This is a genomic window from Streptomyces sp. BRA346, assembly GCF_052851135.1.
The window spans coordinates 226,480-281,223 of sequence record NZ_JAIWIH010000003.1 but is presented as its reverse complement, the minus strand read 5'-3'; the positions used below and the strand labels follow the sequence as shown (position 1 = coordinate 281,223).

The window sequence follows — 54,744 nt, the reverse complement described above, 5'->3', positions numbered from 1 at the left end:
GCGCGACAGGTAGTCGGCGACGGCGCGCAGGGTGGCGGCGGTGGGCACGGGCGGTTCGGCGGTGTCGTCGCCGGGCGGTACGGGGGGTACGACGAGGACGCCGACGACACCGGGGATCGGCGCCCCGGCGTAGTCGGGGTGGAGGCCGGGCACGCCGCGGGCGCGGGCCACGGAGGCGCCGGGCGCGCGGACGGCGAGCTGCCCGTAGTCGGCCGGGGCCACGGCCCGGCCGCGGGCCCGGAGTTCGCCGACGCCGCGGCGCATGGCGTCGGCGTCGGGTTCGGCGTCCGCTCCTCCGGAGGCCGGGAAGGGGTTGGCCACGCCGGTGACGAACGGCAGCGCGGTCACCACTCCGCTCACGGCTCCGGCCCGTACGGCTCCTGCGCTGCCGCCGCCCACGCGGTAGCGCACGGCGCGGACGTTGCGGAAGCCGGGCGGGACGGCCGCGCCGTTGACGCCGTCCCCGAAGGTCACTTCGCCGGTGTCGTGGTTCACGGTGAACACCCGGTCGTCGGCGCCGTATCCGGCCAGGCTCTCCACCTCGCGCCAGCGGGAGGCGGTACCGGCGGTGGTGCCGAACACGTCGCCGCCCGCGTCGTCGTCGACCTCGATGACCACCGATCCGGCGAGGATGGGCACCTGGCTGAGCTTCATGCGCCGCCGCCCGGTCGCCGTACCGTCCCTGAAGGGCTGGAGCGGCTCGTCGCGGATGGTGCGGGCGGCGGTGGCGGTGACCACGTTGAGCCGCAGCCCGGACAGGACCGGCGCCGGGCCGGGGAACGCGCCGTGCGCGATGCGCAGCCGCAGCCAGCGCAGCAGGGGCCGGGGGCGGGTGCCGGGCGGGCTGCCCGGCTGCCATGAGCGCGGCACCCGCAACTCGACGGTGCCGCCCGCGCTGAGCCCGGCGGTGGAGTCCCGCATCACCTCGGCGGGGACGAGCCGGGTGCCGTCCAGCACGTCCCAGCGCAGCAGCGGCGCGGGCGGCAGCGGCAGGGGCGTCATGCCGCCGGAGTCCGCGGGCGCGGGCGGCGCGGCGACGACCACGAAGCCCAGCGACAGCCGCGGGTAGGGGCCGGCCGGTCCGGCGAGCCCGATCCACAGCCCGTTGCCGGGTTCCGGGTCGCGGCCGAAGGGCGCGAAGGGACGGCTGGGTCCTGACGGCCCGAGCGGCAGGGTCTCCAGCCGTCCGGCCTCCTGGACGGCGAGGGCGCCGAGGGTGGCCGGTGTGGCGTACAGGTCCTGGTCCGTCTCGTAGACGACCTGCCCGGTCGGGGTGGAGGCCGCGCTCTGGAACCCGGCGGGCACGAGCACGGAGGAGCCGTCGGGCGGGTTGACGGTGAATTCGAGGAGCGCGGCCGCCGCTCCGGCCGGGCGGCGCCGTACGCCCGCCGTCGCCAGGTGTTCGGCGAGCACCTTCTCCGGGAGCCGGTTGACGCGGCCGAGTACGGGTTCGGCGAGGGTGCCGAAGAGGCGGACGAGGGCGACTCCGGCGTCCTGGCGGTCGGGGTCGGTCCAGTCCGGGGTGTAGCCCGCGATGCGGCCGCGTACGGCGGCGCGGACCGCCTCGCGGGTGGCGTCGACGAGTTCGGGCGATACGCCGCTGGGGCCGGGGCCCGGCACGGTCCGCCCGTCGGTCCGCTCCTGCTCCCGGGCGTCCCGCTCCCACCACACGTCGCCGGTCATGCCAGCCCCTCCCCCGGTTCGACGGCGGGCACGATCCGGGTGCGGACCGTGCGCAGGACGGGAAGCTCCCCGGCGGCGAGCGGCACCTCGTCGCACGCTTCGTCGGCGTCGGTCCCGTCGAGGCCGATCGCGACGGCGGCGATGTCCGTCAGGTCCCCCAGCGCCCGCTGCGCTGCGCGCAGCAGGGCCGAGGGCCGCAGTGGTTGTCCGAAGGGCCAGCCGTCCTGGTCGTCGCCACCGACCAGAGGGTCGAGGAAGCGGCGCAGCGCCGCGGTGGCCGCGGTGGCCACGCGGGTGCGGTCGGCGGGGTCTCCGGACAGGTCGACGCGCAGGGCGACATCGCGGTAGCGGGGCCCGCGGACGAAGACCTCGGAGGTGAGCAGCCGCGCCTGTTCCAGGCGGGCGGCGACCGCGCACAGCATGCCCGGGTCGGGGAGCGGAGCGGCGACGAAGTCCTCGCGGTCGAGGTCGTCCCGGGGTGCGGCCGGGACGATGTGGACGGTCACCGCGCCGGGCACGGTGGTGCACGGGAAGCCGGGGTGCTCGCCGAGGGCCGGGTAGGCGCGGGCGACGGCGACGCCGGGGGTGGTGCGGGCCAGGGTGACGAAGTCGTCGGCGGTGACCGCGCGGGTCACCTCGCCCAGGGAGGCGGCGGCGCGGCGGCGCGCTTCGGTGACCGTCTCCGGGTCGGCGCCGCCTTCGGCCCGTACGAGGTTGGCGGCGGAGACCGCTTCCGCCGCCGGGATGTCGGCGGCCGGGAGCCAGTTGCCGGTCATGCCGCCGTTGCCGTCCCGGCCGCCGCCGATGACGTAGGCGACCTGCACGTCCGGGTCGGGGCGGGGAACGCGCCCGGTGAGTCCGTCGCCGAACACCAGCGCGCCCTCGGCCCGGTCGAGCACGAAGATGCGGTCGGGCGGTGCGCCGAAGGTGAAGTCCGGCACCGGCTGCCACTCCTTGTCCCCCAGGCGCAGCGTGGCCTCCAGGAGGCGGTCGGCGGCGTCCGGCAGGACGAGATGCTGTCCGGGCAGCCTGAGCCAGGCGCGGATCTGCTCCTGGAGGTCGCTGCCGTCCGCGGTGCGGTACGTGCGGTGGTGTGCGGCGGACACGTTGACGGCGAGCTGGAGGAGGCGGGGCGGGGCCGCGTAGGTGGCGGCCGGGGTCGATACGAGGATCCCGGTGTCCTGGGTGGTCCAGTCGGCCGGGGGATGCACTCTGACGACACCGGAGCGCCGGAGCCCGGCCGTGCCGTCCTCGACCTTCTCAAACGTGCCGGAGATGTCGGTGCCCGGCCGGAACCAGGACCAGGTCAGCTCGGCGGGCGGCGGTACGCCGTCGACCGCCCCGGGCAGCCACGACGGTACGCACGCGGCGGGCGCGTCCAGCTCGATCAGCAGGCTGATCGGGCCGGGCGCGGGGTGTTCTCCGGTGAGCGGGAGGGTGAACCGTGCCTCGGCCGGGGCGCCGTCGCTCGCGAGCAGGGCGATGCCGCGGCGGACGCGCAGGTCGGCCGTGCGGTCGCGGTCGGTCCACACGGTGACCTCGCCGCCCTCGGCGAGCGGGAAGGCGGCCACGTCGTGGTCGAGGGTGAACACGATGCGGCCCGTGGGGTCCCGGGTCAGCGCCGTCCCGGTGGGGACGACGGGGACCGCGGTGTCCTCCTGCCGGGCGGCGAGGTGCAGCACGGTGGCGGCGGGCCGGGCGGGGCGCGGCGGTTCGATGTCGAGGAGGCGCAGGATGGCGACCACGAGCGCGTCGGGTACCTGGTCGAGCCAGTACAGCCGCTGTTCGAGGAGGTAGGCGAAGAGTTCGAGGAGGGTGACGCCGGGGTCGACGGGCGCGTGCAGCGTCCAGGTGCCGTCCGACTCGGCGGGGATGCGGCGGCGGACGGCCGCCATCATGTCGGCCCAGGTGAGGTCGTCCAGCTTCGGCGCGGGCAGCGTCATGGCGTCCCCCCGGTGAGGCCCGTGAGTCCGGTGTAGAACGGGAACACCAGGTTGGCCTTGGTGTTGCTGCGCCGGATGCGGTAGACCACCGAGACGGTGATCCGCGACTCGTCGGCCGGATCGGCCTCGGCGCGGACCTCCTCCAGTTCCACCCGCGGCTCGTGGTCGCGGACGGCGGCGGCGATCGACTGCTCCAGGTCGCGCAGGTTCTGCACACTGCCCGGCGCGAACAGCAACTCGTGGGCGCGGGTGCCCAGTTCGGGCCGCATGACGCGTTCACCGGTGCCGGTGAGCAGCAGGGCCCGCAGACAGTGCTCGATGCTCTCCTCGCCGATGGCGTAGCCGAGCCGCCCGGACGCGTCGGGCAGGATCGGGAACCGCCAGCCGGTCCCCAGGAACTCCTCGCTCATGCCGTCCTCGCCTTCTTCGCCAGCACGGCGGGGGTGAGCGGCGGGGTCGGCGGGCCGGTCGGCCCGGCGGCGGAGGGGTGGGTGTGGGTGTTGAACGCCTGGAGCAGCGCGTTGCCGAGGACGAGGGGTTCGGTGGCGCCCCCGCCGAGGTCGATGGACGGCGAATCGAGCGTCACCTTCGGCGCCTTGAGGGTGATGTCGCCCTGGGCGGTCACGGTGACACTGCCGCCCTCGGCCGCGGTGATCTTGATCGTCTTGCCCTGGTCGTCCAGCTCCACCACGTGTCCGGCGGCGGAGGTGATCCGTACGGCGGCCTTGGACTCGGTGTCGTCGAGGAGCACTTCGTGGCCGTGCCGGGTACGGATGATCTTCTGGTCGCGGCCGGCGGTGCGGGCGGTCGGCGGCTTGTCCTCGCCGTTGTAGAGGCCGCCCAGGACGATCGGGTAGCGCATGTCGCCGTGGACGAAGGCGACGAGCACCTCGTCGCCCTTCTCGGGCACGAACACCGATCCGTAGCCGTTGCCCGCGTACAGCTGGCTGACCCGCACCCAGTCGGTGACGGTGGTGTCGTCGAACCAGGGGAACTTCAGCTTGACCTGGCCCTCGTCGTCGCCCTCGTTCTCCACGACGAGCGCTTCGACGACGCCGTAGTAGCGCTTGTCGGTGGAGCGTGCGCGTGGCGTGCCCCTCATGGTCACTGATCCCCCTGATGGATCCGCCGTGCGGTGAACTGGGTGAAGAAACCGCTGGTGTTGAGGGTGTGCTCGACCCGTTTGACGAAGTACGTGCCGGAGAAGCGGCGGCCGAGGCCGTAGATCTCCAGGTTGTCGCCGGGCCGCAGCTCGGGCAGGCCCGCCACCTTGCCGGTGGCGGTGATGAACTCGTACGCCCGCTCGCGCAGCAGGCTGATCGCCAGTTCGCGGGCCTCCTGGTCGCTGCCGACGGGCGCGTCGACCATGACCTCCTGGCGGCCCTGGAGGGTGGACTCGGCGACCTGCGGCCCGCTCTGCCCGTCGGCCGTGTTCTGCCCGGCGGGGAGGTTCTCGGCGGTCGCGGTGAACGCGATGGCCTGCTTGGTACGGGGGTCCCAGCCGCGCACGGTGACCTTGCTGACCTGCTGGGACACCGTCAGCGTCGGGGTGAACTCCATCAGGTTGGGAATCAGCCCGGTGGGCTGTCCGGTGGGGCCGGTGCTCAGCCCTGGTGCGTACGCCAGCCGGTACACCCGGATCGGGCGGCCGTCGCGGCCGTCGGTGGGCTTGATGAAGTACAGCGTGTCCTCGCCGGTCTTCGCGTCCGGCAGGATGTAGCAGTCGAAGTCCAGCCGCTTGGCCCGCTCCATCAGGAACGTGGCGTCGTCCTGGTTCTTCTGCACCACCAGGTCGTGGGTGGGCCCTTCCCTGGTGACCTCGATGCGCAGGTGGTTGCGCTGGGCGATCTGCTCGGCGATGCGCCAGTCGGGCAGATTGCGGTAGATCTTGGTCTCGTTCTCGGTGGGCTTGCGGTCCTTGAGCCGCAGCAGCCCGTCCACGCCGCTGACCTGGACGGTGGGCGAGGCTCCGTCGGTGAACTTCGGGCTGAGCGTGGAGATGGTCCCGGTGGCGACGGTGAGCAGCTTGTCGGCGTAGCCGAGCCGGACCGAGACCCGGCCGCCGAGCCGGAGGCTCGCCGAATCGCTGTGCTTGAACCGCAGGTTCGCGTCGTCCCAGTTGTTCAGGGTGAGATCGAAGCCGGACATCTCGTCGATGTCCCGGTTCACCTTGATGTCGATGATGTCGTTCTTGGTGGACGGGTCCATCTCCAGGCCCTCGATGCGCACGTCGAACTCGGGCGCGTACCGGTCGGGCGAGGCGACCTCGGGTGCCGGGGTGCTCATCGCGCCCTCCTCACGGCAGCCGGGGCACGGTCAGCACCCGGCCCGGCCGCAGGTCGCGCGGATCGCTGATGCCGTTGGCGCGCGCCAGCTCCCGCCAGGCGTCGGGCCGCCGGTACAGCGCGGCGGAGATGGAGCTGAGCGTGTCGCCGCGGCGCACCACATAGCTCTTCTCCACGGTGGGCGAGGAGCGCGGTGTCTCGGCGACCTGTACGGCGGCCGTACGGAACTCCTTGAGCGAGAGGTCCAGCATGGCCCGCAGCGGCACCCCGTCCGGCCGGAACATCTGGTAGTTGACGTCGAGCTTCTCCACGACGCCGGTGAAGACCTCCTCGTCCCAGACGAAGCGGACGACCGGTGGCGCGTGTTCGCGGCTGTCGGGACGCAGCAGGTTGCGCAGCGCGTTGACGTAGGCGGTCCGTACGTTCTCCAGGGTGTCGGAGGTGTCCACCAGCGCCTGGACGGTCAGGGTTTCGGTGCCGCCGCGGACGTACTGGAGGGGCGGGGTCTCCAGGCCGGGGATGGTGATCTCGGCGAACGTGTTGCTCTTGCTCAGCTTGTAGTCGGTGGGGTTGAACCGCAGCGGGATCCGCCGCTGCCGCTCGTCGGCGATCACCGGGCGGACGATCTCCAGACGGGCCCGGGCGGCGCCCTGGCGGGCGAAGGACACGGGAGTGACGCTCATTGCCGGGCCTCCCCGTCGCCGAAGCGGCGTTCGGCCCTGGTGTGCTCGGCGCGGGCGCACTGCTCCTCGTACAGCTTCGCCCAGGCCTGGATGTGCTTGTTGAACAGGCGGGTGAACACGGCACCGTCGTCGCCGTCCACCTGGAACCTGACCTCCAGCTGGTGAATGGTCACCTTCGGCATGCCGGTCACCTCCCTTGGCCCAGGCGCGACAGGGCGTTCGCCGCGGTGTCCTGGAGGACCTTCGTCAGCCCCTCGTGGGCGATCTCCAGCGACTCGACGGCGATCGCGTTCTGCTCAGCGTGCAGGTCCGGGCCGCTCCACTTGGCGGCGAGCCCGCCGTGGAAGGCCCAGGCCGCGCCGGGCACTCCGTCCGGGCCGAGCACGATGACGGCGCCGTCGCGGCGGGCGCCGAGGGAGTCGGCGAGCCCGGCCTGGTACCAGGACCACAGCCCCGGGTCGCGCACCACGCCGCGCTTGAGGGTGATGCGGTTCCAGGAGTGGCGCAGCGGCAGCTGGTGGACCGAGTCGTTGCGGCCGCCCTCCGGGTAGCTCGTCACCTCCAGCTGCGCGCCGAGCCCGGTGACCTCCTGGAACGCGCCGGACGCGGCCAGCGGCAGCAGCAGCGCCTGCGCGGGCGGCAGATAGGCGTCGCCGGGGTCGAGGGTGACCAGGAAGCGGTATTTGGGCAGGGGATCCAGGGTCATGCCTCGATTACCTCCAGGTCTCGGTCCTGGCCGAGTACGAGACGGAGCCGGATGAACTCCATGGGGACGGCCGGGGCGACCTCGATCTCGCAGACCAGCTGCCCCGGGTCCTGTTCGGGCGGGTTGTTGGTGTCGTCGCACACCACCCGGAACGCCTGCTCGGGCCGCGCCCCGGCGAGCGCCCCGGCGCGGAACGCCGACAGGAGGACGGAGGTCAGCGCCCGCACCAGGGTCAGCCGCAGTTCGGGCGAGTTGACGTCGAACACCAGCGGTCCGGCCGCCCGCCGGATGGCCCGTACCAGCAGGTGCACCAGCCTGCGGTGGGCGATGTAGCGGGTGCGCGGGTCGGTGGACAGGGTGCGCCCGCCCCACACCATCAGCCCCCGCCCGCGGGTGCACCGGATCAGGTCGAGACCCGCGTCGAACAGCCGGAGCTGCTGCGGTTCGGGGTACTCGGCGGCGAGGTCGACCGCCTCCAGGATCACGGCGTTGGCGGGCGTGTGGTGGGCGCCGCGCTCGCCGTCGAGGCGGGCGATGACGCCCAGGACGTGCCCGGACGCCGGGACGGTCCGCAGGTCGTGCCCGTCGGGGACGCTCAGCGGCGGGTGGTAGACGGCGGCGCAGCCGAGCAGCCCGCTGTCGCCGGTGGCCGCCAGGGACTGCGCCCAGGCGGCCGCCTCGTCCACGGAGGACAGCCGGGGCGGTACGTCCAGGACGGCGAGCCGGTCGTGCAACGGCTCGATGCCGCGGAGCAGTTCGAGCACCACGTCGGTGTGGGTGGTGTCGGACAGGTCGGTGCCGAGGTCCGGCAGCGCCACCAGCGCCGGTTCCGGCAGTTCGGACTGTACGGTCACGGCGTCCGCGTACGCGTCGCGGGTGGGCGCCGCGTCGGCGCCGCCGGCGAGGGTGAGGTCCCAGGACATCGTGATCGGGCCGTTCTGTTGTGGCGGTGGTGGTGGCCCGTCCGGGACCAGCCGGATGTAGCGGGACGCGGTCAGCCGGTCGGCCACGTCGGTGAGCGGCATCCCGGGGAAGGTCTCGGGCGGCTCGTCGGGCGGCATGACCCGGACGCCCACGGTGGGCGGTCCGGCGACCGTGCTGGCCTGGTAGCGGACGGCGACGCGCACGCCGTTGGCCCAGGCGCCGGGGCTGGTGGCGACCACCTGGTAGCCCGTGGCGGCCAATCCGCTCAGGGGACCGGCCGCCCACCGGGTCCGGGCCGTGGTGGCCGGCCCGGACACGCGGAGCACCCAGGCGGTGCGGCCGCCGTTCTCGAAGAAGCCGCGCAGGGCGTACGGGGTGGCGAAGGCGCCGTCCGGCGGTCCGAAGGCGGCCACGACGTCGTTCCAGCTCTCCACGCGCAGCGGAGTGCCGACCGGGCCCCGGCGGAGCCGGCCCAGGAAGGCCGCCACGTCCGTGCGCAGCGGCTCCGTGCCGGGGTCACGGGTCGCGGACGTCAGGGATACGCCGGGAAGCGCTTCGCCGGCCATGTCAGGCGTCGATCTCCAGCTTCTCGACCGCCAGGACGAGGGTCTCCATGGCGATCTCGTTCTTGGTGGCGCTGAGCGTCGGGCCGGTGTACTTGGTCGGCCAGCCGCGGTCGAAGTTCCAGCGCATCGCCTCCTGGCGGTTCTCGTCCAGCAGCACGATCGACCCGGAGGTGCGCCGCACCTTGCCGTTGAGCGCCTCGACCACCCAGTTCCAGAAGCCGACGTGGCCGGTGATGCCGCGCTTGAAGGTGAGGTTGGTGAACTTCTTCAGTCCGGGGATCTTGCGGACGGTGATGTCCTCGCTCCCGGTGCGGTACTCGATCGGCGGGACTTCCAGCTCCAGCCCGCTCACCTCGGTGAAGGACCCGCTCACCGCGACCCCGTCGTCGCTGACGTTGGTCACGATGATCTGGAAGTTATATGACGCGTAGGGATCGTCCCTGGTGACGGGCGGCATGATGGCCTCTCCTCGGTCCTCGGTCGGGCGCTCAGGCGAGCTGGTTCTCGCGGGTCTTCTGCTGGATCCGGAAGATCACGAACTCCGCCGGGAAGACCGGCGCGACGCCGATGACGCAGATGAGCCTGCCGTTGGCGAGGTCGTCCTCGGTCATCGTGGTGCGGTCGCAGGCGACGAAGAACGCCTCGTCGGCGGTGGTTCCGGCGAGCGCGCCGCTGCGCCACACGGTGGTGAGGAAGTTGGTGACGGTCTGCCGGACCAGGGCCCACAGCGCCTCGTCGTTCGGTTCGAACACCACCCACTGGGTGCCCTCGTCGATGGACTCCTCCAGGTAGAGGAAGAGCCGCCGGACGCTGACGTACTTCCACGAGCTGTCCGAGGAGAGCGTGCGCGCACCCCACACCCGGTGGCCCATTCCGGGGAAGAACCGCAGGGCGTTGATGCCCTTGGGGTTGAGCAGGTCCTGATGGCGCTTGGTGACGTCCTGGGCGATGCCGTCGGTGAGCCGGATGCCCCGGATGACGGCGTTCGCCGGTGCCTTGTGCACCCCGCGCTCGACGTCCGTGCGGGCGTAGATCCCGGCCATGTGGCCCGACGGCGGCACCTCGGTGTCGCGGCCCGTCGACGGGTCGCGGGTGACCAGCCACGGGTGGTAGAGCGCCGCGTACTTGGTGTCGAACGGCTCGCGGAACGCCTGGATGCCCTCGGTGTCCAGGCCGTCCTGCGGATCGAGGATCGCGAACCGGTCCCGGAGCAGCTCGCAGTGGGTGACCAGGGCCGATTCGACCGTCCCCGACCACACCCCGGGCACCGCGCAGACGGCCACCTCGTCGATGTCCTCCAGCGCGGCGATCCCGGTGCGCTTGCCGCTGCCGCCGTCCTCGCCGACGAAGTCGGCCACGCTCAGGCTTCCGTAGGCGTCGTCGCCGTCCGCCAGGGTCAGCCAGGAGCCGACCGCGGGCACGGGGAACTTCGCCGGGTCGGTGGACAGCCCGGACAGCGCGGTCGCGCGCACCAGCTGCGAGCGGGCCGCCAGGGTGGTGGCCAGGTTCGACGGCGCGTCGCCGGTGAGCCGCAGATTGCGGTACGTCTCCGACACCACGGTCCCGGACGGGTCGGTGAACCGCGCGTCGACCTGCGCCTCGACCAGGTGCAGCCGGTCGGTTTCGAACAGCGTGCCGGGCACGTTGCCGTCGAGGGTGACGACGTCCGCGGCGACCGACTGGACGGTGCGGATGGTCAGGTTGGTGCCGTCGTCGAGCTGGACGACGGCGCCCTGGTACAGCCTGCTCGCCCCGCCGACCCGCAGCGTCGGCCCGGCCGAGGTGTTGCCCCGGCGCACGCGGCGCACCAGCAGCCCCTTGCGCCACGCCTCATGCGAGGTGCCGGACGGCAGGGTCAGCGTCACCTTTCCGTCGGCGGGCTGACCGAGCTGGACCTTGAACCGGCCGGTGCCGATCTGCACCCAGACGTCGGCGGGCAGGTCGTCGGGGTCGAGTCCGGTCCTCGCCGCCACCTCGATCGTCTCGCTGTCCGCGGCGGCGTCCGCGGCCAGCTGCGTGATGAACAGCGTGCCCTCCTGCGGATCCGGCAGCACCGGCAGCGTGGCCCCGGACATGGGCTGGATCCGCACCTGGACGCCGCTGCCCCACCCGCCGGGGCTGACGGCGGTGAACTCCAGGGTCTCCTCCGTGCTGCGCGTCCCGATCTGCACATAGTCGCCGCGGGCCGTCCTGACCTCCGCGGGCAGCTCGGCGTCGAGTTCGATCCGGTGGGCGGTGGCGTCGTAGGCCGCGACCCCGGCGATGTGGATCGACTGCTGGTCGTCGCCGCGGAAGATCTCGATCTGCTGCCCCACGCCGGTGAACCCGATCAGGTGGCCGAGCTCCAGGCGGGTCGCTCCCTTGGCGGCGTCACCGGCGACCGGGCTCACCAGGCCGTGGCCCAGGACGCCCGAGGCCGGGGTGGCCTGCTTGCTGGCGACGCGCTTGACGTACAGGCGCTGGCCGCCGTTGTCGAAGAACCCCTTGACCGCCAGCGGGAACAGCCACCAGCGGCCGCCTTCGGCGGGGTCGCCCGCCCAGGTGTCCCGGATCAGGGCGTCCGGCTCGGGGACGAACCCGCCGAACGTGTTCTGGAACTCCAGGAAGTTGGTGACCAGCTTGGGCTTGCCGGTGTACGGACCGCGTACGGTGACCCCGGCCATTCCGGCCGTGCTGGTGCTCACCCCCGCGATCGGCCGTGGTCCCGCATCGACCTCCTCGATGTAGACCCCGGGGCTCAGATACTCCGCCATGGACGGCTCCTTAACTCTCGCGGATCTCTATGACGTGCCGGCGCTCGATGTCCTGCGGCAGCCGCACGACCAGCGATCCGGTCCTGCCCGGCCGCTCGGTGGCGCGCAGGCGGAAGGTCTCCTCGACGGCGTGCTCACCGGCCTTCTCGCCCTCCCACCGCAGGGCGAGCCGGAAGGCGCCCGTGGCGTCGGACAGGGTGCGCTCGTGCCATGGCGTCAGGTCCCGGCTGGTGTGCCCCTGGGCCTCCACCAGGGCGCCCGCGATCGGCTGGGCGGTGGCCGCGTCGACCACGGCGCCGTGCACCGTGCGCGCCCCCGGCGGATACGGGAAGGAGACGGCAGGCAGCAGCCGCACCAGCCGCGGTTCGGCCGCGACCGCGGGCGGGTGGGCGTCGTCGTACGGGTGCACCAGGAATTCGACGCCCACCAGACCGGACGAGAACGGCTGGTCGTCGGCCGGGTACAGCGGCTGGTAGCCGGCGGCCGCGAAGCGGGCCCGGTGGCGCCGCGGCGGGGCCGCCCACGGCTCCCCGCACCGGCCAAGACCCGGATAGGCGAAGGCGCCGCCGGGGGTGCGCACCGCCACGTCGTCCAGCGGCAGCCAGACGCCGTCGTCGTCATCGAATCGGTCCAGCTGGACCGTCACCCCTGCGGCGCGCACCCGCCGGGCGTAGTCGTCGAACGGGATGAACCAGGCGGGGCTGTGGAGCGTCGAGCGCTCCAGCGGTCGGAAACGGCTCATGGCGTCGCCGCCCCGCTGATGGTCCGGCTCTGCACGGGCCGGACCGCCAGGTCGACGGCGGAGTCCAGGTTGACGACGCGTACCTCGTAGTTCAGCGACAGCCGGTACGGCTTCTGGATCGCGTACCAGACCCAGGACTTCTGGTCCAGGGTGAGCGGGGTCAGGCTGAGGTGCAGCGAGTCGGTGCTCGCCGCCAGGCTGCCGGACAGCTGGGTGCCGTCGAGGATCGCGTCGTCGTAGAACGTCTGCATCGCCCGGCCGAGCATCCGGTGCTGGGTCTCCTGGTCGCCGCCCCAGGGGGTGACCAGATAGCGCAGCAGCAGGGCCATCGGCGGCTTGCGGGTGACCGGCGGGTCGGGCGGCTGGGAGCGCACCGGTGGCCGGTTGCGCGACGTCGGGTCCTCGGCGATCTCGTAAAGGAACACGGTGAGTTTCGGCGGCGGTGTCTGCACCGTCTCGGAGAGGTCATTGAGTTCCGCGATCGGCGGTTCCACCTGGCTGAGCCCGCGCAAGGACTGGGTCAAGGTCTCCACGATGACCGTCGAGACGTCGGCGATGACGCCGAAGTCACCCATGCGAATCCTCCCCGTGCTCCGCGCCCGAAAGCGTGCCTCGATGAGCATGCAGGGCCCGGCGTGGCGCAATCGCGATTCACCCATCACACGAGCGTCACCAGCCCGTTTCCGCCCCACGGCGATGACGTCGGCGGTCACGCGCCGACAACGCCGGGGTGACACGGATAAGGCATATTTTCCTTCCATGGAAATCCACTCAGAGCAGGCCGGCGTCCTGATCCTCCGAGTGTGGGTGGAAGAGGGGAGGCCGGACGGTTTCCGGGCGCGCATTGTGCTGACGGGCGGGCGGCACCAGGCGCCTCCGACCGCGGTGAGCGCGGTCGACGACGTACTCGAGGCCGTGCGTGCCTGGCTCGATCAGCTGCTCGAACCGACGCCGGACAGGTGACGTTTCCGCGACGTCCCGGTGATGCCGGGGCGTTTACCGTTCTGTACCCGAAGGGCAGGGCGCACGATCATGAATTGCTCGTAACATGGCTGGGGAACATCCCGATTACCGCTATGGGATCATTCACTGAAGCCAATATCGCCCGGGGGGCCGATGAGCGCAGAAGGCCACGTCATTACGTTGAGGCTGCTCAAAAGCTTCGCGTTATCGGTCGATCATAAGCGCGTTCCCCTTTCTTCCAGCGCCCAGCGCCTCCTCGCGTTCCTCGCCCTCCAGGACATGCCGCGAACGCGCACGTACGTGGCCGGAATGCTGTGGCCCGACGTTACGGCGTCCCGCGCCAACGCCAACCTCAGATCGTCCTTGTGGCGCGCGACCCGAACGGGACATCAGGTCATCGACGCGTCCACGCAGGAACTGGCGATCGCCAAACACATCGACGTGGACATCCACGCGGCGGCCACGCGGGCGCACCAGCTGCTGGACATGGCGCACCCCTGCGACGACATCCTCACCGCCCAGACGCGCGCGGACCTCTCCTCCGACCTGTTACCCGAGTGGTCGGAGAACGAGTGGGTGCTGGTCGAGCAGGAGCAGTACCACGAACTCCGGCTGTACGCCCTGGAGGCGATGACCGAGCGGCTGACGGCGGCGGGCCGCCACGGCGAGGCCGTCGCCTCCGGGCTGGCCGCCGTGCGCGCGGAACCCCTCCGGGAGAGCGCCCATCGCGTACTGATCACCGCACATCTCGCCGCCGGCAACAGGGGCGCGGCCCTACGGCAGTTCGAGCAGTGCCGCCGGGTGCTGCTCGACGAGCTGGGGCTCGAACCCTCCCAGGCGCTGCGGAGCCTGGTGCCGTCCCATCCCCCGCACCCGCCCGCGCCCGAGGGGGCGGCACCCCAGAAGGCGCCCCAGAAGCCGCGGCGCGTCATGGTCCGCCGCCCGGCGAGCGATGTACTGGTCGAGGGCGCGGGCGGGCGGTGAGCTCTGCCCGCCCCGCCGCTCAGCAGCCCAGCCCGTCCCGGTGGGACCAACGCGGCTCACCGGGGCTGTCGTACGGCTGCGGGAGCTCCCTCCTGGACTCCCCGTGGGCGGCACCGCGCGCGGCCCGCATGTGGTCGCAGGCCCGGGAATCCGGGCTGAAGTCGATGCCGGTGGCGGCCGCGAGCGCCGCGAAGAAGCTCTCGCCGAACTCCGACTGCTTGGTGGTCGTCCAGGTGTACGTCTCGCAGTCGCGCAAGGCCCGCATCATCATGCGGCTGCCGTAGCCCCGGCGCTGCCATCGTTCGGCGACCCGGATCTTGCGGACCAGGCCCCTCCGGCACACGCCGCACACCTGCCAGGTGAGCCGGGCGAAGTCCTCCCCGTCCGGCACCTGGCACACCCGCAGTTGCCGGCATCCGGCCGGGGCGCCGGGCGGGAAGTACGCCCAGACCTCCCCCTCTTCCGTGGGGCGTCCGGGCTCGTGCCCGGATAACGCGCCCAGCAGCCGGGCCCATAACCCGGACCGCTCGCCCGCCATCAGCGGCCGCATCCGTCGGCGGTGCCGATTCTGAGCACGTCCTCGGCGGCTTGCCGTCTCACGTTCCCACGCTCCTTCTTGCGTACCCGGCCAGTCCTCGAAAGGCCCGGCGGGGCCAGCCTGCCCCACCTCGCCCCCCACCCGACAGGTCGCAATTAACCGGCACATGGTTCCGGATGGTGGGTGGTGCGCGAGGTATTGACGCGCTTCGTGAGCCCTCTGCCGTCCGAGCCCGGCGGCCGTAGCACCGGCTCACCCGGCCATGCGCGGGACAGTACCCGGCACGCGGGAGGGCCATGGAGGCGTGCGCGCTCGCGCCGGTTATCGTGTCGAGGCACATCGAGCACGGCAGGTCAGAACGAAGAGGGATGCTGGTGGCGGACAAGGGGGCGCTGGTCGCACATCGGTACCGGCTGACCGAGCGGATCGGCAGCGGCGGCATGGGCACGGTGTGGCGGGCCGAGGACGATGTGCTGGGCCGCCAGGTGGCGCTCAAGCGGATACACGCTCCGCACCATCTCTCCGACGACGAACTCTCCACGCTGTACGAGCGCACCCGTCGCGAGGCGCGGAGCGCCGCCCGCATCACGCATCCGAACGTGGTCGTCGTCCATGACGTCGTGGACGACGACGAGGGGCTGCCGTGCATCGTCATGGAGTACGTGCCGTCCACCACCCTCGGCGCGCAGCTCAAGGAGCGCGGTACCGTCCCGCCGCAGGAGGCGGCGCGGATCGGGCTGGGCATGGTCGCCGCGCTCCGGGCCGCGCACGCGGCCGGAGTGCTGCACCGTGACGTCAAGCCCGGCAACGTGCTGCTCGGCGCCGACGGCCGGATCGTCCTCACCGACTTCGGCATCGCCGTGACCAGCGGAACGTCGACGCTGACCCGGACCGGCGAGATGATCGGCTCCATCGAGTACATGGCCCCCGAGCGGGTCAGGGGCCGCAAGCCCGGCCCCTTCTCGGACCTCTGGGCGCTGGGCGCGGCCCTCTACCAAGCAGTGGAAGGACAGCCCCCGTTCCGGCGGGACACGGCGATCGAGACGGCCTACGCCAACGCCGTCGACCCGCTGCCGCCGCTGCGCCACGCCGGGCCGCTGGCACCGCTGATCGAGGCGCTGCTGGCCAAGGAACCCGACGAGCGTCCGTCGGCGGAGGAGGCGGAGCGGGAGCTGAAGTCCGTGGTGGCGGAGGAGCCGACCCGGGCCCGGGCCCCGCGGCAGGACGCCCCGGACACGACCGCCGCCCCACCACCGTCCGGGACCGTGGCCACGCCCGGGCGAACCGGCGGCGGCCCCCGTAAGCGGCACCGCGTGGTGTGGAGCGCCGCCGCGCTGGCGCTCACGACGCTGGCCGTGGCCGGTGCCACCTCCATGTGGCCGGACGGCGGCGGGCAGCGGAGCGGCAACGAGGCGAAGCCCTCTGCCTCCGCTCCCCCGCCCGTGCCCCGCGGCTACCACTTGGTCGAGGAGAAGAGGCTCGGCGTCTCCTTCCCCGTACCGAACGGGTGGAAGCTGAGCGACCGCACGAGCGACGGAGTCAAGTACATCGATCCTTCCCGCCTGGTCGAGATCACGATCGGCACGGTGAACCCCGCCGGGCCGTCGCCCGTGGCGCACTTCCGGGACATCGAGGCGAACACGAAGAAGAACTACGACGTGTACCGGCGACTGCGCCTGGACCGCACCACCTTCCGGGGGCAGCCCGCGGCGATCTGGGAGTGCACGTTCGACGGCAAGGTACGCACGTTCCGCGCCATCGACCTCGGCTTCGGGCGGGAGGGTGGCAAGGAGTACGACGTGTACCTCTCCGCGCCCGACGAGAGATGGGACACCTACCGTCCCGTCTTCGACAAGGTGAAGGAAGGCCTGCGCATCCACTGACGAGCCGACGCGGGCTCATCACCACACGCGGGTGTACTGGTTCACGCCGTCGGCGAACGCCACCGTCACCTGCCCGCGGAGCACGAGGACGTCCAAGTGGGCGGCGGTCTCGTTGACCGCGAGCATCTGGTTGAAGGCGCTCAGGTTCCCGAACGGCACGGACCGGCGCGTCCAGGCGAGTCCCCGCGCCACCGCGTGGGCGTCGAGCGTGTCCTCGCCCAGCGCGGCCAGGCTTGCCGCCAGCCGGTCGTCGTGGTGGGTGAGCAGTTCGCCGACCCGGGTGTGGGCGCTGTCGGTGACCGGCCCGTGCGCGGGCAGCAGGCGGGCGTCGGCGTACCGGGTCATCAGCCGCAGCGAATCCAGGTAGTCGGCGAGCGGACGGCCGCCCGGCTCGGCCAGTTCGAAGCCGATGGACGGGGTGATGTGCGGCAGGACGTGGTCCCCGGAGAACAGCAGTCCGCGCTGTTCGTCCAGGAACACCACATGGCCCTTGGTGTGTCCGGGGGTGGGGACGACCCGCAGCGCGCGGTCGCCGAAGCTGAGGGTTTCCGCGCCGAGCCACCGGTCGGGGGCCTCCCAGACGCTCGGGTCGTAGCCGCCGTGGTCCATCGCCTCGATGTGGTCGGCGAGTTCCCCGGCTCCCGCGGCGCGCAGGGTGCGCAGTGAGCCGACGGGCTGGTCGCTGCGCAGCCGGTCGAGCATCTCCAGTCCGGGCCGCTCGCCCGCACCGAGGTAGACGCGCGAGCCCAGCAGGCGGCGCAGCTCCACGGCGTGGGTGTAGTGGTCGCGGTGGATATGGGTGACCAGGATGTGGCTGATGTCGCCGGGGTCGCGGTCGATGGCGGCGAGGGCCTCCTCGAGCGTCTTGCGCGCCTCGGGGATCGCCCAGCCGCCGTCGATCATGACGATGCCACCGTCGTCGTCCAGGTCCTCCAGGAGGTAGACGTTCACCGCGTGCAGGCCGTCGTTGGGCAGGGGCAGGGGCACGCGGTGCACCCCGGGCTGTACGGTCTGGACTCCGGCCGCCGCCCAGGGGCCCTGGTCGAACCGCGTTGTCATGTGTCTCCTCGTTGGTGCAGGCTGACGGCCAGGTCCCGGGCCCCGCCCCGGTCGAGCTTGCCAACCTTCGTCTGGGGCAACTCGTCGGTACCGTACACGTATTCGGGCCACTTGGTCTTGGACAGTCCGATGCTCTCCAAGTAGCCGGTCACCTCGGCCAGGTCGATGCGGCCGCCGTCCGTGGTGACGACGAGCAGCGCCACGCGTTCGCCGAGGACATCGTCGGGGACCGGCGCCACACACGCCCGGGCCACGCGCGGGTGGGCCGCGACCGCGCGCTCGATCTCCGTGATGTCGATGTTGCGGCCGCCCCGGATGATGATGTCCTTCTCGCGCCCCATGATGGTGAGGGTGCCGTCCTCATGGGTGACCAGCAGATCGCCGGTGGGCAGATAGCCGTCCTCCGTCAGCGCCGGGGGAACGGCCCTTCCGTCACCGGCGTATCCGAGGAAGAGGGACGGGCCGCGCACCTGCGCCCGGCCGGTCACTCCGGGGCCCGCCACGTGGCCGTCGGGCGTGAGCGCGCGCACGTCCGTGCCCGGGAAGGGGCGGCCGTCCCTGCCGAGCCGGATCTCCTCGGGGTCGTCGGGGCTCGGCGACGTGTGGCCGAGGCACTCGGACATGCCGAAGACCCGCAGGATCTTGGTCCCCAGGGACTGTTCGGCCCGGGCCAGGGCTGCGCGGTCCATGGGCCCGCCGCCGACGGTGATCGACCGGACGCCCCGGAGGATGCCGGACCCGGCCGCCGCGTCGCCCATCTGCAACACCATGGTCGGTACGCACATGGTCCAGCGGACCCCGGCCTCGGCCATGCGCCGCGGCGCGAGGGCCCGGTCCCACTTGCCCGTCATGACGAGCGGCCCGCGCAGCAGCAGGGAGAGATAGACGCCGAAGCAGTACGCGGCCGTCGACGACAGCGGGACGATCGCGGCGACGGCGTCGCCCGGCGACAGCCCGTTGACGGTGATGGTGGTCTCGGCCGCGTAGCGCAGGGCCTGTTCGGACTGGACGACGCCCTTGGGCCGCCCGGTCGATCCGGAGGTCAGGCCGATCAGGACGCCGCCCGACCAGCGGGACACCTCGCGTGGGCTCGGTGTGGACCGGCACGTCCAGCCGTCGAGCGCGGTCCGCTCCGGGCCCGGCAGCCGTGTCGACACCGCCCACTCGTCCATCGCCGAGGGTTCGGCGACGACGGCGTCCGGGCGGATGTCCTCCCAGGCGGCGGCGAATTCGGCCCGTGTGGTGTGCCGGTTGACCAGCGCGATGACCCCGCCGTCCCCGCCGCTGAGGCCCGCGGCGAGGGTGGCGGCGACCGTGCGCCATGAGTTGTCCGCCTGGATCATGACGGTGCCGACGGCTCCGTCGGCCGTGCCCGCGGACAGCGCCGCGGCCAGCCGCTCGGCCTCGTCGAGGAGCTGCCGGGCCGTATGGCTGCCCGTGTCGTCGATGACGGCGACGAAGTCGGACTCGGCGGCCCGCTGTTGGAACTCCCGCACTACCTGTCGCATCTCGTCCTTCCTCAGGCGGCGAACAGCTCCGCCTCGGTTCCCATGACCGCGATGCGGCGGCCCTTCATGTCGCCCACCTGGGCGACGGCGTCGGCCCATTCGGGGCTCGCGAGGGCCTTCTTCAGGTCCTCGGGGGAGTCGAAGCCGAGGACGGAGAGGCCGTCCCAGCCTTCGGAGCGCGGCTCCAGGGCGGCGTCGATCTCGGTGTGCCGCCAGCTGCGCAGTCCGGGGAGGCGGCAGGTCAGTTTCGCGTGGTCGCCGCGCCACCACGTGATGAACTGCTCGTGTGTCCATTCCGGGGGCCGGGCAGCCAGCAGGACGAGGTTGTACATGACGGTCCTTCGCAGGTCAGGTGGGCGGTCAGGGGTCGGGCTCAGGTGAAGCGGATCTCGGACGAGCGCCCGATCAGCAGGCGCTGGAGCCGCCCGTCGTCGTTCACCCGCCCGGCGGCGACGAAGCTCGCCTCGGGGACGCCCGCACGCCGTACCTCGCCGAGGAAGAATTCGTCCCGGCCGACCGTGGTCGCCGCCAGCCGGTGGTGGGTGCGGGTGCCCTTCTCGCGCTGTTCGAGGTAGCCGACGAGGGCGGCGCGGCCCCCGGCGAAGTCGGTGGCGTCGCCGCCGCCGGTGGAGAACAGGATGGAGAGGGCGAAGTCGTCGCTGATCAGGTCGAGGATACGGGACGGTTCGTCCCCGTCGAGGATCTCGAACCACGCGGTGAGGAAGGGGGCCGCCGCCGGGGTGCCCGTCATACCCGGCTCCTGTTCCCGGCCCAGTCGATCAGCTGGAAGGAAACGGTGAAGAAGGCCTGGTAACGGGCGATGAGTCCGCCGGGCGAGACCACCGCGGCCGAGTGGAAGGAGCCGGTGTACTCCCCACCCTCGGTCACCACTCCGTATACGGTCTCCAGGTCGCCGTCCCGGCTGTGGCGCAGGATCTCGTGTGTCCGGTCCACGGGGTTGCGGCCCGCGATGTACGCGGCGAAGTCATCCCTGGAGGTGCCGGTGACCTCTTTGCCCGGCAGGGCGATGAGGAACCGGAAGTCGGGTTCCAGCAGTTCGAGTGTCTGTTCCGGCCGGCGGCTGTCCATACCGGAGAAATACGCGCGCAACACCATGAGGGGGCCCTTTCGGTCCGCGGCCGCTCATTCAGGTCTGGTGGATGGTCGCCGGGCGGGAGAGCCGGGGCGGCCGGGAAGGGGCTGCGTCGCCGCCGCCCCAGATCAACTTGAGTCAAGTTCAATTCAGTTTGCATGGTAATCCCGACGAAATACGGCTGACAAGAGTCCGTACGAGACCATCCTGCGCCTTCGGCTCGGCTTCGGCGCGGGCACGGCAAAGCCCCCGGCGGAGATCCACCGGGGGCAGGGGGGAACAGGGGCGCTCAGCGCGTCACGTGGCGACCATCCGTACGCAGGCGCCCTCGATCAGCTCGCTGATCTCCGACAGCGGCGTGGGCCCCGACGGCCGGTACCAGCGCCACACGCTGACGATCAGGCCGAGCACGCCCGCGCCCAGCAGCTGGGCGTCCCGCAGCGGGAACGCGCCCTGGGACATGCCCCGGACCAGCAGGTTCGTCCAGTCCCGCTCGACGAGCTGGACCAGCTGACGGGCCTCGACGCGCTCGGCCTCCTCCCGCTTGGACTTGCGCGGGCCGGAGAGCAGATCCATGTGGTTGTGCAGGATCCGCATCTGGAGAACCTCGTGGTCGGAGACGTCGTACGCCGCGCGCACGGCCGCCCGGAGGGCCTCGACCGGGTCGGTGATGTCCGCGGTCGTCTCCGTGAACTTGTCGTGGGAGCGCTGGAGCTCCAGCCGCATGATGGTGAGCAGACAGTGGGTCTTGGACTCGAAGTAGTGGTAGAGCGCCGTCTGCCCGATGCCGACCCGCTCCGCCACGGTGGACCACTTGGTGGCCTCGAAGCCCGTCTCTCCGAAGCAGTCGACGGCGGCCGCCAGAATGGCGGCGCGCTTGGACCTCGGTCCCGCTTCCGGTTCAACCCTTGTCGCCATGACCCCGTCTCCTGGCCGCCGTCCATCTCGTCGGTACCCGAGAGTAGCCCCAAGCTGAACTCAGTTGCCAATCGACTCGGCCCGACCCGGACCGACCGGGGCCGGCTCGGGGGTCGGCCCGGGTCGGCTCGGGTCACAGGCGCTCCAGCACGGTCGCGTTCGCCATGCCCCCGCCCTCGCACATGGTTTGCAGGCCATAGCGTCCTCCGGTCCTGCGCAGTTGGTGGACGAGCGTCGTCATGAGCCGGGCACCGGTGGCACCGAGCGGATGTCCGAGCGCGATCGCTCCGCCGAAGGCGTTGACCCGCTCCGGGGCGGCGCCGGTCTCCTTCTGCCAGGCGAGGACCACGGAAGCGAAGGCCTCATTGATCTCGACCAGATCGATCGCGCCGATCGGCAACCCGGCCTTGTCCAGGACCTTCTCGGTGGCGGGGATCGGACCGGTCAGCATGTGGATCGGGTCGGAGCCGACGACGGCCATGCTGTGCACACGGGCGAGCGGGGTCAGACCGTGGCGGCGCACCGCCTCCCCCGAGGCGATCAGCAGGGCGGCGGCGCCGTCGGAGATCTGGCTGGAAACGGCGGCGGTCAGCCTGCCGTCCTCGGTGAGGGTCTTCAGCCCGGCCATCTTCTCCAGGGTGGTGTCGGCGCGCGGGCCTTCGTCGGCGGTGAGGCCGAAGGCCGGGGTGATCTCGTCGTCGAAGGCCCCGTCGGCCTGGGCGGCGATGGCCCGCTGATGGCTGGCGAGCGCGAACTCCTCCATGTCCGCACGCGAGATGCCCCATTTCCCGGCGATCAGTTCGGCCCCGCGGAACTGGGAGACCTCCTGGTCGCCGAAGTGCTCGCGCCAGCCGTCCCCCGCGTACGGGCTGCCGAGGCCCGCCTGCTCTCCGACGTACATGGGGCTGGCGATGGGCACCAGGCTCATCACCTCCACCCCACCGGCGACCACCAGGTCGGCGGCGCCGGAGCCGACCGCCTGGGCCGCGAAGTGCACGGCCTGCTGGGAGGAGCCGCACTGGCGGTCGATGGTGGTGCCGGGCACGTGCTGCGGCAGCCCGGCGGACAGCCAGGCGGTGCGGGCGACGTTGCCGGTCTGGGCGCCGATCTGGCCGACGCACCCGAAGTACACGTCGTCGACGGCGTCCGGGTCGGCGCCGGTGCGTTCCAGCAGGGCGCGCAGCACATGGGCGCCGAGGTCGGCGGGGTGCACAGCGCTGAGCGCGCCCTTGCGGCGGCCGACGGGGGTGCGGACGGCTCCGACGATGAACGCTTCGGACATGGCGGGCTCCATGGTTCGGGTTGGGGTTTCAGGCAGTGGGGGCGCCGCGCGTGAAGTCGGGCGGACGCTTGCCCAGGAAGGCGGCGACGCCCTCCCGCCCGGCGTCGGAGGCGGCCGCGGCGGCGATCGCGCGGGCCTCCCGGTCCAGGTGCGGGCCGAGGTCGGCGGTCAGCCCGGCGGCGACGAGACGGCGGGTGGCGCCGAAGGCGGCCGTGGGGCCGCGGCGCAGCGCCTCGGCCGTGCGCGCGGCCTCGGCGGTCAGGCGGTCGGGTGCGACGACCCGGCTCACCAGCCCGATGTCCGCAGCTTCGGCCGCCGTGACGCGGCGGTTGGTCAGCAGCAGGTCCAGGGCCCGCTTGGGGCCGACGATGCGAGGCAGGAACCAGCTGACCCCGGCGTCCGGCGAGTAGCCGATGCCCGTGTACGCGGCGGTGAAGGAGGCGGTGTCGGCGGCGAGGGTCACATCGGCGGACGCGGCCAGGCCGAGCCCCGCGCCCGCGACGGCTCCCTGTACGGCGGCCACCATGGGCGCGTCGCTCGCCGCGAACGTGCGCAGCGCGTCGTGGAGCGCGTCGGTCACCGCGGTGAGGTGCTTCTCAAGCGCCGCGCCGGAGAGCCGGGAGAACTCCCCGAGGTCGCCGCCGACGCAGAAGGATTTCCCCTCGCCGGTCAGCAGGACGGCCCGTACGCGCTCCGTCGCGCAGGTCCGTGCCGCGTCCAGGAGTCCGTGTGCCATGTCCAGGTCGATGGCGTTGCCCGCCTCGCCACGGCGCAGGGTGAGGTGGGCCAGACCGTCGTCGATGTCGATGCCGACCCTCATCGCGCGGTCCATCCGCCGTCGACGGTGAGGATCTGCCCGGTGCAGTACGAGGAGGCGTCCGACGCGAGGAACAGCAGCGCGCCGTCGAGTTCATGGCCGTCGCCGCCGCGCCGCAGCAGGGTGTTGCGCTCGACCCAGCGGGCGGAGCGCTCGTCGTCGAAGAGGTCGGCGGTCATCTCGGTGCGGAACCAGCCGGGGGCGAGCGCGTTGACACGGGTGCCGTGCGGGCCCCACTGTCCGGCCAGCTCCCGGGTCAGCCCGATCAGCCCGGCCTTGGACGCGGAGTAGCTCGCGCCGCCGAGCGGGGCGGCGGTGACCAGGCCGAGGATGGAGGAGACGTTGATGACGCTCCGGGGCGGAGCGCCGTCCCCGGCGGGGGCCTCCGCCACCAGGCGTGCCAGGTGGAAGGGGGCGGTGAGGTTGACGCCGAGGACGTCGGCGAAGGCGTCCGGGGATTCGTCCTCGGCGCGGGTCTCGCCGGACGCGGCCGCGTTGTTGACGAGGATGTCGACGTGTCCGGTGGCGGCGCGCGCGGTCTCCACGAGCCGCGAACGGTCCTCGTCCCGTGAGACGTCGCAGGCGACGGGGTGGATGCGGGCGTCGGAATCGGCGAGTTCCTTCAGCCGGTCGAGGCGCCGGGCAGCGGCGTACACGGTGGCTCCGGCCTGCGCGAGGACGCTGGCGAAGCGTGCGCCGAGACCGGCGGAGGCGCCGGTGACCAGGGCCGTCCTGCCCTGGAGGGAGAACAGCTCGGCGGCGGGTCGCGGTGTGCTCATGCCTCCACCCCGATCGGCAGGGCGGTGGCGCCGCCGTCGAGCACCAGGGTCTGGCCGGTCATCCAGGACGAGGCGTCGGAGGCCAGGAACAGCGCCGCGTGGGCCACGTCCTCCACCGTGCCGAGGCGCCGCAGCGGCAGCTTGGCGGTGAGGATCGGCTCGCGTACCTCCCACACCGCCCGGGCCAGCTCGGTTTTGATCAGCCCGGGGGCGATGGCGTTGACGCGGGCGCGCGGCCCGAGTTCGTAGGCGAGCTGCCGGGTCATGTGCAGCATGGCGGCCTTGGTGGCGTTGTAGTAGCCGATGTGCGGATCGACGATGAGCCCGCCGACGGAGGCGATGTTGACCACCGCTCCCCCGTGCTCGGCCATCCAGGCCCGCCAGGCGTAACGGGTCCAGGCGATCATGCCGTACTGGTTGACGCGGACGGTCTTCTCCGCGCGCGGCAGGTCCAGGTCGAGCAGCTCGCCGTGGTACGGGTTGGTGGCCGCGTTGTTGACGAGGACGTCGAGGCGGCCGAAGCGGGACATCGTCTCCTCGACGCAGCCTTCCGCCTGGTCGGGTTCACCGGCGTTGGCCACCACGGTGTGGATGTCGCCGTCGCCCTTGGTGCGCAGCAGTTCCTCGCGTGCCTGGGCGAGCCCGGTCGCTTTGCGGGCCGCGATCACCACGTGTGCTCCGGCCGCCCGGTAGGCGGCGGCGATGCCGAGGCCGATGCCGCGGGATCCGCCGGTGATGACGGCCACCTTGCCGTCGAGGCTGTGGGCGCTCACGCTGCTCCCGTCGGTCGTGTCGTTGCGTACTTGTCCAGTTCCTGGCGGGCCACGGTCCGCAGGTGTACTTCGTCGGGGCCGTCGGCGATGCGCAGTGCCCGGGTGATGGCGTACAGCCGGGCGAGTACGGTGTCGTCGCTGACGCCCGCCGCTCCGTGGGCCTGCACCGCGCGGTCGACCACCTTGTGGGCGACGTCCAGCGCCGCGACCTTGATGGCGGCCACCTCCATGCGGGCGGCGGCGTTGCCGACGGTGTCCATCAGCCAGGCCGATTTGAGGACGAGGAGGCGCAGCTGCTCGATCTCGATGCGGCTGCGGGCGATCCACTCGCGGACCACGCCCCGGTCGGCGAGGGGTCCGCCGAAGGCGGTGCGTGCGGTGACGCGCTCGCACATCAGCTGAAGGGCGCGCTCGGCGAATCCCACGGCGCGCATCGCGTAGTGCATCCGGCCCGGGCCGAGCCGTCCCTGGGCGAGCGCGAAGCCCTCGCCCTCGCCGCCGAGGATGTTCGCGACGGGGACGCGGACGTCCTCGAAGAGCACGTCGCCGTGTCCGAGCCGGTCGGTGTAGCCGAACATCGGCAGGTCGCGCAGGATCGTGATGCCCGGCGTGTCCCGGGGGATGAGCAGCATGCTCTGCTGCCGGTAGGTGGGCGCCTGCGGATCCGTCTTGCCCATCAGGATGATGAGCTCGCAGTCGGGGTCGAGGATCCCGGAGGTGTACCACTTGCGGCCGTTGACGACGTAAGCGTCGCCGTCGCGGGTGATGCGGGTGCGGATGTTGCGGGCGTCGGAGCTGGCGACTTCCGGCTCGGTCATGGCGAAGCACGAGCGGATCTCGGCGTCGAGCAGGGGGCGCAGCCAGCGCTCCTGCTGCTCGGGGGTGCCGTACAGGGCGAGGAGTTCCATGTTGCCGGTGTCGGGCGCCGAGCAGTTGAACACTTCGGGGCCGATGATGGAGCGCCCGGCCAGTTCCATGAGCGGGGCGTATTCGAGGTTGGTGAGGCCCGCGCCCCAGTCGCCGTGTGCCATGAAGAGGTTCCACAGGCCCTCGGCGCGGGCCTTCTCCTTCAGTCCGGCCATGACCGGTGGCAGCGCGTGCGGGTCGTCCGCTTCGGCCAGCTGCCGGTCGTAGACCGCTTCCGCGGGCAGGACGTGCTGGTCCATGAACGACCGTATGCGGTCCTGGAGTTCGCTCGCGCGGGGCGAGAATCCGAAGTCCACGTGTGCTCCTGTTCGGTGGCCGGCCCGGATCAGCCGAGGATGTCGCGTGCCGTGCGGATCATCGCGGCGATGGTGGGCGGCAGGCGTTCCTGGTCCGGGTCGTGGTGCTTGCCCTCGCGGTGGCGGCGCAGATTGTGGCCCATGATCGCGGCCATCTTCATGCGGCCGAGTGCCCGGAACCAGTCCATGGCGGGCAGGGCGGGACGGCCGTCGCGGTAGGTGTCCATCAGTTCGGTCTCGCCGGGCAGGCCGGGTACGGGGTGTCCCAGCCGGGGGAAGTTGCGGTGGTCGGCGAAGAGCAGGAACCAGCCGAGGTCGATCCGCGGATCGCCGACGCTCCAGATCTCCCAGTCCACGACGGCCACGGCGCGCTCGTCCACGCACAGCACGTTGCCGAGCCGGAAGTCCCCGTGCAGCAGCACCGGCGGGAGGCTCTGCGGCACGTCGTCGGCGAGGCGGGCGAGCAACTCCTCTCCGCCGGGCCGCAGTTCGTCGGGGACGGCGTGCAGGGTGCGGCTCCACCGCTCCAGCTCACCGGCGGCGTCGAGGGGTTCGGGCGCGCCGAGCCCGGGCGTGTCGACATCGGTGGTGTGCAGCCGCCGCAGGACGCCAGTGATCTCCAGCATCCGGGCGCGGGCCGTCGCGGCGGGCACCTCGTGCTCGTCGAGTACCGGCTCGACGGCCTCCCCGGCGGCGAAGTCCATGGCGAACCAGGCGGGGTCGGTCTCGTCGACGGCCGCGACGCCCGGCACCGGCACCGTGGACCCGGCCAGCGCGCCCAGCACCCGGGCCTGGCGCAGGACGTCGTTGCGCCCGACGGGCCGCTGTCCGGGCGGCACCGCCTTGATGACGTACCGGGCGTCCCCCGCCGTGACCGAGTACGTCAGCCCGGAGTGGCCGCCCGGCAGTACGGTCAGCTCGCCGATCGGCGCGCCCGGGTGGTGGCGGGCGAGGCGCTCGCGGACCCGGGCGGCCAGCTGTGTCCCTTGGGTGGCCGTGCTCATCGGGTGGGCTCCTTGGGCAGGCCGAGGACGCGTTCGGCGAGGATGGTGCGCTGGATCTCGTCGGTGCCGCCCGCGATGCTGTAGCCGGGGGCGCCGAGCAGGTGTTCCGTCCAGGCGTAGGTGCCCCACTCCCCCGTGTCCGCCACGAGGGTCGGACCCAGCAGTTCGGACACCAGGTCGCTGGTGCGGCGCATGGTCTCGGTGGCGTACAGCTTGCCGACCGAGGCTTCCGCGCCGGGTTCGCGTCCGGCGACGAGTGCGGCGGTCACCCGTAGTCCGATGAGCCGCTGGATCAGGGTGCGGATGTGGAGGTCGGCGGCCCGCTGCTGTTCGGCGCCGGTGAGGGGGCGCGGCAGGTGCGCGGCGAGGTCCAGGGCCCGGTCGGCGTTGTCGAGGCCGAGGCTGCCGGAGTCGAGCCGTTCGGCGGCCAGCACGCTGAGCGTGACCCGCCAGCCCTCGCCGACCGGGCCGAGCCGGTCGGTGTCGGGCACGGTGACGCCGTCGAGGTAGACCTCGTTGAAGCTGGTGCCACCGGTCATCTGCCGGATGGGCCGTACGGTGACACCGGGCGCGTCCATGCGTACCAGGAAGACGGTGATGCCCGCGTGTTTGCGCACGTCCGGATCGGTGCGGCACACCGCGACGCCCCAGGTGGCGACGCGGGCTCCGGAGGTCCACACCTTGTGCCCGGTCAGCACCCAGGTGTCGCCGTCACGCACCGCCTTCGTCCGCACCGCGGCGAGGTCGGAACCGGCCTCGGTCTCCGAGAACAGCTGGCAGGCCAGTTCGTCGGTCCGCAGCATGGGCCGCAGCCAGCGCCGTTTCTGCTCCTCGGTGCCCCAGAGGGCGATCGCGGGGGCGACGAGCGCCTGTGTCACCGGGAAGATCTCGGGGCGGTGCGGCACGTCGAAGGCCGCTTCCTCGGCGCGGTAGAGCTGCTCGTAGTACGCGGGCAGGCCCCGGCCCCCGTAGGTCTCCTCCCAGTGGAGCGCGGACCACCCCTGGTCGTAGCGGGTGCGTTCCCACTCCTGGACGCGGGCGGTGTGCTCGCGCTCCTGCTCCTCGGTCCAGTTGTCGAACACGGCCACGGAGTCGGAGCCGCTGCCCCACTCCCCGTCTGCGGCGCGGGGCCGGGCGACGGTACCGAGCCACTGCCGGGCCCGGGCGCGGAATTCCTCGGGTTCGGGGATGCCGCTCATCTCTTCTGCCACTTCTGTGCCACCTCCGATCGGCGGGACGTGGGGACGTATCAGCGGGACAGCACCGTGCAGGCGCTCACGCCGGGGGCGCCGTACACATGGGTGAAGCCGACGCGGGGCCGGCCCGGGACCTGGCGTTCACCGGCCCGGCCGCGCAACTGCTGGACGACCTCGTAGACCTGGCGCAGCCCCGACGCTCCGATGGGTTCGCCGTTGGCGATGCAGCCGCCGTCGGTGTTGACCGGCAGCGTTCCGCCGATTCCGGTGGCGCCCGAGGCCACCAGCCGCTCCTGCTCGCCGTCCGCACAGAACCCGCACTCGGCCATGTGCATGACCTCCGCGCCGCTCTCGGTGTCCTGGAGCTGGCACACGTCGATGTCGCCGGGGCCGACCCCCGCCTCCTCGAAGGCGGCGGCCGAGGCGTCACGGCTGACGCTGGTCAGCTCACCCGCGGGGATCCACGGGCTGAAGACTTCGAACGAGCCGAAGCGCCGGGTGCGGACGGCGGCCGAGCGCAGGGTGACCGGCGTGCCGTCCATGGTGCGGGCGGCCTCCGGGGAGCAGAGCACCAGCGCGGCCGCGCCCGCTCCGGGGGAACAGAACATGTAGCGGGTCAGGGGATCGCTGACCATCCCGGAGCCGAGGATCTCCTCGGCGGACAGCGGTTTGCGGCGCCATGCGTCGGGGGTCAGGGCACCGTTGCGGTACGCCTTCTCGGCGACCAGGCCGAGCGTCCGCGGGGTGATCCCGTGGTCGTGCATATAGCGCTGGATCTTCATGCCGAAGAACTGGGTGGTCACCATCAGCCCGTCGCTGCCGTATTCCGCCCCCAGGCCCCAGTCCTCGGGCCTGGGGTCGAAGGCGCCGCGCGGATGTTTGTCGAAGCCGACGGCGAGGACGACGTCGGCCATGCCGGAGCGGATGGCGTTCACGGCGGAGATGAGCGCGCTGCCGCCGGTGGCGCAGCCGTTCTTGACATTGACGAACGGCAGCCCGGTCAGGCCGAGTTGGGCCACCAGCGTGTCGGCGAGCCCCGCACTGTCGCTGCCGCCGAACGCGGCCCGCACGCGCGACCACGCGATTCCGGCGTCCGCCAGCGCCGCGTTCACCGCGCCGACGGCGAGTCGGCGGCCCGTGGCCTCGGACCGGCCGAACGGTGTGCGCCCGGCGCCGCAGATCAGGACCTCGCTGCTCATGTTCCCTCCTTGCCGCGGCCGGTGGGCCTGGCCCGCGGGACACCGGGGCCCGCGGTCACGGTCAGGGGCATGCCGATGCGGATGTCGTCGAGGTTCTCGAGGTCGAGGACGGCGGCCACCCGCACGCCCTCCGCCAGCTCGACGTAGCCGAGCGCGAAGGGTACGAAGCCTCCGGGCGGGGCCTGATAGGGCGGCGACTTGGGGGCGTACCGCTGCACCGTCCAGGTCCACAGCGTGCCCGTGCCCTGGAGGGCCGCCGGATCGGCGGCCTCCCCGCAGCGCGGGCACGCGTCCTCCGCGGGGTAGACCGTCACCGCGCAGCCGGAGCAGCGCGAGCCCTGGAGCCCGGCGTCCGGACTCCGCGGATCCGTGGCCATCCGGGTCAGCGCCCCTGCCACTTGGGTTCACGCTTCTCCAGGAACGCCGACACGCCCTCGTTGGCGTCGTCGGAGTTGAGCGCCACGCCCACGGCGAGGTGCTCCATCACCATCAGCGACTGGGTGTCGGCGTCCAGGCTGCGGTCGATCGTCATCTTGGTGAGCCACATGGTGAAGGGGCTCTTGTCGGTGAGGTTGCCGATGAACTCCTCGACCGTCGCGTCCAGTTCCTCCGCCGGTGCGGACAGGTTGATGAGCCCGAACTCGGCGGCCTCGACGCCGGAGAGGAGCTTGCCGGTGAGCATCAGCTCCTTGGTCTTGCGGATGCCGATCATGCGCGGCACCCGGTAGATCGGGCCCGCTCCGCCGAACAGCGCGCGGCGGATGTGGAAGTCGCCGATCTTCGCGTCGTCGGCGGAGATGGCGAAGTCGCAGGAGATCATGATCTCGAAGCCACCGGCGGTGACGTGGCCCTCCAGGACCGCGACCGAGGGGGTCTTCATCGAGTAGAGGCGGTCGCACACCTTCGCGGACTTCACCGCCACGTCGATCGCGTTCGACTTGCCGACGTACTCGGCCTTCAGGCTGTCGAGGTCGAAGCCCGAGCAGAAGGTGCCGCCGCGGCCGCGGACCACCAGGACCCGCAGCTCGGGGTCCTCGTCGACCTCGGTGATGATCTCGTCGAGCCGGTCCAGGATCGGCACGGTGACGCAGTTCTTCTTCCACGGGCGGTTGAGCCACACCCGGGCCACGTGGCCGTCGCGCTCGAACTGGATCTCGTCTTCCACGGTCATACGCTCACCCCTCGAAACTGAACTGAATTCACTACAACTCTGCGAGCAGGAGACGGCGCTGTCAACCCCTTGATCGAGACAGAACCGGCGACGGTCAAACCGAACATGGTTCAAGAGTCAGCCCGGCGAGCACGGCCAGCCGCGCCCGGTGCCGGTCCGCCGTACCGAACAGCACCTCGGCGCCGCGGGCGCGGCGCACATACAGATGGGCCGGGTGCTCCCAGGTGAAGCCGATGCCACCGTGCAGCTGGACGTACTCGGCCGTGGCCAGGCGGAAGGTCTCGGAGCAGACCACGGCGGCGGCACCGGCAGCCACCGGCAGCTGCTCCCGGGCGACAGCGACGCAGGCCGTGGCGTACGCGGAGGCCGAACGCGCCGCCTCCAGCGCGACCAGCACATCGGCCAGCCGGTGCTTGACGGCCTGGAAGGAACCGATGGGACGCCCGAACTGGTGGCGCTGGGCGACGAATTCGACCGTGGCGTCCAGGGCGTGTCCGCTGCCGCCGACCTGTTCGGCCGCCAGCGCGGCCCGCCCGGTGTCCAGGGTCGCCGAGACCGTGTCCTCGGCGCCCTCCGCCGTACCGACAGGGGTCGCCGGTGCGCCCCGGAACTCCACCAGCGCCTGGCGCCGCGTCTCGTCCAGGACGCGGCGGGGCGTCCGCCGGCAGGTACCGGGATCCGGCTCGCAGGCGAGCAGCCGGGGTCCGGCGGGGGTCGCGGCCCGCACCATGATCAGATCCGCACCGGCCCCGTCGAGGACGAAGTCCGCCCGCCCGCGCAGCACCCACCCGGCGCTCCCCCGCTCGGCTGTGACACCGGGCTCGCCGTCGCCGAATCCGGCCACGGTCGCGGTGAGGGCGCCGTCGGCGATCCGGGGCAGATAGCGCTCGCATGCCGTGCGGTCACCGCTGTACAGCAGGGCGTGCGCGGCCAGCGCCACCGTGGGCAGCAGCGGCGCACAGCACAGGGCCCGCCCGGCCTCCTCCAGGGCGACCGCCAGCTCGGCGAAGGTGAAGCCCGACCCGCCGTACTCCTCCGGAACGGCCAGCCCGTGTACCCCGATCTCGCCCGCGAGCCGCACCCAGAGGGCTTCGTCGTATCCGCGCGGTGTGGCCAGATGTTTGCGGGCATCCTCCGGGCTGCTGGTCTCACGGAAGAGGTCCCGCAGGACGGTACGCAGCTGCCGTTGTTCGTCCGTCTCGGACAGCAGTCGGGGGGCGATCTCGGGGTGGCGCGGTCGCATGGGGTCTCCATCGTGCTCGTACGACGGTGCCGGATCCGATCGATCCGACAATTTGAACTCGGTTCATTTGACCGTAGGCAGGGAACGCCTGCCCGGCAAGCCCTCCGCACACCGCGCCCCACCTTTGCCTTCATCTATTGAACTTACTTCACCTCTGTTAACGTGGCGGCCGCAGTCCGACCAGACCTGGGACGGTGACGATGAGGGCATTGCGGCTGACGGCGTGGGGCGAGCCACCGGAGCCGGTCGACGTCGAGCGGCCCGTCCCCCAGCGCGCACAGGTCCTGGTACGGGTCGACGCCACCGGGCTGTGCCACTCCGATCTGCATGTCATCGACGCGGCCCCGGGGGCGCTCCCCTACCGGCTGCCGTTCACGCTCGGCCATGAGGTCGCCGGGCGGGTCGCGGCCCTGGGACCCGACACGGACGGGGTGGAGGTGGACGAGCGTGTGGTGCTCTACGGACCGTGGGGCTGCGGAAGCTGCGGCCGTTGCGCCGCGGGCTGGGACAACTACTGCGACCACCGCGACACCCTCCCGTGGCACGGCGTGGGACTGGGCCGGGACGGCGGCATGGCCGGGTACGTGCTCGTGCCGTCCGCCCGCCATCTGGTGCGGGCCGACGGTCTGGACGCCGAACAGGCGGCCCCGCTCTCCGACGCCGGCCTGACCTCGTACCACGCCGTGGCCGGGCTCCGGCACGCGCTCGGCGAGGGCGCCACCGCCGTCGTGATCGGCATCGGCGGGCTCGGCCACCTGGCGGTGCAGATCCTCCGCGCGACCACGGCGTGCCGTGTGCTGGCGGTCGATGTCCGGGACGACGCCCTGGCCCTCGCGGACCGCTCCGGCGCGGACTTCGGCACCCTGATGCGGGCGGACACCGCCCGTGTACTGAGGACGCGCGGCGGGGATGTGGGCGCGGACGCCGTGCTCGACTTCGTCGGCACCGCGGAGACGCTCGACCTCGCCGTCGGTGTTCTGCGGCCCGGTGGTGAACTCGCCGTCGTCGGCAGCGGAGGCGGCCGTCTGACGGTCTCCAAGCCGGGTGTTCTCCCGCCGGGCTTCAGGCTCTCGCTGCCCTTCTGGGGACCGCGCCACCAGCTCGCCGAGGTGGTCGCACTGGCCCGGTCGGGGGCGCTGCACGTCGAGACGGAGCGGTTCCCCATGTCGGCCGCGGCGGAGGCGATCGACCGCCTCCGCCACGGCCGGGTGCGGGGGCGGGCCGTGCTGGTGCCGGACTGACCACATTCAACGGAAGGGGAGCTCGGATGCGCTTCGAGGGAATGGTCGCGATCGTCACGGGCGGGGCCCGGGGCATGGGCGCCACCCATGTCCGCGGGCTGGCCGCGGAAGGCGCCCGGATCGCCGTCTGCGATGTCCTGGACGACGAGGGAGAGTCCCTGGCGGGCGAACTCGCCCACGCCCGGTACTGCCACCTCGACGTCACGGACGAGGCACAGTGGCGGTCCGTCGTGCGCACGGTCGAGGACACCTTGGGTCCCGTGGACGTCCTGGTCAACAACGCCGGGATCCTTCACTTCGGCGGCGTCGAGGAGCAGTCGCCCGAGCACTTCCGCCGCATCGTCGACGTCAATCTGGTGGGCGCCTTCCTCGGCATGCACACCGTCCTGCCCGGCATGCGCGCCCGCGGCCGCGGGGCGGTCGTCAACATCTCCTCGGCCGCGGGCCTCATGGGCTTCGCCGATGGCATCGGTTATGTGGCGAGCAAGTGGGGGGTGCGCGGGATGACCAAGGCCGCCGCGCTGGACATGGCGGGCACGGGGGTACGGATCAACTCCGTGCATCCGGGCGTCATCCGCACGCCCATGGGCGAGAAGGCCGCACCCGAGCGCTTCGCCCGGCAGCCCGTGGCCCGCATCGGGGAGCCCGACGAGGTCACCCGCATGGTGCTCTTCCTCGCGAGCGACGACGCCTCGTACACCACGGGCGGGGAGTTCGCCGTCGACGGCGGCCAGACCATCGGGCACGTCGGCCACGGCCACGCGCCGGACAAGTCCTGACCCGCGTCCGCCGCCGACGTGCCTGTTGCCGTCCGCGCCCTTACACGTCCTTACACGTACCTACACGTCCTTGCGGACGGTGGACAGGGCGCCGAGCCCGATCAGGCAGACCGCCATCACGAAGAACGCCGGGGAGAGCAGGTTCCCCGTCCGCTGCACCAGGAAGGCCGCGATGTACGGAGCCGTGCCGCCCGCGAGGACGGTGCCGATGTTGTACCCGATCGCCATCCCGGTGTAGCGGACCCGGCGTTCGAACAGACGCGGCCAGAGGCTGGCCGCCGGGACCTGCACGAACGCACTGCTCAGCATGAAAAGCAGATAGGCCAGACCCGCCACGGCCAGGCTGTGCCGCCCCATGAGCGTCATCGCGGGGTACGCCGTCACCAGGAAGCCCAGCAGTCCCGCCAGCAGGACGCGACGGCAGCCGAACCGGGCGGCGAGCCACCCGGCGGGCACCATGAGCAGCACGGTGACGAGGACGACGCCCGCGGTCAGCCAGAACACGTGCGTGGGGTCGTACCCCAGGTTCGTGGTCAGGTAGATGCCCATGTACGTCAGACCGAGGAAGATGGCGCCACCCTGGGCCATGGCCAGTCCGATGGACTGGAGCAGCGCGGTGCGGTGGGTGGACAGGACCTCCCGGATCGGGGCGGCCGGGATGTCGGCGCGCTTCGCGGCCTCCTCGAACTCCGGGGTGTCCTCGATTCGCATCCGGGCCCACAGACAGATGAGGGTGAGGGGTACGGCCATCAGGAAGGGCAGCCGCCACCCCCAGTCGGCCATCTGATCCTTGGTGATGAGGGCGGAGATCGCCCCGGCCGTGGCCGCCGCGAACATGAATCCGAGGTTGGAGCCAATGGGCGTGACGGCGCCGAGGAAAGCCCTGCGCCGGGGCGGCGCCGACTCGTAGATGTAGGTGTAGGCGCCGACCGACTCGCCGCCCGAGGAGATGCCCTGCACCAGCCGGGTGAGGAAGAGCAGCACCGCGGCGAGCACGCCGATCTGGCTGTAGGTCGGCAGCAGCCCCGTGATGCTGCTGGCCACCCCCATGCACAGCACGGAGGAGACCAGCGCCTTGCGACGACCCCATCGGTCGCCGAGCCACCCGAAGAAAACACCGCCGAGGGGCCGCACCACGAGGCCGGTGGCGAGCACCGCGAGTGCCGCCAGCGTCGAGGCCGTCGGGTCCTCGTTCGGGAAGAATTGCGGGGCGATGGCCACGGCGAGATAGCCATATATGCTGAAATCGTAGTATTCGATCAGTGTGCCGATGCTTCCGGCGAGCATCGCGCGGCGAACCGTGCGGGGTTCGTACGACGCTGACGCTGACCCCGGCGGGGCGGGCTGCTCAGTGGTGCTCATGATCCGGCTCTCCTTCCGAACGGCGCGGTCCCGTTCCTTGCCGACGCCCGGGACGCTACAGAACTGAACTCAGTACAGCTAGCCTGTGGGCCGGGATTTCTCGGATAGCCGGGAAGCAACAAGGGTGACCACGCGCGGCAACCTGAAGTGAATTCAGGGTGACGAATGCAGACGGTACCGGACGCCGTTGGCGAGCAGCACCGCGGCGTCACTGGCGAGGACAGGGCGCTGTCGGCGATCTCCTCGCGAGTCGCGTACGGGTGCACCCGCGGTTCAGCGAACCCCGTACGCACCTTGCCCTCGAACCGGCCCGCGTGGGCCCCTTCATGCGCCATGACGGCCTCCTGCGCCATCCAACTATTGAACTAACTTCATCTCTCTACCGTCCCGACCCGGCGTCGACAAGGCTCGGGGCAGGGTTGACGCACCTGTCTTGAGGTGTGAACTGGATTCGTTTTTACTGGGCACCGGTCCCCACCGAAGGAGATTTCGCGTGGACGCGGAAGTCGTCGATCTACTCATCGTCGGGGCGGGCATGGCGGGCCTGACCGCCGGCGCCCATGCCGTCCGCAGCGGCCTGTCCGTGGTGCTGGTGGATACCAGCACCGACGTCGGCGGCTCAGCGCGCTTCGCCGGGTACGCGTGGACCGCTCCGAGTCACGACATCATGGACCGGCACAATCCGGGAGGGGACCTCGCGCTGAAGCGCGCCCTCGTGGACCGGTTCGACGAGGGCGTTTCCTGGATCCGCTCCACCGGGGTGGAGGTGAAGGACGCACAGCGCATCCTGAGCTTCGGCCGCGGCCACCAGTTCGACACCGGTCACTACCTCGACACCTGCCGTCGGCTCATCCTCGACGGCGGTGGCCGGGTGCTGCTCGCCACCCACACCGAACACCTGCTGACCGAGCACGGTGCCGTCGTGGGAGCCCGGCTGAGGTCAGCCGACGGCACACACAGGAACGTCGGCGCCCGTGCCACGCTCCTCGCGACCGGCGGGTTCCAGGGCGACCTCGCGCTCCGCACCGCTCATGTGCACCCCCACGCCGACCGCATGGAGCTGCGCTCCAATCCCCACAGCCGCGGCGGTGGCTACCGCCTGGCGACCGAGGTGGGCGCGGCCACCGGCCACGCCGACGCGGGCTTCTACGGCCACCTCATTCCGAGCCGTACGCCCTTCACCGACCCGGTGGACTTCGTCGACCTGTCGCTGTACTACAGCGAACACGCGCTCCTGTTCAACCTGCGCAACGAGCGTTTCGTGGACGAGACGCTGGGCGACCACCTCACCTCCATGGCGCTGCTGGAACAGCCGGAGAGCCGGGGCCTCCTCATCGCCGACGCCCGGGTGTTCCGCGACTGGATCGTGGGCTCCTACGTCGAGGGCGCCGTCGCCGTCGACAAGTTCGCGCTGGCGAACAAGCGAGGCGGTCGTGTGGGGCTGGCCGAGGATCTCGACGAGCTGGCCTTCCTGCCCGAGGAATGGGGTTACCGGGGCGAGGCCATCCGCGACGGGGTCCGGCAGTTCAACGAGGGCGTCTCGGCAGGGATCGCCGCGGTACCCGGCCGGGAGCTGGACCCGCTGCCGCTGGACGAGCCCCCGTACTACGTCATCGAGACGGCACCGGCCATCACCTTCCCGTTCCACGGAGTGCGCATCGACGATCGGGCCCGGGTCCTGGCGGAGAACGGGGAGCCGCTGGCAGGGCTGCTGGCCGCCGGTTCGGACACCGGCGGCCTGTGGCACCGCGCCTACGCGGGCGGTATCGCCTCAGCCCTCGTCTTCGGGCTGACCGCGGCGGACACCGCCGCGGCGTCGGCCCGCCACCCCTGACCCCTGCTACGGAGGCGGGCCCGTCAGCGGGCCCGACCGGCCTCCGGGACCTCCTCACCGGGCGGCACCGGACCCGGAGGGGTGCCGTCGCCGAAGGGACGCCCACCCAGCTCCTCTCGTCCGTGCGGGGTCGACCAGCCGGAGAGGTCGGGGCCGAGGGGGACGATGCGCGTGGGATTGACCGCGGTGTGCACCTGGTAGTAGTGCCGCTTGATGTGGTCGAAGTCCACCGTGTCGCCGAATCCGGGCGTCTGGAAGAGGTCGCGTACGTACCCCCACAGCACCCGGTCCTCGCTCAGCTTGTTTCGGTTGCACTTGAAGTGGCCGTTGTAGACGGCGTCGAAGCGCACCAGCGTGGTGAACAGCCGGATGTCGGCCTCGGTGATGGTGTCGCCGACCAGATAGCGCCGCGTGGCCAGGCGCTCCGACAACCGGTCCAGACGGGCGAAGAGAGCCCGGTAGGCGTCCTCGTAGGTGTGCTGGTGCTTGGCGAAACCGGCCAGGTAGACGCCGTTGTTCACATCCTGGTAGATCCCCTCCATCACCTCGTCGATCTCATCCCGGTGCTCCTCGGGGTAAAGGTCCGGCGCCCCCTCCCGGTGCAGGGCGGTCCACTGGGTGGCGAAGTCGAGGGTGAGGCGCTGGAAGTCGTTGGTGACCAGCTTCCCGCTGGGGATGTCGACTATCGCGGGCACGCTCACCCCGCCCGGGTACTCCTTCTTGCGGGCGTCGTACGCCTCGCTGAGGAACGCGATGCCCAGCACCGGGTCCCGGTCCCCCTTGTCGAGGGTGAAGCGCCAGCTCCGCTCGTCCTGGATGGGGTCCGTGACCGCCAGCGACAGGGCCGGTTCCAGGCCGAGCAGCCGCCGCGAGATCAGCGCCCGGCTCGCCCAGGGACAGGCCCGGCTGACGACCAGCCGGTAGCGCCCGGCCTCGACCGGCCAGCCGTCCCGGCCGTCGGCCGTGATCCGGTCGGAGAAGTGCGGCCCGGATCGGGTGAATTCCTTCTCTTCACGGGGCGTCTCCTGGCCAGCGGTGTCCAATTCGGTTACCTCCCGAAGCATGCGGAGCGTCTGCATACGCCCGACATATGTACGACTCGGCTCACTACCTACCCTCCTCCACACCGGGGAGACACGCGACGCGACGCGATTGCCACCGGACAGCGGCTGCTCTTCGGCATGCCGCACCGGTCCAGTCCAAAAACGAGCATTATCCCGCAGGTGAAGGACTCGTGGACGCCACTTCGCGTTCTGAGCACAAAATCACCAAACGGGCAGCGCATATGCAAGGATCCGACTCCCCCGGGTCGGATCCGGCCCGGGACGTGGAGGGGAATCCATCGTGAAATCAATGACCTTCAGATCCGCTGTCGGGGCGGCACTGACGGTGGCGCTGTCGGCCGTGGCACTGCCCGCCTCTGCCGCGAGTGGGGCGCAGACGGGTGTGGTGGACGGGGCGACCGCCACGTCCTTCGGGCAGTTGGCCGACGCGGTGCTCACCGAGCGTACGGCGGCGCTGCTGGACGGGCAGAAGGCGCGGCGTGCGGCGGCACCGGCCACCAAGAAGGCGCGGCTGTCGACCGGTCTGACGCGGACCGAGAACACGGCGCTGTCCACGCTGCGGACCCGCAAGGCGCGGCTGGCCGCGCTGGGCGAGGCGTACACGGACGCCGACACCAAGGTCACCGTGGGCACGACCCGTGTCGTGGGCGGGCGTGCGACCGTCCAGGCCACGGAGACCACGACGCTGACGTACAAGAAGATCCGCGGGGACGAGCCCGCGACGACCAGCTTCCAGGCCCACCACGAGCTGAGCTTCACCGCCGGGACCGGCGGCACGTGGGAGCTGACCGGCATCAGGCCCACCGATGAGGGGCCCACCGCCATCAACGAGCCCGCCACGGTGTCGGTGAAGAGCGCGGCGGCCCTGCCCAGCGCGACCCCGGCGGCCACGTCGAAGCCGTCCCAGCAGGTGAGCAAGCCCGCGGGGGCGTACAACTACGCGGCGATGGCGACGTACGCGGAGAAGTACTGGAGCAACTACAACCCCGCCTACCGGAAGTTCAACGAAGCCGGCGGGGACTGCACCAACTTCATCAGCCAGGCCCTGAAGGCGGGCGGCTGGAAGCACGCGCCGGGCGACGCGCTGGACTACCGCACCTGGTGGTACGACACCTCCACCCAGGCGACGTCCTGGGTGGGCGCCAACGAGTGGTCGTGGTTCACGCTGGACGCCAAGCGCGCGACCAACCTGGCGAACGTGTACTACATGGGTGTCGGCGACGTCATGCAGATGGACTTCGACCGGGACGGGTCCAAGGACCACACCATGATGGTCACGTACCGCTCCTCCAGCGGTGTCCCGTACATGACCTACCACTCGGTCAACACCTACCGGAAGTCGGTGGCGAGCATCATCGCCACCAACTCGAACGCGCTGTACTACGCGTACCGCACCTGACGGAAGCACACCGCTGGCCGTGGCCCCCGCCCTTCGGGTGGGGGCCACGGCCCGTTTCAGGCGCGGTGCTCGGTGGGGGCGTTCTCCGCCGCGGTCGGTGTCTCGCGGCTGAAGGCGTGCTCCGGTTCCGGGCCGGGGAGGTGGTGGGTGGCGCCGGGGCGGAGGCCGTCGAGGTGGACGGCGATGTGGCGGCGGGCGGTGGTGTCGAGCCACTCGGGCGGGGTGTTGGGGAGCGGACGACTGATCATGGCCGCGGCCATCAGCAGATCGATGGAGTTGACGTCGTCGCGCACCGCGCCGCGTTCCCGGCCGCGGGCGAGCACCGCCTCCAGGGAGCCGGTGATGCGGTGGCGCAGGACGATGGCTTCCCGGTCGTGGAAGGCCGGGCCGCCGAACAGCGGGAGGACGAGGCGGGAGCGCTGGTCGACCATGCCGGTCAGGAAGCGTTCGACGGCCCGCAGCGGGGCGTCCGGACCGCCCTCTTCGGCCACCTCCTGTGCGGCCCGCGCCTCGGCCAGCACGGTTTCGTACCCCTCGATGGCCACCTGCCGGCAGAGCGCGGCGCGGTCGGGGAAGCGGCGGTAGAGCGTCGCGATGCTGACGTGGGCGCGGCGGGCGATGTCGTCCAGGGGCGCGGCGGTGCCGTGCTCGCTGAACATCGCACGGGCCGCGTCCAGAATGCGCTGCTGGTTGCGGCGGGCGTCGGCGCGCATCGGGGGCTTCGAGCGTATGGAATCCTGACCGTCCCTCACGTCCTCCGCGCCTTCCCCTTGTGACGTACACCATGCCGTGGATCACACCGCACGACCGAGCCTAACCGGGCGGCGGTCCGGATCCGACCGTTGTGTACGGGGCGTCGGCGGCCGAGCGGTTCGGTAGCCTCGGTCGTCGTCACGGTGGCCGGGTGCGGAGCGGGGGATGTTCGGTGGTTGAGGCGAGGGCGGACGTCGAGGAGCGGGTCCGGCGCGACTGGGGACTCACGCTGCCGGAGTCATTCTTCCGGCTGATGGGATTCCTGGCACGCCTGGGGCCCGTGGAACGCCGGGCGCTGGCGGACATGGGGGTGTCCCCGTGCGGTGTCGCGGATGTGTACGACGACCCTGCCGCGCGGCCCCGTGAGGGCGTCGACGTGCGGGTCCATGGGCGCTACTACCGGGATCCGCCGGAGTTCCTGACGTTTCTGCACGGCGGGTCCGACGGGCTGCACCACGGGCTGTGGTTCGACGACGGCCGTACGTGCGAGGGGGTCGCCTCGTACTGCACCAACGACGGTGGCGGGATCGAACGGCGCGCGGGGACACCGCTGGAGGCCGTGCGGGCTCTCCTGGAACGTCACTGGCAGGATCTCGCGGACGACGACGGGGACGAGGACTACACCGCCGGGCGACGGTCGGACCTCGAGGCGCTGCGGCTGGCGCTGACCGGCGTCGAGACCGGGGACCGGGCGGAGGTGGGGATCGCCTATTCCAGGATCCACGACTTCGGCGCCCCGCCCGTCGAGCCGGGGCGGATCACCACCCTGGACGGTGCGGGCGCGCTCACCGCGGGCCACACCGCGCTGGACCGGCCCCCGCACAACGGGGCCGACGAGTACGCGTTCGCGCAGTTCATGTACGAGTTCTTCGAGGACCGCGCGGCCGTGGAGCGGAGCGTGGAGGAGGCGCGTCGGCGGTGTGCGGCGGGGGATCCGGCGGAGGCGCTGGTGCTGGGGCGCGACCTGCACTGGGCGTCAGGGGGCGAGCCGCTGCTGGAGGAGTTCGCGCGGGAACTCCTGGCGGCGGCGTACGGCGCGCTGGGCCGCCCCGCGCTCGCGGAGATCGCCGCCGCCCATCACCGCCACCGTGAGCTTCCCCGGGTCGATGTGCTGCTCCCGACAGGCTGAACCCCAGGAGCGCTGACGCGCCGCTACGCGCCATCGGCCCAGCCGGTGGCGGCCACCAGCTCTCGTGCGATGTCCACCACCAGCCGGCCGTCGGTGGCCACGCGCAGGGTGTCCGCGGGGGCCTGCTCGTCCAGGAGACGGGCCTTGCGGGCGCTGCCGCGCAGTTCACGCTCCAGTTCCGAGCCGAGCTCCCGGCCCGTCAGCCGTTCCTCCGTCGTGGCGTCCGAGGCGGTGAGCAGGACGCGGACGATCCGGGCGCACGGCTTGGTGGCGCGCTCGATCATGTCCGTGGTGGCGGGCAGCACGCTCACGGTGTTCGTGTAGACGAGGCGCCGGTGGCCGAGTGCGGCGTAGTTGGCCCAGAGGGCGGTCAGGTTGCGTTCGGCGATCTTCCTGCGGTGCGGGTCGTCCTGGGGGGCCGGATGCACCTGGGCCATGAAGTCCCCCTCGACGATCGCGTGGGGCACCGACGCGGCGCGCAGCTGTGCCGACACCTCCCAGCCGACCGTGGTCTTGCCGACGCCCGCGCGTCCTCCGATGACGAGTACCTCGGTGTGTTCCATGGAGGGAGGGTGTCAGCTGCGGGCCGCCGGGCGCGATGCGTTATCCGGGGCGTCGGCGGGGGTGTTCACGTCATGAGCTGCGGGAATACGGCCCGCTAACGGCCTTACGACGACAGGAACTCCGACAGGCCCTCCAGCAGCCGGTCCACGTCCTCGGTGCTGGTGTAGGGGGCCAGTCCGACGCGGAGTCCGCCGGTGTCGCCGAGGCCGAGCCGGCGGGAGGTCTCGATCGCGTAGAAGGATCCGGACGGTGCGTCCACGCCGCGGCGGGCCAGATGGCGGTAGGCGTCGGTGGTGTCGCGGCCGTCGATGGTCAGCAGGAGGGTGGGGGTGCGGTCCGCCGCGCGGGAGTGGACCGTGATCGGGTCGAGGGCGGCCAGCCCCTTGTCGATGCGCAGCCGCAGCGCGTCCTCGTGTTCTTCGAGGGCCGCGTACGCCGCCGCCAGGCGTTCGCGGCGGCTGCCTTGCGCCCGCGGGTCCAGACCGGCGAGGAAGTCGACGGCGGCGCGGGTCCCGGCGAGGAGTTCGTACGGCAGGGTGCCCAGCTCGAACCGCTCGGGGATGGCGTTCGTGGAGGGGAGCAGCTTGTCGGGGTGCAGGGTCTCCAGGAGTTCGGGGCGGCCGGCCAGGACGCCGAGGTGGGGGCCGAGGAACTTGTACGGGGAGCAGGTGTAGAAGTCCGCTCCGAGCTGGTCGAGGTCGACGAGGGAGTGGGCGGTGTAGTGCACGCCGTCGACGTACAGCAGCGCCCCGGCCTGGTGGGTGCGCCGGGCGATCTCCGCTGTCGCCGGGCGCGTGCCGATGAGGTTCGAGGCGGCGGTGACGGCGACCAGGCGGGTGCGTTCGCTCAGGACGGCGCTGATGTCATCGGGGGTCAGCTCGCCCGTCGCCGGGTCGAAGTCGGCCCAGCGCACGGCGGCCCCGGCCCGGTCGGCGGCCTGGATCCAGGGGCGGATGTTGGAGTCGTGGTCCAGGCGGGTGACCACGATCTCGTCGCCCGGTGACCATGTCGTGGCGAGCGTACGGGAGAAGTCGTAGGCCAGTTGGGTGGCGCTGCGGCCGAAGACGACCGCGGTGGGGTCGGCGCCGAGCAGGTCGGCCATGGCCTGCCGGGCGGCCACGACGATCGCCTCGGCGTTGCGCTCCCCCGCGGTGGTGCGGCCCCGGTTGGCCAGCGGGTGCGCGAGTGCGTCGGTGATGGCCTCGATGACGGGGACGGGGGTCTGCGTACCGCCGGGGCCGTCGAAGTGGGCCGAACCGTCCGTCAGGGCGGGAAAATGCGCGCGGATGGCGGTGATGTCGTACGTCACGGCAACTCCTTGCTGCGGTGCGGAGGGCGGTCGGCGGATGAGGCACCGTGGTGATCGATTATGGAGTTCGCCGGGGCTGTGGGGAACAGCGCCACAGCCCGGCGACGGCGGGCAGCGAGGCGTGACGGGAGGGGCGGAGGCAAGATCAGGCGCGCGCCCGGCCACCCTGATTGAATCTTCCCATCAGGTATATAGCGGGAAGAACGGTCACCGGCCCTGCGGCCCGGGACCGGGGCGCGGAGGGCGGTGGCACCGGCGTGAGCAGCGAGTCTCCTCCTCCGCCGGAGCGGGCGCCGAGGCGGGAGAGCGGACGGCGTCCGGGCGCCCGGCGCGGTCGGCGACCGCGGTACGCGACGCCCGGCGGCCGTCCGCGCCGGGGCCCGGGGACCGTGGCGCGGGGGGCGGGCGGTGCGTACGGGGCGGGCGACCGGGTGCATCCCGGGCTGCGGCTGGCCGCAGCGTACGCATGGCGGCTGCTGGCCGTCGGGGTGGCGGTCTATCTGGCGTTCACCGTTCTGGGGCGCTTTCAGCTGGTGGCGGTCGCGGTGTTCCTGGCCCTGGTGGGCACCGCGCTGCTGCGGCCGTTGGCCGATGTGCTGGCGCGGTGGCTGCCCCGGCCGCTCGCGGTGGCGCTGGCGGTGTTCGGGAGCGTGTTGGTGGTGCTGGGGTTGCTGGCGCTGGTGGGCAATGCGGCGGCGGGCGAGGCGGGCAGGCTCGTGGGCGAGTTCCGCGGCGGGATCGGCCGGATCACGCGCTGGCTGGAGGGGCCGCCGTTCCGTGTCCCGCACCGCACGCTGACCGAGCTGCACGACAGGATCAGCTCGTTCGTCTCCGCCCATCGCGCCACGCTCATCAGCAGGGCGCTCAGCAGTGCGGGCCGGGTCGTGGAGGCGCTGACGGCGGCGGTGCTGGCGCTGTTCTGCTCGCTGTTCTTCGTACATTCAGGGGACGGGATGTGGCGGTGGTTCCGCGAGCAGCTTCCGGAGGCGGCCCGGTCGCCGTGGGACCGGGCGGGCCGGGCGGCCTGGAGCACCTTCGCGGGGTACACCCGGGGGATCATCCTGGTGGCGGCCGCCAACGCGGCGCTGGTCGGCCTGGCCCTGTTGCTGCTGCGGGTCCCGCTGGCGCTGCCGCTGACCCTGCTCGTCTTCTTCGCCACCTTCATCCCGCTGATCGGCTCGCCGATCGCGCTGGCCGTGGCCACGGTGGTGGCCCTGGCGGGGCGGGGGCCGGTCATCGCGGCGGCGGTGCTCGTGCTCATCGTGGTGGTCGGGCAGATCGAGGGGCATGTGCTGCACCCGCTGGTGATGAGCTGGGCGGTGCGGCTGCATCCGGTGGTGGTGGCGATCTCGGTGATCGCCGGAGGCATCGTGGCGGGGGTGGTCGGCGCGATCGTGGCCGTGCCCATGGTGTCGGTGGCCTGGTCCGTGACCCGTGCGCTGCGGACCCCGCCCCGGTAAATTGCATCCCAGATTCGCATTATCTAATCTGGCGTCATGCGGCTGACGAAATCAACCGACCTGGCCCTTCGCGCCATCATGCGACTGGCGGTCGCCGGAGCCGAGCCGTGCACCGCACGGCAGATCGCCGGGGAGATGCAGGTGCAGTACAGCCACTTGGCGAAGGTGGCCGCACGGCTCCAGCATCTCGGCCTCATCGAGACGCGACGGGGACGCGGCGGCGGGCTGGTGCTCACGGAGACCGGCCGCACCGCGTCGGTCGGCCAACTGGTCCGGCAACTCGAAGGAGCTGACGAGGTGGTCGACTGCGAGGGCGACACCCCGTGCCCGCTCCGCCAGGGCTGTCGGCTGCGGATGGCGCTGCGGCGGGCGCAGGAGGCGTTCTTCTCCTCGCTCGACCCGCTGACGGTCACCGATCTGGTCGGCTCCCCCACCGGGCCCGTCCTGCTCGGGCTGGTGGGGCGACCGCCGGGGTCGGACCGGTGAACCCGCGGGGGACACCGACCCGGCCCGCCCGCGCCCGTACGCCGGTGCTCGTCGTGCCGGTGCCCGCCGCACCGGGTTTTTTCGCGCCGTTGAATACGAATCTCACATACCATTTAGGAGCCGGTGATGCTCTCCCAAAAGTCCGCTGACACCGTCCGCGCCACCCTCCCCGCCGTCGGTGCGGCCATCGGGTCCATCACCGACCTGTTCTACCGGAAGCTCTTCGAGGCCCACCCGGAGCTGCTGCGGCACATGTTCAACCGCGGGAACCAGGCGGCCGGAATCCAGCGGCAGGCGCTCGCCGGTGCCGTGGCCGCGTTCGCCACCGCCCTGGTGGAGCACCCCGAGGTCCGTCCCGACGCGATGCTGACCCGGATCGCCCACAAGCACGCCTCGCTCGGGGTGAGCCCCGCTCAGTACCCGCTCGTGCACCGTCATCTGTCGGCCGCGATCGCGGAGGTGCTCGGCGACGCGGCCACCGAGGAGGTCGCAGCCGCCTGGGACGAGGTCTACTGGCTGATGGCAGGCGCCCTCATCGAGATCGAGCGGCGGCTGTACGCCGAGCAGGGGGTGCTGGCGGGCGGGACGTGGCGGCCGTGGGAGGTGACGGAGCGGATCCAGGAGACCGCGGACGTCGTCACCTTCCGGCTGCGCCCCGCGGACGGCCGCCCGGCACCGGCCTTCAAGGCGGGCCAGTACGTCTCGGTTCAGGTCGAGCTGGCCGACGGGGCGCGCCAGATCCGCCAGTACAGCCTGACCAACCCGCCCGGCGCCACGGTGCGCTCCATCACCGTCAAGCACGTGCGCGGCGGCACGGGTCCGGACGGCGAGGTCTCGGGGCATCTGCACGAGCACCTCCGGCAGGGCGACGTGATCAGCGTGTCCGCCCCGTACGGCGACCTCGTGCTCGACGCCACGGACGCACCGCTGCTGCTGGCGTCGGCCGGTATCGGCTGCACACCGATCGTCGCCATGCTGGAGGACCTGGTCGACCGGGGGCACCAGGCCCCGGTCATCGCGGTCCACGCCGACCGCTCCCCCGCCGACCACGCGCTGCGCGCCGACCAGGATCGGCTGGTCACCAAGCTCGCCCAGGGCTCCGCACACGTCTGGTACGAGCAGCCGGGCGACGGCTGGCCGGCCGAGCGCACCGGCCGGGTGGACCTGTCCGGCGTCGAGATCCCCGACGGCGTCCACGCCTATCTCTGCGGGCCGCTGGGGTTCATGCGGTCGGTGCGCGCCCAGTTGCTGGAGCGCGGCGTGCGGCCGTCGGCGATCCGCTACGAGGTCTTCGGCCCCGATCTGTGGCTCGCGCAGGACTGATCCCGGCCTGCCCGACGGCCGTTTTCGGTCGTCGTCGGCAGCCGGCGGGCCCGGATTCCGGCGTGAAGGACACGAATGGCCCAGGGCGCGGTCGCCTTCGTCCGGGTACTCGTGGGACGGTACGCATCACGGATTCCACCCATCCCGGATGAATCGCCGGAAATGGCCGTCGGTACCCCCGCACTCGACCGAGGAACCATGGATCGCGAAAAGATCACTCTCACCGGTACGCAGGAGACGATGCTCGCCACGCTGTACGGCAGGGCGGTGGACAGCCGCTCGCCGCACTCCGTCCTGGGCGACCACACGGCCCAGGAGGCGGTGGAGCGCGTCGCCTACGACTTCAGCAAGACGGGCATGACGGAGACCACCGCGGTCGGCATCGCGCTCCGGGCCAAACAGCTCGACGACTGGACCACCGCGTTCCTGGCCGAGCACCAGAAGGCGACCGTGCTGCACCTGGCGTGCGGGCTGGACACCCGGGTCCACCGGCTCGCCCCGTCGTCGTCGGTGCGCTGGCTGGACGTCGACTACCCCGACGTCATCGAGCTGCGCAGGCAGCTGCTCCCGCAGCCGTCGGGGACCTACGAGATGGTCGCCTCCTCGGTGACCGAGGAGGCGTGGCTCCGCGAGGTGCCCGACGACCGGCCGACCGTGGCCGTCATGGAGGGCCTGACGATGTATCTGCACAAGGAGGAGGGCAAGCGCCTCATCCAGCGGATCACCGACCGGTTCCCCGGCGGACAGCTGCTCTTCGACGTCTACGGATCGCTGGGCATCCGGCTCCAGAAAATGGTTCCGGCGGTGCGCAACGCGGGCGCGACGCTCCACTGGGGTCTCGACGATCCGCGGGAGATCGAGGGCTGGCACGACGGACTGACCCTGATGGACGCGGTGCGCAGCGTCGACATGCCGGGGATGGAGGCGATGCCCACCACCGGGCGGATGAGCATGAGGGTGATGGCACACCTGCCCGGTTTCAAGGACGTGGGCCGCATTCTGCGCTATCGGTTTTAGCTCCGGGGGCGGTCCTTGATGCCGACCAGCAGGGAATAGCCGCCCATCAGGGGTTCGACCCGGGTGCTGCCGAATCCTGCCTCCGCCATCCAGGACCGCCCGTCGGCCGCGGTGTATTCGAATCCGGCAGCGGACTCGATCAGCATGTTCAGGCTGGCCAGCAGGCCGAACGTGTTGTGCCGCCGCTCGTCGTCGATGATCGCGTCGTAGACGAGCACCGCTCCCCCGTCTGGCAGGGCGTCGTACGCCTTCTTCAGCAGCGTCCGCTTCTCCTCCGGGCCCCAGCCGTGCAGGATCTGGCCCAGCACGATGACGTCGGCGGTGGGCAGGTCGTCCGTGAAGAAGTCGCCTCCGTGGAAGGCGATGCGGTCGGTGAGGCCGAACGACGCCACGTATGTGTCGAAGACCGGCCGCACCCGGGGCAGTTCGAAGACGCCGCCGCTGATGTGGGGGTGGCGCTGGGCCACCGCCACCGGGACACAGCCCAGGGCGCCGCCGACGTCGAGCACCGTCCGGTAGTCGGCCCAGGGGAATTTCTCGGCTATCACCCGCGCCATTCCCATGCTGAGCCCGGTCATTCCGTTCAGGAATCGTTCGAGGCCGGCCTGATCGTGGTAGATGGCGTCGTACACGTCTCCGCCGTGCTTCTGCTCGTTCTGCGGCTTTCCGGTGCGCAAGGCCTCGGTGAGCGACCCCCAGAACGGATAGAGACGGCTGTTCGCCATCTCCAGGACTCCGCCGATGTACGTGTCCTTCTCCCGGTCGAGAAACGCGTCGGCGCTCGGGCTGTTGCGGTACTCGGTCCCCGTTCTCTCCAGGAATCCCAGAGCGACCAGTGCGTCCAGGAAGTCCGCCGCGCCCCGCGGATGCAGACCCAGCGCCCCGGCCAGGACGCCGCGCTCGCACGGGCCTTGGGCGAGCCGGGTGAAGACTTCGAGTTCCACGGCGGTGAGCAGGGTTTTCGACGCCATGAAGCCGAGCCCCACCTGCAAAATGGGCTCCGGGCTGATCTCGTGTGACATGAAATCTCTCGCCGTTCTTCCGGAATGAGCACACACGGCACTTCGCCATGTCATGGGGAACTTTCTTACGTTACCGCTCGGTTGGGGAGCCGGGCGATCCACAGACTGAGCCCGGCCAGGGGGATCATGGTCAGCAGTGTGACGCCCACCATGCCGAGACCGTCGTTCCCGCCGGCGAGCAGCTGGCCGGTGAGCAGGAAGAGGACCATGTTGTTTCCCGCATGGGCCAGGCTGGCAGTCCATATGGTGCCGCTGCGCATGAACAGCCAGGCGAGGATGACCTCCTGGAACTGAAAGCTAAGGGTCCACACCAGCAGCCCGAGGACGAGCCGGGGGAATTCGACATAGCCGATGAAGGCGAGCGGATAGTGCCAGGACGCCCAGATGAGCCCGGTGACGATCACCGATGGCGCCATTCTGCCGCCGAAGAGCCGCGGTCGGAGATAGCTGGTCCAGCCGAACTCCTCACCCCAATAGAGTGGGGTGAGAAGGGGAAGGGCGAGCATCAGGACGAGCACCGCCGCCCAGCCCGGGACGCCGCCCAGGATCTCGTCCAGCGGGGCGAGGTCCGGGCGCCACAGGCCCAGTGCGGCCGCGAGGGCGAGGGTTACGGCGGCGATCGCCAACGGGCCGAACCAGGCCAGGAGATAGTAGGGCCAGGCCGACTTCAGCCGGAGCCGGAGCCCCGCGTCGGCGAATCCCTCCCGGGTGACCCAGCGCCGTACGACGAACGCCGCGGCGCCCGGGACGCAGGAGGCCGGAAGCTGCAACAGCGGATTCAACGCGGACAGGCCCAGGACCTTGTACGCCACGAACAGCCACAGCCAGGTTCCGCCGAAGGACAGGGCGAGGAACACCACCACCCCTCTGGTATTCGATGACATCAACGCGCATTCCTTTCCTGAGGACTGACCACGGATCAAGCTGCGGATAAAAACTGCCTTCCGGGAGCGGGTGGACGCATCGCTGGCGCGAGCGAAATCCGTCTCCCCCGGTGTCGCGGGCGCCGGTTGGCTCTTTCGGGGGAGGCAGTCCGCACCGGGGCGCCGGTACCGTTCCGGCCATGCGCACACTCATGCGCCCGCTTTTCGATGGCGCCACGTATCGAAGCTGGGCTTACGCGTTTCTCGGAGCGGCACTGAGTGTGCCGCCGCTGGTGGTGGCGGTGGTTTCGGCACCGCCCACGTGGCCGCTTCCCGGCCGTATCGCGGGCTTCACGCTCGCGCTCGTCGTGGTGCTCGCCGTCATGGGAAGTCCGCGCGCGGCGCGCCGCGGATGCCTCACGCTGGCCAATCGGCTGCTGGGCACCGACCTGCCAGCCCCGGCGCCCGCATCGGTCCGGTCCCGGTGGGCCGACCGGGTGCGTACGGCGGCCTGGCTGGTGCCTCATGCGGCGGTGGGGGTGGCGGCGACGGCGGCGACCGGGGTGCTGGCCTTCGCCGCGGTCACGTTTCCGGCCGTATGGCTGAACGGCGGAGGGCGGGTCACCGTCCTCGGGAGCCATGTCACCGTGACGGCGGGTGTGGCCGGAGCATGGAGTCCGGTCGTCGCCGCGCTGTGTCTGCTGCTGGCCGCCTACGTGACCACGGCCGCCGCCACGGGGCTCCGGCTGCTGGCTCCCGTCCTGCTCGACCACCGGCCCGCCGAGCGGGCGGCCGCCGCCGAGGAGCGGGCGCGGGTGCTGGCCGGGCGCAACCGGCTGGCGCAGGAGCTGCACGACTCCATCGGACACACGCTGACGGCCTCTCCATGACGTGATGGCCTCTGGACGACGCTCCGTCAGACCCGGCCCGCGGCCGCTCGGCCTGCTCACGGCCGCCGCCCTCGGCGTCGCCGCCACGCTCACGGCGCTCCTCGCTCCCGCCCAGGCCACGGTGGCAGCTTCGGGCACCACGTACTACGTCGACTCCCGCTCCGGGCACGACGACGCGTCCGGCACCAGCGCCCGCGCGGCATGGCGCAGCCTGGAGCGGATCGGCCGGACGACGTTCCGGCCCGGTGACCGCATCCTGCTGAAGGGCGGCGGCTCCTGGAAGGGCCGGCTGTGGCCGAAGGGCTCGGGCGAGCAGAACCGGCCCATCACGATGGGGCGTTACGGCCCGGGCCCCAAGCCACGGATCCGCGGCGAGGGCCGGGTCGACGACGCGGTGCGGCTGTTCAACCAGGAGTACTGGGAGATCCGCGACCTCGACGTCAGCAACGCGCTGCCCGCCACGGGGACTCCGGGCGAGAACCTGCGCGATCTGCGCGGCATCCATGTGTCGGGGGACGACTCGCGGCAGCTGGACCACTTCGTGATCGACGGGGTCGACGTCCACGATGTCACCGGCGAGGTGAACTGGATCGGCGGTGACACCGCGGGCAACGCCCCGGGCGTGCGCTTCAAGACCGGTTGGGACCGGTCGAAGAAGACCGGCGGCATTGTCTTCGACACCACGGTGCCCGGCATCACGGCGCCGCCCGCCGCCCCGACCGTTCTGCACGATGTGCGGGTGCAGAACTCCACGGTGCGCAACACCTCGTTCGCGGGGATCGTCGTGAAGCAGTACACCGGCGACCTGAAGGGCGCGGACGGCAACCCGGTCGCCAAGCCGACCGGCTGGGGCACCCGGACCTCGGCCGCCGACGCCACGTTCACCCCACATACGAACATCACGATCCGGAACAACTACGTCTCGCAGGGCGGCACCGCGTACGGCTGCAACGCGATGTATCTGACCAACGTCCGCGGCGCGGTGGTCGACCGCAATGTGGTCGACCAGGCGGGGACATCGGGCATCGAGGCGTACTACGCGGACGACGTGGTGATCCAGCGCAACGAGGTGTACCGGACGGAGCGGAAGGCCGGTGGCGCGGACTCCAACGCCATCGACGCGGACAAGGGCACCACGCGGGTGGTCATCCAGGACAACTTCGTCCATGACAACGGCGATGGCATCCTGCTCTGCCAGTTCGCCTTCGGCGACGTGGTGGTGCGGTACAACGTCCTGAACGGGAACTCGCGGTATCCGCTGATCTGCACTCGGCCCCCACCAGCGGCCCGCAACTGCGCACCGGCCTGGCCTTCGCCCCTCGCCCGGGCTCCCCCCTGATCGACACCGGCACCCCCACCCCCGACAACGGCGGCCGCGACTACCGAGGCATCCCCCTTTACCGCGGCGCGCCCGAGCTCGGCGCGATCGAGAGCCCGCGTTGATCGCTGCCGGTTGTCAGTGGTGCCTTCTACTGTGAGGGCATGACGGAGATGGACACCGGGACACTCGATCCGCTGGAGCGGCTGCTCGCCGAGCGGGCCTGTGAGCGGCTGCTCGTGGAGTTCCTGCGGCGGCTCGATCTGGGGGAACCGGGCACGGTGGCGGAGTTGTTCACCGCCGACGGGATATGGGAGTGGCCCGCCGGGGATCGTCTGGTGCGGGGGCGGGAGGCGCTGCGGGAGTATTTCGACGCGCGGCCCGTGGACCGGCTGTCGCGTCGGGTGTGTTCGAACGTCCTGGTGACGGTGGACTCCGCGGCGACGGCCCGCGCGACGTCGTATTTCGCGACGTACCGGGTCGACGGCTATCGCGGGGGCATCGTTCCGGCGCGGCCGCCGGTCAATGTGGGGCACTACGAGGACGTGTTCCGCCGGGTGGAGGGGCGGTGGCTGCTGGCCTCGCGGACCACACATCTGGCCTTCGGCGGGGAGACCGAGCGGCTCGGGGGCGCGGAGCGGGGCTGAGTCAGTGGTCCTCCGCGTCCGCGCCGCAGCGCTGGCAGCGGTCGAAGGGGGCGGTGTCCTGGATGGCGCCGCAGGCGGCGCAGACGCGGTCCAGCCAGCAGGCGGCGTCCCCGCCTTCGGGCTCGGCGGGGGCGCGGTCCGAGGGCTGCCGGGGGTCCGTGTCGCTCATCGCCGGTGTCCCTCTCTCCAGGTCGTTTGGTGGGGGTTATCAGGGTGCCATGGGATAGATAGATCGGATCTATGGAGCGGATCTACGGCTTGATGAGGCGTCAACACGTCATACCCCTCCCAAGTTATCGGATGAATCGGTAACGTGTCCGCCTCGGGAGGCAAACATGGAGAGATCTGTCAGACGCTCCACCCTGGTCCTTCTCCTCTGCGCCGCGCTGGGCATGACGCTGTTCGTCACGGGCCCGGCGCGCGCCAAGGGGCAGGGGCAGGAATCCGCGTGGACGGTGAGCGGGCCGTCGTCACGCGCTTCCGGCTCCGGTCCGCTCGCCCGGCTACGGCTCGACCGGGCCTCGGGCGCGCTGACGCTCCAGGTGTCGCGAGCCGGTCGTACGGTGGTCGAGCCCTCGCCCGTGGGCATCGTCACCGAGCGGGCGGACCTGTCGCGCGGGCTGCGGTTCGTGGGCCGCAGCGACCGTACGGTGGCCGGGCAGTACCGGTCCACGGTGGGCAAGGAGCGCTCGCGCGCATTCCGCATGACCGAGGCGCGCTTCCGGTTCCGGGGCGACGGCGGCGCCCGGCTGGACGTGCTGGTGCGGGTGTCCGGCGACGGGGTCGCCTACCGCTACGTCCTGCCGTCCGGCAGCGGTGATGTGCTGGGCGAGACCTCGGCGTTCACGCTGCCCGCTGACGCGGACGCGTGGCTCGGCACGTACCGCAAGGACAACGAGAACCTGTTCAAGCAGTACACCGCGGCGACGGCGCCCGCCGGTGAGTACATGGCGCAGGCCCTGTTCGGGACGGGCGGCACCTACGCCCTGATCGCCGAGTCGGACCTCACCGGCCGCTACTCCGCCGCCCGCCTGGTCCACGAGGAGGGCCGCCCGACGTATCGCATCGGGCTGTGGGACCAGCGGGTCGAGTCCGACGGTCCGCTCAGCACCCCGTGGCGCGCGATGGTCGTGGGCGATCTGGCGACCGTCACCGAGTCCACCTTCACCGACGATCTGGCTCCCGCCTCGAAGGTGGCCGACACCTCGTGGATCCGGCCGGGGCCCGCGCTGTGGACCTGGCTCGCGGGCGGGCGTCCGGCCGGGCAGAGCCTGTCGATGCAGAAGGGGTACGTGGACTACGCGGCGCGCCGCGGCTGGCCGTATGTGGTGGTGGACGCGGGCTGGTACTTCGACCCGGACCAGTGGGACGTCACCGACCCCGACTGGCAGCACAACAGCTGGATCCCGGAGCTGGTCCGGTACGCCGAAGAACGCAAGGTCGGCATCCAGGTCTGGATCCACCAGCGCGACCTGGACACCGCGGAGGAGCGCGAGCAGTGGCTGCCGACCCTGGAGAAGTGGGGCGTGAAGGGGGTGAAGATCGACTTCATGGACTCCGAGGCCCAGCAGACGCTGCGCTGGTACGACGAGATCCTTCCGGCCACCGCGGCTCACCATCTGCTCGTCAACTTCCACGGCTCGACCATCCCCAAGGGCATCCAGCGCACCTGGCCGCAGGTGATGACGATGGAGGGCGTCAACGGCGAGGAGAAGCGGGTGAACACCCCGGAGCACCTGGCGACGCTTCCCTTCACCCGCAATGTCATCGGCTCGATGGACTTCACCCCGGGCGCCTTCCAGCGCGCCGAGCGCCCCAACGCGGCCTCGGACGCGGGCGAGCTGGGCCTGTCGGTGCTGTACGAGTCGGGGATCCAGAACCTGGCGGGCACCCCGGAGTCGTACGACGCCCGTCCGCAGGCCCGGCGCTTCCTGGAGCAGATACCCGCCTCCTGGGACCGCACCCGGCTGCTGACGGGGCGCCCCGGTGAGAGCGCGGTGCTCGCGCGCGCCAGGGGCGGGCGCTGGTTCATCGGCGGCATCTTCACCGGCGACGCGCACACCGCCGCCGTGCCGCTGCGGCTGGGCCAGGGGAAGTGGCTGGTCGACCTCGTCCGCGACGGAGCGGACGGCCTGGTGCGCGAGCCACGGGTGGTGCGCGGCGGGGACACCGTCTCCGTCCCGGTGGTGAAGGACGGCGGCTTCGCCGCCATCGCCTGCCGCTGGCGTCCGGGCGTCACCAGCTGCGACCGGTCGTCCTGACGCGCGCGGCGGCGGCATGGACACCGCGGTGACCGTGCCGCCGCCGGAGCGGCGGATTCCACGCTTCTGGCGCATGATCGTTCCGGGGCGACCGAGCGGATCAGA

55 protein-coding genes (1 of these 55 only partly in view) are annotated in these 54,744 nt (G+C 71.7%); 16 read left to right on the top strand and 39 right to left on the bottom strand.

What is annotated here, in order from left to right:
- The 13 genes in view from LCH29_RS05275 to LCH29_RS05215 are tightly spaced (at most 31 nt apart) and all read right to left on the bottom strand, a layout consistent with a single transcriptional unit that may run on beyond the window.
- Positions 1–1,683, bottom strand: the 5' portion of a protein-coding gene (locus LCH29_RS05275) for a putative baseplate assembly protein (RefSeq protein WP_446460500.1). It extends 375 nt beyond the left edge of the window; the window shows 1,683 of its 2,058 coding nt (coding positions 1–1,683); it begins with the start codon at positions 1,681–1,683; its stop codon lies off the left edge, out of view.
- Complete coding sequence (locus tag LCH29_RS05270; RefSeq protein WP_446460499.1) at positions 1,680–3,626, bottom strand: putative baseplate assembly protein; 1,947 nt, start codon at positions 3,624–3,626, stop codon at positions 1,680–1,682. Before LCH29_RS05270 ends, LCH29_RS05275 begins: the two co-directional genes overlap by 4 nt.
- The gene (locus LCH29_RS05265) at positions 3,623–4,036 is read right to left on the bottom strand and encodes a GPW/gp25 family protein (protein WP_009720925.1); all 414 of its coding nucleotides are present in this window, start codon (positions 4,034–4,036) and stop codon (positions 3,623–3,625) included. The genes LCH29_RS05270 and LCH29_RS05265 overlap by 4 nt, the downstream gene beginning before the upstream one ends.
- Positions 4,033–4,728, bottom strand: coding sequence for a phage baseplate assembly protein V (locus tag LCH29_RS05260; protein WP_446460498.1), 696 nt, complete (start codon positions 4,726–4,728; stop codon positions 4,033–4,035). The genes LCH29_RS05265 and LCH29_RS05260 overlap by 4 nt, the downstream gene beginning before the upstream one ends.
- Before the next feature lie 2 nt (positions 4,729–4,730).
- Positions 4,731–5,912, bottom strand: coding sequence for a phage late control D family protein (locus LCH29_RS05255; RefSeq protein WP_446460497.1), 1,182 nt, complete (start codon positions 5,910–5,912; stop codon positions 4,731–4,733).
- Positions 5,913–5,922: 10 nt separating this feature from the next.
- The gene (locus tag LCH29_RS05250; RefSeq protein WP_009720922.1) at positions 5,923–6,594 is read right to left on the bottom strand and encodes a CIS tube protein; all 672 of its coding nucleotides are present in this window, start codon (positions 6,592–6,594) and stop codon (positions 5,923–5,925) included.
- Positions 6,591–6,776, bottom strand: coding sequence for a putative phage tail protein (locus LCH29_RS05245; protein ID WP_446460496.1), 186 nt, complete (start codon positions 6,774–6,776; stop codon positions 6,591–6,593). The genes LCH29_RS05250 and LCH29_RS05245 overlap by 4 nt, the downstream gene beginning before the upstream one ends.
- 5 nt (positions 6,777–6,781) lie before the next feature.
- On the bottom strand, positions 6,782–7,300 hold the full coding sequence (locus LCH29_RS05240) for a phage tail protein (RefSeq protein WP_446460495.1): 519 nt from the start codon (positions 7,298–7,300) through the stop codon (positions 6,782–6,784).
- On the bottom strand, positions 7,297–8,790 hold the full coding sequence (locus tag LCH29_RS05235; protein ID WP_446460494.1) for a phage tail sheath family protein: 1,494 nt from the start codon (positions 8,788–8,790) through the stop codon (positions 7,297–7,299). Before LCH29_RS05235 ends, LCH29_RS05240 begins: the two co-directional genes overlap by 4 nt.
- A 1-nt stretch (position 8,791) precedes the next feature.
- Positions 8,792–9,247 carry a phage tail protein gene (locus tag LCH29_RS05230; RefSeq protein ID WP_009720918.1) on the bottom strand — a complete coding sequence of 152 codons (456 nt, stop codon included), beginning with the start codon at positions 9,245–9,247 and terminating at the stop codon, positions 8,792–8,794.
- Between the two features lie 31 nt (positions 9,248–9,278).
- A complete protein-coding gene (locus tag LCH29_RS05225) occupies positions 9,279–11,543 on the bottom strand; it encodes a phage tail sheath family protein (protein WP_446460493.1) in 2,265 nt (754 codons plus the stop codon).
- 10 nt (positions 11,544–11,553) lie between these two features.
- Positions 11,554–12,285: a carboxypeptidase regulatory-like domain-containing protein gene (locus LCH29_RS05220; RefSeq protein WP_446460492.1), complete on the bottom strand. Its 732-nt coding sequence runs from the start codon at positions 12,283–12,285 to the stop codon at positions 11,554–11,556.
- Positions 12,282–12,860: a DUF4255 domain-containing protein gene (locus tag LCH29_RS05215; RefSeq protein ID WP_446460491.1), complete on the bottom strand. Its 579-nt coding sequence runs from the start codon at positions 12,858–12,860 to the stop codon at positions 12,282–12,284. Before LCH29_RS05215 ends, LCH29_RS05220 begins: the two co-directional genes overlap by 4 nt.
- A 184-nt stretch (positions 12,861–13,044) precedes the next feature.
- On the opposite strand from LCH29_RS05215, the gene LCH29_RS05210 reads away from it, so the two are divergent.
- Both LCH29_RS05210 and LCH29_RS05205 read left to right on the top strand, forming a co-directional pair.
- Positions 13,045–13,248 carry a hypothetical protein gene (locus LCH29_RS05210; RefSeq protein ID WP_123108568.1) on the top strand — a complete coding sequence of 68 codons (204 nt, stop codon included), beginning with the start codon at positions 13,045–13,047 and terminating at the stop codon, positions 13,246–13,248.
- 279 nt (positions 13,249–13,527) lie between these two features.
- Positions 13,528–14,232: an AfsR/SARP family transcriptional regulator gene (locus LCH29_RS05205; RefSeq protein WP_446460490.1), complete on the top strand. Its 705-nt coding sequence runs from the start codon at positions 13,528–13,530 to the stop codon at positions 14,230–14,232.
- 19 nt (positions 14,233–14,251) lie between these two features.
- Here the strand turns inward: LCH29_RS05205 and LCH29_RS05200 are convergent, their stop codons facing one another.
- Positions 14,252–14,782 (bottom strand): hypothetical protein, encoded by a 531-nt coding sequence (locus LCH29_RS05200; RefSeq protein WP_446460489.1) that lies wholly within the window; start codon positions 14,780–14,782, stop codon positions 14,252–14,254.
- A 356-nt stretch (positions 14,783–15,138) separates the two neighbouring features.
- Between LCH29_RS05200 and LCH29_RS05195 the strand changes: the two genes are divergently transcribed.
- Positions 15,139–16,653, top strand: a complete 1,515-nt coding sequence (locus LCH29_RS05195) for a serine/threonine-protein kinase (RefSeq protein ID WP_446460488.1) — start codon at positions 15,139–15,141, stop codon at positions 16,651–16,653.
- An 18-nt stretch (positions 16,654–16,671) separates the two neighbouring features.
- Here the strand turns inward: LCH29_RS05195 and LCH29_RS05190 are convergent, their stop codons facing one another.
- The 17 genes from LCH29_RS05190 to LCH29_RS05110 all read right to left on the bottom strand — a co-directional run bounded on the left by LCH29_RS05190 (position 16,672) and on the right by LCH29_RS05110 (position 31,918).
- The gene (locus tag LCH29_RS05190; RefSeq protein WP_446460487.1) at positions 16,672–17,712 is read right to left on the bottom strand and encodes an MBL fold metallo-hydrolase; all 1,041 of its coding nucleotides are present in this window, start codon (positions 17,710–17,712) and stop codon (positions 16,672–16,674) included.
- Positions 17,709–19,220: a class I adenylate-forming enzyme family protein gene (locus LCH29_RS05185; RefSeq protein WP_446460486.1), complete on the bottom strand. Its 1,512-nt coding sequence runs from the start codon at positions 19,218–19,220 to the stop codon at positions 17,709–17,711. The genes LCH29_RS05190 and LCH29_RS05185 overlap by 4 nt, the downstream gene beginning before the upstream one ends.
- 11 nt (positions 19,221–19,231) lie before the next feature.
- A complete protein-coding gene (locus LCH29_RS05180) occupies positions 19,232–19,552 on the bottom strand; it encodes an EthD family reductase (protein WP_446460485.1) in 321 nt (106 codons plus the stop codon).
- A gap of 41 nt (positions 19,553–19,593) precedes the next feature.
- Positions 19,594–19,971 (bottom strand): hypothetical protein, encoded by a 378-nt coding sequence (locus tag LCH29_RS05175; RefSeq protein WP_446460484.1) that lies wholly within the window; start codon positions 19,969–19,971, stop codon positions 19,594–19,596.
- Complete coding sequence (locus tag LCH29_RS05170; protein WP_446460483.1) at positions 19,968–20,336, bottom strand: nuclear transport factor 2 family protein; 369 nt, start codon at positions 20,334–20,336, stop codon at positions 19,968–19,970. Before LCH29_RS05170 ends, LCH29_RS05175 begins: the two co-directional genes overlap by 4 nt.
- A 274-nt stretch (positions 20,337–20,610) precedes the next feature.
- Entirely contained in the window at positions 20,611–21,231 is a 621-nt protein-coding gene (locus LCH29_RS05165; RefSeq protein WP_446460482.1) for a TetR/AcrR family transcriptional regulator, read from the bottom strand.
- Between the two features lie 133 nt (positions 21,232–21,364).
- Complete coding sequence (locus LCH29_RS05160; protein WP_446460481.1) at positions 21,365–22,513, bottom strand: acetyl-CoA C-acetyltransferase; 1,149 nt, start codon at positions 22,511–22,513, stop codon at positions 21,365–21,367.
- A 28-nt stretch (positions 22,514–22,541) separates the two neighbouring features.
- Positions 22,542–23,333, bottom strand: a complete 792-nt coding sequence (locus LCH29_RS05155; RefSeq protein WP_446460480.1) for an enoyl-CoA hydratase/isomerase family protein — start codon at positions 23,331–23,333, stop codon at positions 22,542–22,544.
- Complete coding sequence (locus LCH29_RS05150) at positions 23,330–24,109, bottom strand: SDR family NAD(P)-dependent oxidoreductase (protein ID WP_446460479.1); 780 nt, start codon at positions 24,107–24,109, stop codon at positions 23,330–23,332. The genes LCH29_RS05155 and LCH29_RS05150 overlap by 4 nt, the downstream gene beginning before the upstream one ends.
- Entirely contained in the window at positions 24,106–24,882 is a 777-nt protein-coding gene (locus LCH29_RS05145) for an SDR family oxidoreductase (protein WP_446460478.1), read from the bottom strand. The genes LCH29_RS05150 and LCH29_RS05145 overlap by 4 nt, the downstream gene beginning before the upstream one ends.
- Positions 24,879–26,105: an acyl-CoA dehydrogenase family protein gene (locus tag LCH29_RS05140; protein WP_446460477.1), complete on the bottom strand. Its 1,227-nt coding sequence runs from the start codon at positions 26,103–26,105 to the stop codon at positions 24,879–24,881. The genes LCH29_RS05145 and LCH29_RS05140 overlap by 4 nt, the downstream gene beginning before the upstream one ends.
- Positions 26,106–26,134: 29 nt before the next feature.
- The gene (locus LCH29_RS05135; protein ID WP_446460476.1) at positions 26,135–27,109 is read right to left on the bottom strand and encodes a phosphotransferase family protein; all 975 of its coding nucleotides are present in this window, start codon (positions 27,107–27,109) and stop codon (positions 26,135–26,137) included.
- Complete coding sequence (locus tag LCH29_RS05130) at positions 27,106–28,308, bottom strand: acyl-CoA dehydrogenase family protein (RefSeq protein WP_446460578.1); 1,203 nt, start codon at positions 28,306–28,308, stop codon at positions 27,106–27,108. Before LCH29_RS05130 ends, LCH29_RS05135 begins: the two co-directional genes overlap by 4 nt.
- 50 nt (positions 28,309–28,358) lie before the next feature.
- Positions 28,359–29,504, bottom strand: a complete 1,146-nt coding sequence (locus LCH29_RS05125; RefSeq protein ID WP_446460475.1) for a thiolase family protein — start codon at positions 29,502–29,504, stop codon at positions 28,359–28,361.
- Entirely contained in the window at positions 29,501–29,881 is a 381-nt protein-coding gene (locus tag LCH29_RS05120) for a Zn-ribbon domain-containing OB-fold protein (RefSeq protein ID WP_446460474.1), read from the bottom strand. The genes LCH29_RS05125 and LCH29_RS05120 overlap by 4 nt, the downstream gene beginning before the upstream one ends.
- A gap of 5 nt (positions 29,882–29,886) precedes the next feature.
- The gene (locus LCH29_RS05115; RefSeq protein WP_446460473.1) at positions 29,887–30,675 is read right to left on the bottom strand and encodes an enoyl-CoA hydratase/isomerase family protein; all 789 of its coding nucleotides are present in this window, start codon (positions 30,673–30,675) and stop codon (positions 29,887–29,889) included.
- Between the two features lie 94 nt (positions 30,676–30,769).
- Entirely contained in the window at positions 30,770–31,918 is a 1,149-nt protein-coding gene (locus LCH29_RS05110; protein WP_446460472.1) for an acyl-CoA dehydrogenase family protein, read from the bottom strand.
- A 200-nt stretch (positions 31,919–32,118) separates the two neighbouring features.
- On the opposite strand from LCH29_RS05110, the gene LCH29_RS05105 reads away from it, so the two are divergent.
- The gene (locus tag LCH29_RS05105) at positions 32,119–33,159 is read left to right on the top strand and encodes an NAD(P)-dependent alcohol dehydrogenase (RefSeq protein WP_446460577.1); all 1,041 of its coding nucleotides are present in this window, start codon (positions 32,119–32,121) and stop codon (positions 33,157–33,159) included.
- Positions 33,160–33,185: 26 nt separating this feature from the next.
- Positions 33,186–33,938 (top strand): SDR family oxidoreductase, encoded by a 753-nt coding sequence (locus LCH29_RS05100; RefSeq protein WP_446460471.1) that lies wholly within the window; start codon positions 33,186–33,188, stop codon positions 33,936–33,938.
- Positions 33,939–33,998: 60 nt separating this feature from the next.
- On the opposite strand, the gene LCH29_RS05095 is transcribed toward LCH29_RS05100, so the two are convergent.
- The gene (locus LCH29_RS05095; RefSeq protein ID WP_446460470.1) at positions 33,999–35,300 is read right to left on the bottom strand and encodes an MFS transporter; all 1,302 of its coding nucleotides are present in this window, start codon (positions 35,298–35,300) and stop codon (positions 33,999–34,001) included.
- A 493-nt stretch (positions 35,301–35,793) separates the two neighbouring features.
- Between LCH29_RS05095 and LCH29_RS05090 the strand changes: the two genes are divergently transcribed.
- Complete coding sequence (locus tag LCH29_RS05090) at positions 35,794–37,134, top strand: FAD-dependent oxidoreductase (protein WP_446460469.1); 1,341 nt, start codon at positions 35,794–35,796, stop codon at positions 37,132–37,134.
- A gap of 23 nt (positions 37,135–37,157) precedes the next feature.
- On the opposite strand, the gene LCH29_RS05085 is transcribed toward LCH29_RS05090, so the two are convergent.
- The gene (locus LCH29_RS05085; protein WP_446460468.1) at positions 37,158–38,198 is read right to left on the bottom strand and encodes a glutathione S-transferase family protein; all 1,041 of its coding nucleotides are present in this window, start codon (positions 38,196–38,198) and stop codon (positions 37,158–37,160) included.
- Positions 38,199–38,487: 289 nt separating this feature from the next.
- On the opposite strand from LCH29_RS05085, the gene LCH29_RS05080 reads away from it, so the two are divergent.
- Positions 38,488–39,597 carry an amidase domain-containing protein gene (locus LCH29_RS05080; protein WP_446460467.1) on the top strand — a complete coding sequence of 370 codons (1,110 nt, stop codon included), beginning with the start codon at positions 38,488–38,490 and terminating at the stop codon, positions 39,595–39,597.
- 56 nt (positions 39,598–39,653) lie between these two features.
- Here the strand turns inward: LCH29_RS05080 and LCH29_RS05075 are convergent, their stop codons facing one another.
- The gene (locus tag LCH29_RS05075; RefSeq protein ID WP_446460466.1) at positions 39,654–40,310 is read right to left on the bottom strand and encodes a TetR/AcrR family transcriptional regulator; all 657 of its coding nucleotides are present in this window, start codon (positions 40,308–40,310) and stop codon (positions 39,654–39,656) included.
- Positions 40,311–40,522: 212 nt separating this feature from the next.
- Here LCH29_RS05075 and LCH29_RS05070 point away from each other — a divergent pair, with 212 nt between their 5' ends.
- Positions 40,523–41,479, top strand: coding sequence for an ADP-ribosylation family protein (locus LCH29_RS05070; RefSeq protein WP_446460465.1), 957 nt, complete (start codon positions 40,523–40,525; stop codon positions 41,477–41,479).
- 23 nt (positions 41,480–41,502) lie between these two features.
- On the opposite strand, the gene LCH29_RS05065 is transcribed toward LCH29_RS05070, so the two are convergent.
- Both LCH29_RS05065 and LCH29_RS05060 read right to left on the bottom strand, forming a co-directional pair.
- A complete protein-coding gene (locus LCH29_RS05065) occupies positions 41,503–42,042 on the bottom strand; it encodes a hypothetical protein (protein ID WP_446460464.1) in 540 nt (179 codons plus the stop codon).
- 104 nt (positions 42,043–42,146) lie between these two features.
- Positions 42,147–43,352, bottom strand: a complete 1,206-nt coding sequence (locus LCH29_RS05060) for a cysteine desulfurase-like protein (protein ID WP_446460463.1) — start codon at positions 43,350–43,352, stop codon at positions 42,147–42,149.
- A 389-nt stretch (positions 43,353–43,741) separates the two neighbouring features.
- On the opposite strand from LCH29_RS05060, the gene LCH29_RS05055 reads away from it, so the two are divergent.
- The 4 genes from LCH29_RS05055 to LCH29_RS05040 all read left to right on the top strand — a co-directional run bounded on the left by LCH29_RS05055 (position 43,742) and on the right by LCH29_RS05040 (position 47,638).
- Positions 43,742–44,812 carry an AI-2E family transporter gene (locus LCH29_RS05055; protein ID WP_446460462.1) on the top strand — a complete coding sequence of 357 codons (1,071 nt, stop codon included), beginning with the start codon at positions 43,742–43,744 and terminating at the stop codon, positions 44,810–44,812.
- Positions 44,813–44,848: 36 nt separating this feature from the next.
- Entirely contained in the window at positions 44,849–45,298 is a 450-nt protein-coding gene (locus LCH29_RS05050) for an RrF2 family transcriptional regulator (RefSeq protein ID WP_446460461.1), read from the top strand.
- A 126-nt stretch (positions 45,299–45,424) separates the two neighbouring features.
- Positions 45,425–46,621 carry a globin domain-containing protein gene (locus tag LCH29_RS05045; protein ID WP_446460460.1) on the top strand — a complete coding sequence of 399 codons (1,197 nt, stop codon included), beginning with the start codon at positions 45,425–45,427 and terminating at the stop codon, positions 46,619–46,621.
- Positions 46,622–46,819: 198 nt separating this feature from the next.
- Positions 46,820–47,638: a class I SAM-dependent methyltransferase gene (locus tag LCH29_RS05040; protein ID WP_446460459.1), complete on the top strand. Its 819-nt coding sequence runs from the start codon at positions 46,820–46,822 to the stop codon at positions 47,636–47,638.
- Here LCH29_RS05040 and LCH29_RS05035 read toward each other — a convergent pair.
- Positions 47,635–48,660 (bottom strand): methyltransferase, encoded by a 1,026-nt coding sequence (locus LCH29_RS05035; protein ID WP_446460458.1) that lies wholly within the window; start codon positions 48,658–48,660, stop codon positions 47,635–47,637. The two genes, LCH29_RS05040 and LCH29_RS05035, sit on opposite strands and share 4 nt — an antisense overlap.
- Positions 48,661–48,725: 65 nt before the next feature.
- Entirely contained in the window at positions 48,726–49,544 is an 819-nt protein-coding gene (locus LCH29_RS05030; RefSeq protein WP_446460457.1) for a CPBP family intramembrane glutamic endopeptidase, read from the bottom strand.
- 179 nt (positions 49,545–49,723) lie between these two features.
- Here LCH29_RS05030 and LCH29_RS05025 point away from each other — a divergent pair, with 179 nt between their 5' ends.
- The 3 genes from LCH29_RS05025 (at position 49,724) to LCH29_RS05015 (ending at position 52,378) form a co-directional block, all read left to right on the top strand.
- A complete protein-coding gene (locus LCH29_RS05025; protein ID WP_446460456.1) occupies positions 49,724–50,413 on the top strand; it encodes a histidine kinase dimerization/phosphoacceptor domain-containing protein in 690 nt (229 codons plus the stop codon).
- A 4-nt stretch (positions 50,414–50,417) separates the two neighbouring features.
- Positions 50,418–51,752: a right-handed parallel beta-helix repeat-containing protein gene (locus LCH29_RS05020; protein WP_446460455.1), complete on the top strand. Its 1,335-nt coding sequence runs from the start codon at positions 50,418–50,420 to the stop codon at positions 51,750–51,752.
- A 152-nt stretch (positions 51,753–51,904) separates the two neighbouring features.
- The gene (locus LCH29_RS05015) at positions 51,905–52,378 is read left to right on the top strand and encodes a nuclear transport factor 2 family protein (protein WP_446460576.1); all 474 of its coding nucleotides are present in this window, start codon (positions 51,905–51,907) and stop codon (positions 52,376–52,378) included.
- Position 52,379: 1 nt separating this feature from the next.
- Here LCH29_RS05015 and LCH29_RS05010 read toward each other — a convergent pair whose 3' ends face one another.
- Positions 52,380–52,547 (bottom strand): hypothetical protein, encoded by a 168-nt coding sequence (locus tag LCH29_RS05010; protein WP_446460454.1) that lies wholly within the window; start codon positions 52,545–52,547, stop codon positions 52,380–52,382.
- A 166-nt stretch (positions 52,548–52,713) separates the two neighbouring features.
- Between LCH29_RS05010 and LCH29_RS05005 the strand changes: the two genes are divergently transcribed.
- The gene (locus tag LCH29_RS05005) at positions 52,714–54,639 is read left to right on the top strand and encodes a glycoside hydrolase family 97 catalytic domain-containing protein (protein WP_446460453.1); all 1,926 of its coding nucleotides are present in this window, start codon (positions 52,714–52,716) and stop codon (positions 54,637–54,639) included.
- Positions 54,640–54,744 lie beyond the last annotated feature (105 nt).

What these genes read in the sequence shown, in the direction of transcription:
- LCH29_RS05270 (WP_446460499.1), bottom strand. Translation starts at nt 3,626, where the DNA reads ATGACGCTGCCCGCGCCGAAGCTGGACGACCTCACCTGGGCCGACATG.
- LCH29_RS05265 (WP_009720925.1), bottom strand. Translation starts at nt 4,036, where the DNA reads ATGAGCGAGGAGTTCCTGGGGACCGGCTGGCGGTTCCCGATCCTGCCC.
- LCH29_RS05260 (WP_446460498.1), bottom strand. Translation starts at nt 4,728, where the DNA reads ATGAGGGGCACGCCACGCGCACGCTCCACCGACAAGCGCTACTACGGC.
- LCH29_RS05255 (WP_446460497.1), bottom strand. Translation starts at nt 5,912, where the DNA reads ATGAGCACCCCGGCACCCGAGGTCGCCTCGCCCGACCGGTACGCGCCC.
- LCH29_RS05250 (WP_009720922.1), bottom strand. Translation starts at nt 6,594, where the DNA reads ATGAGCGTCACTCCCGTGTCCTTCGCCCGCCAGGGCGCCGCCCGGGCC.
- LCH29_RS05245 (WP_446460496.1), bottom strand. Translation starts at nt 6,776, where the DNA reads ATGCCGAAGGTGACCATTCACCAGCTGGAGGTCAGGTTCCAGGTGGAC.
- LCH29_RS05240 (WP_446460495.1), bottom strand. Translation starts at nt 7,300, where the DNA reads ATGACCCTGGATCCCCTGCCCAAATACCGCTTCCTGGTCACCCTCGAC.
- LCH29_RS05235 (WP_446460494.1), bottom strand. Translation starts at nt 8,790, where the DNA reads ATGGCCGGCGAAGCGCTTCCCGGCGTATCCCTGACGTCCGCGACCCGT.
- LCH29_RS05230 (WP_009720918.1), bottom strand. Translation starts at nt 9,247, where the DNA reads ATGCCGCCCGTCACCAGGGACGATCCCTACGCGTCATATAACTTCCAG.
- LCH29_RS05225 (WP_446460493.1), bottom strand. Translation starts at nt 11,543, where the DNA reads ATGGCGGAGTATCTGAGCCCCGGGGTCTACATCGAGGAGGTCGATGCG.
- LCH29_RS05220 (WP_446460492.1), bottom strand. Translation starts at nt 12,285, where the DNA reads ATGAGCCGTTTCCGACCGCTGGAGCGCTCGACGCTCCACAGCCCCGCC.
- LCH29_RS05215 (WP_446460491.1), bottom strand. Translation starts at nt 12,860, where the DNA reads ATGGGTGACTTCGGCGTCATCGCCGACGTCTCGACGGTCATCGTGGAG.
- LCH29_RS05210 (WP_123108568.1), top strand. Translation starts at nt 13,045, where the DNA reads ATGGAAATCCACTCAGAGCAGGCCGGCGTCCTGATCCTCCGAGTGTGG.
- LCH29_RS05205 (WP_446460490.1), top strand. Translation starts at nt 13,528, where the DNA reads ATGCCGCGAACGCGCACGTACGTGGCCGGAATGCTGTGGCCCGACGTT.
- LCH29_RS05200 (WP_446460489.1), bottom strand. Translation starts at nt 14,782, where the DNA reads ATGCGGCCGCTGATGGCGGGCGAGCGGTCCGGGTTATGGGCCCGGCTG.
- LCH29_RS05195 (WP_446460488.1), top strand. Translation starts at nt 15,139, where the DNA reads ATGCTGGTGGCGGACAAGGGGGCGCTGGTCGCACATCGGTACCGGCTG.
- LCH29_RS05190 (WP_446460487.1), bottom strand. Translation starts at nt 17,712, where the DNA reads ATGACAACGCGGTTCGACCAGGGCCCCTGGGCGGCGGCCGGAGTCCAG.
- LCH29_RS05185 (WP_446460486.1), bottom strand. Translation starts at nt 19,220, where the DNA reads ATGCGACAGGTAGTGCGGGAGTTCCAACAGCGGGCCGCCGAGTCCGAC.
- LCH29_RS05180 (WP_446460485.1), bottom strand. Translation starts at nt 19,552, where the DNA reads ATGTACAACCTCGTCCTGCTGGCTGCCCGGCCCCCGGAATGGACACAC.
- LCH29_RS05175 (WP_446460484.1), bottom strand. Translation starts at nt 19,971, where the DNA reads ATGACGGGCACCCCGGCGGCGGCCCCCTTCCTCACCGCGTGGTTCGAG.
- LCH29_RS05170 (WP_446460483.1), bottom strand. Translation starts at nt 20,336, where the DNA reads ATGGTGTTGCGCGCGTATTTCTCCGGTATGGACAGCCGCCGGCCGGAA.
- LCH29_RS05165 (WP_446460482.1), bottom strand. Translation starts at nt 21,231, where the DNA reads ATGGCGACAAGGGTTGAACCGGAAGCGGGACCGAGGTCCAAGCGCGCC.
- LCH29_RS05160 (WP_446460481.1), bottom strand. Translation starts at nt 22,513, where the DNA reads ATGTCCGAAGCGTTCATCGTCGGAGCCGTCCGCACCCCCGTCGGCCGC.
- LCH29_RS05155 (WP_446460480.1), bottom strand. Translation starts at nt 23,333, where the DNA reads ATGAGGGTCGGCATCGACATCGACGACGGTCTGGCCCACCTCACCCTG.
- LCH29_RS05150 (WP_446460479.1), bottom strand. Translation starts at nt 24,109, where the DNA reads ATGAGCACACCGCGACCCGCCGCCGAGCTGTTCTCCCTCCAGGGCAGG.
- LCH29_RS05135 (WP_446460476.1), bottom strand. Translation starts at nt 27,109, where the DNA reads ATGAGCACGGCCACCCAAGGGACACAGCTGGCCGCCCGGGTCCGCGAG.
- LCH29_RS05130 (WP_446460578.1), bottom strand. Translation starts at nt 28,308, where the DNA reads ATGAGCGGCATCCCCGAACCCGAGGAATTCCGCGCCCGGGCCCGGCAG.
- LCH29_RS05125 (WP_446460475.1), bottom strand. Translation starts at nt 29,504, where the DNA reads ATGAGCAGCGAGGTCCTGATCTGCGGCGCCGGGCGCACACCGTTCGGC.
- LCH29_RS05120 (WP_446460474.1), bottom strand. Translation starts at nt 29,881, where the DNA reads ATGGCCACGGATCCGCGGAGTCCGGACGCCGGGCTCCAGGGCTCGCGC.
- LCH29_RS05115 (WP_446460473.1), bottom strand. Translation starts at nt 30,675, where the DNA reads ATGACCGTGGAAGACGAGATCCAGTTCGAGCGCGACGGCCACGTGGCC.
- LCH29_RS05110 (WP_446460472.1), bottom strand. Translation starts at nt 31,918, where the DNA reads ATGCGACCGCGCCACCCCGAGATCGCCCCCCGACTGCTGTCCGAGACG.
- LCH29_RS05105 (WP_446460577.1), top strand. Translation starts at nt 32,119, where the DNA reads ATGAGGGCATTGCGGCTGACGGCGTGGGGCGAGCCACCGGAGCCGGTC.
- LCH29_RS05100 (WP_446460471.1), top strand. Translation starts at nt 33,186, where the DNA reads ATGCGCTTCGAGGGAATGGTCGCGATCGTCACGGGCGGGGCCCGGGGC.
- LCH29_RS05095 (WP_446460470.1), bottom strand. Translation starts at nt 35,300, where the DNA reads ATGAGCACCACTGAGCAGCCCGCCCCGCCGGGGTCAGCGTCAGCGTCG.
- LCH29_RS05085 (WP_446460468.1), bottom strand. Translation starts at nt 38,198, where the DNA reads ATGCTTCGGGAGGTAACCGAATTGGACACCGCTGGCCAGGAGACGCCC.
- LCH29_RS05080 (WP_446460467.1), top strand. Translation starts at nt 38,488, where the DNA reads ATGACCTTCAGATCCGCTGTCGGGGCGGCACTGACGGTGGCGCTGTCG.
- LCH29_RS05075 (WP_446460466.1), bottom strand. Translation starts at nt 40,310, where the DNA reads ATGCGCGCCGACGCCCGCCGCAACCAGCAGCGCATTCTGGACGCGGCC.
- LCH29_RS05065 (WP_446460464.1), bottom strand. Translation starts at nt 42,042, where the DNA reads ATGGAACACACCGAGGTACTCGTCATCGGAGGACGCGCGGGCGTCGGC.
- LCH29_RS05050 (WP_446460461.1), top strand. Translation starts at nt 44,849, where the DNA reads ATGCGGCTGACGAAATCAACCGACCTGGCCCTTCGCGCCATCATGCGA.
- LCH29_RS05045 (WP_446460460.1), top strand. Translation starts at nt 45,425, where the DNA reads ATGCTCTCCCAAAAGTCCGCTGACACCGTCCGCGCCACCCTCCCCGCC.
- LCH29_RS05040 (WP_446460459.1), top strand. Translation starts at nt 46,820, where the DNA reads ATGGATCGCGAAAAGATCACTCTCACCGGTACGCAGGAGACGATGCTC.
- LCH29_RS05035 (WP_446460458.1), bottom strand. Translation starts at nt 48,660, where the DNA reads ATGTCACACGAGATCAGCCCGGAGCCCATTTTGCAGGTGGGGCTCGGC.
- LCH29_RS05030 (WP_446460457.1), bottom strand. Translation starts at nt 49,544, where the DNA reads ATGTCATCGAATACCAGAGGGGTGGTGGTGTTCCTCGCCCTGTCCTTC.
- LCH29_RS05025 (WP_446460456.1), top strand. Translation starts at nt 49,724, where the DNA reads ATGCGCACACTCATGCGCCCGCTTTTCGATGGCGCCACGTATCGAAGC.
- LCH29_RS05020 (WP_446460455.1), top strand. Translation starts at nt 50,418, where the DNA reads ATGGCCTCTGGACGACGCTCCGTCAGACCCGGCCCGCGGCCGCTCGGC.
- LCH29_RS05015 (WP_446460576.1), top strand. Translation starts at nt 51,905, where the DNA reads ATGGACACCGGGACACTCGATCCGCTGGAGCGGCTGCTCGCCGAGCGG.
- LCH29_RS05010 (WP_446460454.1), bottom strand. Translation starts at nt 52,547, where the DNA reads ATGAGCGACACGGACCCCCGGCAGCCCTCGGACCGCGCCCCCGCCGAG.
- LCH29_RS05005 (WP_446460453.1), top strand. Translation starts at nt 52,714, where the DNA reads ATGGAGAGATCTGTCAGACGCTCCACCCTGGTCCTTCTCCTCTGCGCC.